The sequence below is a fragment of the Pseudomonas sp. S3E12 genome, assembly GCF_001702295.1.
Classification (GTDB): domain Bacteria; phylum Pseudomonadota; class Gammaproteobacteria; order Pseudomonadales; family Pseudomonadaceae; genus Aquipseudomonas; species Aquipseudomonas marginalis.
Genome location: NZ_MBDT01000005.1, coordinates 396,445 through 453,287 on the forward strand (window position 1 = coordinate 396,445; position 56,843 = coordinate 453,287).

The 56,843-nt window shown below is 62.4% G+C and carries 53 protein-coding genes and 1 pseudogene (2 of these 54 only partly in view); 30 read left to right on the forward strand and 24 right to left on the reverse strand.

The genetic code is table 11. The annotated features are described in order from the left end of the window. Positions 1-474, reverse strand: the 5' portion of a protein-coding gene (locus BB029_RS06600; protein ID WP_065938618.1) for a SirB1 family protein. The gene continues 330 nt to the left of window position 1, outside the view; 474 of the gene's 804 nt are visible here — the first part of the coding sequence; its start codon is at positions 472-474; its stop codon lies beyond the left edge, outside the window. A 185-nt stretch (positions 475-659) separates the two neighbouring features. On the opposite strand from BB029_RS06600, the gene BB029_RS06605 reads away from it, so the two are divergent. Continuing rightward, entirely contained in the window at positions 660-1,679 is a 1,020-nt protein-coding gene (locus BB029_RS06605; RefSeq protein WP_027604689.1) for a Glu/Leu/Phe/Val dehydrogenase dimerization domain-containing protein, read from the forward strand. Positions 1,680-1,729: 50 nt separating this feature from the next. On the opposite strand, the gene BB029_RS06610 is transcribed toward BB029_RS06605, so the two are convergent. Next, positions 1,730-1,990 (reverse strand): YebG family protein, encoded by a 261-nt coding sequence (locus BB029_RS06610; RefSeq protein ID WP_012722374.1) that lies wholly within the window; start codon positions 1,988-1,990, stop codon positions 1,730-1,732. Between the two features lie 248 nt (positions 1,991-2,238). On the opposite strand from BB029_RS06610, the gene BB029_RS06615 reads away from it, so the two are divergent. Next, complete coding sequence (locus BB029_RS06615) at positions 2,239-2,727, forward strand: phosphate-starvation-inducible protein PsiE (protein ID WP_027604688.1); 489 nt, start codon at positions 2,239-2,241, stop codon at positions 2,725-2,727. On the opposite strand, the gene BB029_RS06620 is transcribed toward BB029_RS06615, so the two are convergent. Continuing rightward, positions 2,724-3,041 (reverse strand): DUF3509 domain-containing protein, encoded by a 318-nt coding sequence (locus BB029_RS06620; protein ID WP_065938619.1) that lies wholly within the window; start codon positions 3,039-3,041, stop codon positions 2,724-2,726. The genes BB029_RS06615 and BB029_RS06620 overlap by 4 nt on opposite strands. Before the next feature lie 337 nt (positions 3,042-3,378). After that, on the reverse strand, positions 3,379-4,755 hold the full coding sequence (locus tag BB029_RS06625; RefSeq protein ID WP_065938620.1) for an L-serine ammonia-lyase: 1,377 nt from the start codon (positions 4,753-4,755) through the stop codon (positions 3,379-3,381). A 137-nt stretch (positions 4,756-4,892) separates the two neighbouring features. On the opposite strand from BB029_RS06625, the gene BB029_RS06630 reads away from it, so the two are divergent. Then, entirely contained in the window at positions 4,893-5,840 is a 948-nt protein-coding gene (locus BB029_RS06630) for a LysR substrate-binding domain-containing protein (RefSeq protein ID WP_065938621.1), read from the forward strand. A gap of 213 nt (positions 5,841-6,053) precedes the next feature. Continuing rightward, positions 6,054-6,464, forward strand: a complete 411-nt coding sequence (locus BB029_RS06635; protein ID WP_027604683.1) for an HPF/RaiA family ribosome-associated protein — start codon at positions 6,054-6,056, stop codon at positions 6,462-6,464. A 51-nt stretch (positions 6,465-6,515) separates the two neighbouring features. Here the strand turns inward: BB029_RS06635 and BB029_RS06640 are convergent, their stop codons facing one another. After that, positions 6,516-8,027, reverse strand: coding sequence for an MFS transporter (locus tag BB029_RS06640; protein WP_065938622.1), 1,512 nt, complete (start codon positions 8,025-8,027; stop codon positions 6,516-6,518). Between the two features lie 105 nt (positions 8,028-8,132). On the opposite strand from BB029_RS06640, the gene BB029_RS06645 reads away from it, so the two are divergent. Further along, positions 8,133-9,005 carry a LysR family transcriptional regulator gene (locus tag BB029_RS06645; protein ID WP_065938623.1) on the forward strand — a complete coding sequence of 291 codons (873 nt, stop codon included), beginning with the start codon at positions 8,133-8,135 and terminating at the stop codon, positions 9,003-9,005. Here BB029_RS06645 and fecA read toward each other — a convergent pair. From fecA to BB029_RS06660, 3 genes are all read right to left on the reverse strand, one after another. Beyond that, on the reverse strand, positions 9,002-11,353 hold the full coding sequence (gene fecA, locus BB029_RS06650; RefSeq protein WP_065938624.1) for a TonB-dependent Fe(3+) dicitrate receptor FecA: 2,352 nt from the start codon (positions 11,351-11,353) through the stop codon (positions 9,002-9,004). The genes BB029_RS06645 and fecA overlap by 4 nt on opposite strands. A 90-nt stretch (positions 11,354-11,443) precedes the next feature. Next, complete coding sequence (locus BB029_RS06655; RefSeq protein ID WP_065938625.1) at positions 11,444-12,385, reverse strand: FecR domain-containing protein; 942 nt, start codon at positions 12,383-12,385, stop codon at positions 11,444-11,446. Then, positions 12,382-12,870 carry a sigma-70 family RNA polymerase sigma factor gene (locus tag BB029_RS06660; RefSeq protein ID WP_065938626.1) on the reverse strand — a complete coding sequence of 163 codons (489 nt, stop codon included), beginning with the start codon at positions 12,868-12,870 and terminating at the stop codon, positions 12,382-12,384. Before BB029_RS06660 ends, BB029_RS06655 begins: the two co-directional genes overlap by 4 nt. 170 nt (positions 12,871-13,040) lie before the next feature. On the opposite strand from BB029_RS06660, the gene BB029_RS06665 reads away from it, so the two are divergent. Genes BB029_RS06665 through BB029_RS06685 form a run of 5 tightly spaced genes read left to right on the forward strand, consistent with a single transcriptional unit; the run spans position 13,041 to position 16,803 of the window. Further along, positions 13,041-13,343, forward strand: coding sequence for a DUF3649 domain-containing protein (locus BB029_RS06665; protein ID WP_065938627.1), 303 nt, complete (start codon positions 13,041-13,043; stop codon positions 13,341-13,343). Beyond that, on the forward strand, positions 13,340-14,914 hold the full coding sequence (locus BB029_RS06670) for a PepSY domain-containing protein (protein WP_065938628.1): 1,575 nt from the start codon (positions 13,340-13,342) through the stop codon (positions 14,912-14,914). Before BB029_RS06665 ends, BB029_RS06670 begins: the two co-directional genes overlap by 4 nt. Beyond that, a complete protein-coding gene (locus BB029_RS06675) occupies positions 14,915-15,241 on the forward strand; it encodes a DUF3325 domain-containing protein (protein WP_065938629.1) in 327 nt (108 codons plus the stop codon). 9 nt (positions 15,242-15,250) lie between these two features. Beyond that, positions 15,251-15,829 carry an RNA polymerase sigma factor gene (locus BB029_RS06680; RefSeq protein ID WP_027604674.1) on the forward strand — a complete coding sequence of 193 codons (579 nt, stop codon included), beginning with the start codon at positions 15,251-15,253 and terminating at the stop codon, positions 15,827-15,829. Further along, positions 15,826-16,803 (forward strand): FecR family protein, encoded by a 978-nt coding sequence (locus BB029_RS06685; protein ID WP_065938630.1) that lies wholly within the window; start codon positions 15,826-15,828, stop codon positions 16,801-16,803. The genes BB029_RS06680 and BB029_RS06685 overlap by 4 nt, the downstream gene beginning before the upstream one ends. On the opposite strand, the gene BB029_RS06690 is transcribed toward BB029_RS06685, so the two are convergent. Both BB029_RS06690 and yejK read right to left on the reverse strand, forming a co-directional pair. Beyond that, on the reverse strand, positions 16,804-17,154 hold the full coding sequence (locus BB029_RS06690) for a glutaredoxin family protein (protein WP_065938631.1): 351 nt from the start codon (positions 17,152-17,154) through the stop codon (positions 16,804-16,806). Next, the gene (gene yejK, locus BB029_RS06695) at positions 17,154-18,158 is read right to left on the reverse strand and encodes a nucleoid-associated protein YejK (RefSeq protein WP_012722392.1); all 1,005 of its coding nucleotides are present in this window, start codon (positions 18,156-18,158) and stop codon (positions 17,154-17,156) included. Before yejK ends, BB029_RS06690 begins: the two co-directional genes overlap by 1 nt. A gap of 396 nt (positions 18,159-18,554) precedes the next feature. On the opposite strand from yejK, the gene BB029_RS06700 reads away from it, so the two are divergent. Further along, positions 18,555-18,836, forward strand: coding sequence for an HU family DNA-binding protein (locus BB029_RS06700; RefSeq protein ID WP_003188840.1), 282 nt, complete (start codon positions 18,555-18,557; stop codon positions 18,834-18,836). A gap of 176 nt (positions 18,837-19,012) precedes the next feature. On the opposite strand, the gene rlmF is transcribed toward BB029_RS06700, so the two are convergent. The 5 genes from rlmF to BB029_RS06725 form a co-directional block, all read right to left on the reverse strand. Then, entirely contained in the window at positions 19,013-20,029 is a 1,017-nt protein-coding gene (rlmF, locus tag BB029_RS06705) for a 23S rRNA (adenine(1618)-N(6))-methyltransferase RlmF (protein ID WP_027604671.1), read from the reverse strand. Positions 20,030-20,177: 148 nt separating this feature from the next. Continuing rightward, entirely contained in the window at positions 20,178-23,024 is a 2,847-nt protein-coding gene (locus BB029_RS06710) for a valine--tRNA ligase (protein ID WP_065938632.1), read from the reverse strand. A gap of 149 nt (positions 23,025-23,173) precedes the next feature. Further along, complete coding sequence (locus tag BB029_RS06715) at positions 23,174-23,566, reverse strand: DNA polymerase III subunit chi (RefSeq protein WP_065938633.1); 393 nt, start codon at positions 23,564-23,566, stop codon at positions 23,174-23,176. A 7-nt stretch (positions 23,567-23,573) separates the two neighbouring features. Then, positions 23,574-24,002, reverse strand: a complete 429-nt coding sequence (locus BB029_RS06720; protein ID WP_027604668.1) for a DNA polymerase III subunit chi — start codon at positions 24,000-24,002, stop codon at positions 23,574-23,576. Between the two features lie 51 nt (positions 24,003-24,053). Next, positions 24,054-25,544, reverse strand: a complete 1,491-nt coding sequence (locus BB029_RS06725) for a leucyl aminopeptidase (RefSeq protein ID WP_027604667.1) — start codon at positions 25,542-25,544, stop codon at positions 24,054-24,056. Positions 25,545-25,829: 285 nt separating this feature from the next. Here BB029_RS06725 and lptF point away from each other — a divergent pair, with 285 nt between their 5' ends. The 10 genes from lptF (at position 25,830) to tadA (ending at position 36,366) form a co-directional block, all read left to right on the forward strand. Continuing rightward, positions 25,830-26,948, forward strand: coding sequence for an LPS export ABC transporter permease LptF (gene lptF / locus BB029_RS06730; RefSeq protein ID WP_027604666.1), 1,119 nt, complete (start codon positions 25,830-25,832; stop codon positions 26,946-26,948). Then, the gene (lptG, locus tag BB029_RS06735) at positions 26,941-28,020 is read left to right on the forward strand and encodes an LPS export ABC transporter permease LptG (protein ID WP_065938634.1); all 1,080 of its coding nucleotides are present in this window, start codon (positions 26,941-26,943) and stop codon (positions 28,018-28,020) included. The genes lptF and lptG overlap by 8 nt, the downstream gene beginning before the upstream one ends. A gap of 151 nt (positions 28,021-28,171) precedes the next feature. Then, the gene (lepA, locus tag BB029_RS06740; protein ID WP_027604664.1) at positions 28,172-29,971 is read left to right on the forward strand and encodes a translation elongation factor 4; all 1,800 of its coding nucleotides are present in this window, start codon (positions 28,172-28,174) and stop codon (positions 29,969-29,971) included. 5 nt (positions 29,972-29,976) lie between these two features. Then, positions 29,977-30,831, forward strand: coding sequence for a signal peptidase I (gene lepB / locus BB029_RS06745; RefSeq protein ID WP_027604663.1), 855 nt, complete (start codon positions 29,977-29,979; stop codon positions 30,829-30,831). Between the two features lie 147 nt (positions 30,832-30,978). Beyond that, a complete protein-coding gene (rnc, locus tag BB029_RS06750; RefSeq protein WP_027604662.1) occupies positions 30,979-31,668 on the forward strand; it encodes a ribonuclease III in 690 nt (229 codons plus the stop codon). After that, on the forward strand, positions 31,661-32,563 hold the full coding sequence (era, locus tag BB029_RS06755) for a GTPase Era (protein ID WP_027604661.1): 903 nt from the start codon (positions 31,661-31,663) through the stop codon (positions 32,561-32,563). The genes rnc and era overlap by 8 nt, the downstream gene beginning before the upstream one ends. Positions 32,564-32,705: 142 nt before the next feature. After that, positions 32,706-33,395, forward strand: coding sequence for a DNA repair protein RecO (recO, locus tag BB029_RS06760; protein ID WP_065938635.1), 690 nt, complete (start codon positions 32,706-32,708; stop codon positions 33,393-33,395). 51 nt (positions 33,396-33,446) lie between these two features. Next, positions 33,447-34,190 (forward strand): pyridoxine 5'-phosphate synthase, encoded by a 744-nt coding sequence (pdxJ, locus tag BB029_RS06765; RefSeq protein WP_065906925.1) that lies wholly within the window; start codon positions 33,447-33,449, stop codon positions 34,188-34,190. A 296-nt stretch (positions 34,191-34,486) separates the two neighbouring features. Further along, positions 34,487-35,869 (forward strand): multicopper oxidase family protein, encoded by a 1,383-nt coding sequence (locus tag BB029_RS06770; RefSeq protein WP_065938961.1) that lies wholly within the window; start codon positions 34,487-34,489, stop codon positions 35,867-35,869. Then, on the forward strand, positions 35,869-36,366 hold the full coding sequence (gene tadA / locus BB029_RS06775; protein ID WP_065938636.1) for a tRNA adenosine(34) deaminase TadA: 498 nt from the start codon (positions 35,869-35,871) through the stop codon (positions 36,364-36,366). The genes BB029_RS06770 and tadA overlap by 1 nt, the downstream gene beginning before the upstream one ends. A gap of 33 nt (positions 36,367-36,399) precedes the next feature. Here the strand turns inward: tadA and cmoB are convergent, their stop codons facing one another. The 6 genes from cmoB to BB029_RS06805 form a co-directional block, all read right to left on the reverse strand. Continuing rightward, positions 36,400-37,356: a tRNA 5-methoxyuridine(34)/uridine 5-oxyacetic acid(34) synthase CmoB gene (gene cmoB, locus BB029_RS06780; protein ID WP_065938637.1), complete on the reverse strand. Its 957-nt coding sequence runs from the start codon at positions 37,354-37,356 to the stop codon at positions 36,400-36,402. After that, positions 37,353-38,096, reverse strand: coding sequence for a carboxy-S-adenosyl-L-methionine synthase CmoA (gene cmoA, locus BB029_RS06785; protein WP_065938638.1), 744 nt, complete (start codon positions 38,094-38,096; stop codon positions 37,353-37,355). The genes cmoB and cmoA overlap by 4 nt, the downstream gene beginning before the upstream one ends. A gap of 35 nt (positions 38,097-38,131) precedes the next feature. Continuing rightward, complete coding sequence (locus BB029_RS06790; protein ID WP_065938639.1) at positions 38,132-38,788, reverse strand: lysoplasmalogenase; 657 nt, start codon at positions 38,786-38,788, stop codon at positions 38,132-38,134. Position 38,789: 1 nt separating this feature from the next. Further along, positions 38,790-39,179: a protease inhibitor I42 family protein gene (locus BB029_RS06795; RefSeq protein WP_065938640.1), complete on the reverse strand. Its 390-nt coding sequence runs from the start codon at positions 39,177-39,179 to the stop codon at positions 38,790-38,792. A 190-nt stretch (positions 39,180-39,369) separates the two neighbouring features. Beyond that, the gene (gene lon, locus BB029_RS06800; protein WP_065938641.1) at positions 39,370-41,790 is read right to left on the reverse strand and encodes an endopeptidase La; all 2,421 of its coding nucleotides are present in this window, start codon (positions 41,788-41,790) and stop codon (positions 39,370-39,372) included. Positions 41,791-41,910: 120 nt separating this feature from the next. Continuing rightward, complete coding sequence (locus BB029_RS06805; protein WP_065926589.1) at positions 41,911-42,900, reverse strand: GntR family transcriptional regulator; 990 nt, start codon at positions 42,898-42,900, stop codon at positions 41,911-41,913. A 336-nt stretch (positions 42,901-43,236) separates the two neighbouring features. On the opposite strand from BB029_RS06805, the gene BB029_RS06810 reads away from it, so the two are divergent. Continuing rightward, complete coding sequence (locus BB029_RS06810; protein WP_065938642.1) at positions 43,237-44,568, forward strand: amidase; 1,332 nt, start codon at positions 43,237-43,239, stop codon at positions 44,566-44,568. 11 nt (positions 44,569-44,579) lie between these two features. Then, a complete protein-coding gene (locus BB029_RS06815) occupies positions 44,580-45,458 on the forward strand; it encodes a polysaccharide deacetylase (RefSeq protein WP_003234086.1) in 879 nt (292 codons plus the stop codon). A gap of 9 nt (positions 45,459-45,467) precedes the next feature. Here BB029_RS06815 and BB029_RS34110 read toward each other — a convergent pair. Next, positions 45,468-45,554, reverse strand: a pseudogene (locus tag BB029_RS34110) (outer membrane lipoprotein carrier protein LolA); the annotation flags it as partial. A 44-nt stretch (positions 45,555-45,598) separates the two neighbouring features. Between BB029_RS34110 and BB029_RS06820 the strand changes: the two are divergent. The 7 genes from BB029_RS06820 (at position 45,599) to BB029_RS06850 (ending at position 53,635) form a co-directional block, all read left to right on the forward strand. Continuing rightward, positions 45,599-46,939 (forward strand): MFS transporter, encoded by a 1,341-nt coding sequence (locus tag BB029_RS06820; RefSeq protein ID WP_065938643.1) that lies wholly within the window; start codon positions 45,599-45,601, stop codon positions 46,937-46,939. A 10-nt stretch (positions 46,940-46,949) separates the two neighbouring features. Next, entirely contained in the window at positions 46,950-47,711 is a 762-nt protein-coding gene (locus tag BB029_RS06825) for an SDR family NAD(P)-dependent oxidoreductase (protein WP_065938644.1), read from the forward strand. A gap of 53 nt (positions 47,712-47,764) precedes the next feature. Further along, positions 47,765-48,514: an SDR family NAD(P)-dependent oxidoreductase gene (locus tag BB029_RS06830; protein ID WP_065938645.1), complete on the forward strand. Its 750-nt coding sequence runs from the start codon at positions 47,765-47,767 to the stop codon at positions 48,512-48,514. A 13-nt stretch (positions 48,515-48,527) separates the two neighbouring features. Further along, entirely contained in the window at positions 48,528-48,830 is a 303-nt protein-coding gene (locus BB029_RS06835; RefSeq protein WP_065938646.1) for a hypothetical protein, read from the forward strand. A gap of 111 nt (positions 48,831-48,941) precedes the next feature. Then, entirely contained in the window at positions 48,942-49,916 is a 975-nt protein-coding gene (locus tag BB029_RS06840) for a GTP-binding protein (protein ID WP_065938647.1), read from the forward strand. Then, the gene (locus tag BB029_RS06845) at positions 49,913-51,085 is read left to right on the forward strand and encodes a PotD/PotF family extracellular solute-binding protein (RefSeq protein WP_065938648.1); all 1,173 of its coding nucleotides are present in this window, start codon (positions 49,913-49,915) and stop codon (positions 51,083-51,085) included. Before BB029_RS06840 ends, BB029_RS06845 begins: the two co-directional genes overlap by 4 nt. A 213-nt stretch (positions 51,086-51,298) precedes the next feature. After that, complete coding sequence (locus BB029_RS06850; protein ID WP_065938962.1) at positions 51,299-53,635, forward strand: bifunctional diguanylate cyclase/phosphodiesterase; 2,337 nt, start codon at positions 51,299-51,301, stop codon at positions 53,633-53,635. A gap of 105 nt (positions 53,636-53,740) precedes the next feature. Here the strand turns inward: BB029_RS06850 and BB029_RS06855 are convergent, their stop codons facing one another. After that, positions 53,741-56,158, reverse strand: coding sequence for a glucose/quinate/shikimate family membrane-bound PQQ-dependent dehydrogenase (locus BB029_RS06855; RefSeq protein ID WP_065938649.1), 2,418 nt, complete (start codon positions 56,156-56,158; stop codon positions 53,741-53,743). A 383-nt stretch (positions 56,159-56,541) separates the two neighbouring features. Next, positions 56,542-56,843 carry the final stretch of a TonB-dependent receptor gene (locus tag BB029_RS06860; protein WP_065938650.1) on the reverse strand. The gene runs 1,717 nt beyond the window's last position, so only the last 302 of its 2,019 coding nucleotides appear in the window; its start codon lies off the right edge, out of view — the gene reads right to left on this strand; its stop codon occupies positions 56,542-56,544.

A 56,843-nucleotide genomic window follows, 5' to 3' on the forward strand; every position in this document is an offset into this window, starting at 1 on the left:
CTGGCGTTGCAGCAGCTCGCGGCAGTCGTTGGGGTACAGGCGTCGCCCGCCGCAAGGGTCCAGTAAGTGATCGGCACCGGGCACCCGCAACAGGAAGTGGCCGGGGAAGTTGACGCCGACCATGGGAATGCCCAGGCGTCGCGCCAGCTCCATGGCAATCAACCCCAAGGCCAAGGGCTGCCCGCGTTTGCGCTGCAATACCTTGTCCAGCAGGGCGGCGGCGGGGCGCAGCGGGGTGAAGTCATCCTGGGCGAAGCCGAGGTCATTCATACCTCGCAGCAAGGGTTGGCCCAATTCATCCGCCGGCAGCAGGGGCATGCCCAGGCTGACCTGTTGCTCGAGCAATTTCAGGTCCTGCATGATCAACGCCGGTTGCACCGCCGGGTCATGCTCGGCGGCGATCCACAACGCGGCTTCAAACAGCGCGGGGGGCGAACGTTCCAGGCAGGCGAAAAAAGCGTGACGGGGATTCATTGCATTCTCCGGCGAATGCCCCCGTTTTAGCCTTGCTGGGAATTTTCGTCCAGTGGCTTAAGAAATATCCTATCCGCTTATGTCGCAAGACCTACAAAACCGGACGGCTTATTCCAGCGCACTTCGGCAGTTTTCTGCCGCAAGCCTATACTTGGCGACACAAGAAGTGATTCGGGAGCTCGACGATGTTTGCTCTCATGCACAGCACCCGCCTTGAATCGCTGCACCTGAGCATCGACCCGGTGACGGGGTTGAAGGCGGTCATAGCCATCCATAACAGCCGCCTGGGCCCTGCCCTGGGTGGTTGTCGCTACCTTGCCTACCCCGACGATGAAAGCGCCGTGGCGGACGCCGCGCGCCTGGCCCAAGGCATGAGCTACAAGGCCGCCCTGGCCGGGTTGCCGGTTGGGGGCGGGACGGCGGTGATCCTGCGCCCCGCCCATGTGGAAAACCGTGCGGCGCTGTTTGAAGCCTTCGGTCGTTGCATCGAGCAACTCGACGGTCGCTACATCACCGCCACCGACAGCGGCACCTCGGTCGCCGACATGGACTGCATCGCCCAACACACTCGCTTCGTTACCAGCACCACCGCCGCCGGCGACCCCTCGCCCCATGCCGCCATGGGCGTGTTCGCCGGTATCCGCACCACCGCCATGGCCCGCCTGGGCAGCGACAACCTCGAAGGCTTGCGCGTGGCCATCCAGGGCCTGGGCAACGTGGGCTTCGCCCTGGCCGAACAACTGCACGCCGCCGGCGCCGAACTGCTGGTCAGCGACATCGACCACGGCAAGGTGCAACTGGCCATGGAGCAACTCGGCGCGCACCCCATCGCCAACGACGCCTTGCTCAGCACTCCGTGCGACATCCTCGCACCCTGCGGCCTGGGCGCCGTGTTCAACCGCCAGAGCGTCGGCCAGCTACGCTGCGCCGCCGTCGCCGGTTCCGCCAGTGCGCAACTGACCAACCTGCAAGTGGCCGACCAACTCGAAGGCCGCGGCATCCTCTACGCCCCGGACTATGTGATCAACTCCGGCGGCCTGATCTACGTCGCCCTCAAGCACAGCGGTGCCGAACTGCCGACCATCACCGCGCACCTGTCCAACATCGGCACGCGCCTGACGGAAATATTCGCCCACGCCCAGGCCGAAAAACGCTCCCCGGCACGGGTCGCGGACGAACTGGCCGAGCGCTTGCTCTACAAATAGGCATTAAAAAGGCCCTGAATCATCGACTCAGGGCCTGTTCAATTCGGGCTTTATTCCGCCGGTGCGTTCAGCAACTCGGACAATGCATCCGGTTGGCTCTTGAACGCCTTGGCAAACACATCGCGATTCTTCGCCATGTAGATCCCGGCTTCCTCCACCTGCTGCTCGCTCAGGGACGGCACGGCTTTTTGCAACACTTCTGCGAGCAACTCAGCGAGTTCAAGCATCTTGTCATGACGGTCAGCTTCGGCTTTATCCATGAACAAACGCTCCAGATCTCGGCTGCTGCGGTATACCACTTCGACGGCCATTCACCACCTCACATGCCTTCACGATAGTTGTCTTTTGCGACTACTGTATTTATATACAGCCAAAAGGGTAAGCCAAACCGTGGGGTTTGGGTAGCAGTTTTTTAATGTAGCCCGTAAATACAGGTCAGGCGTGTCTCATGTCACCCCGCCATCATCTTATACCCGCCTCTGGCCTTTTTTCTGCATGCAGAACAACCGTCACGTCCAACCCGCATTATCCGGTCGAACCGACCTAAGGAAGCACCATCGTGAAATTTAATTGGGCCGAAAAGCTGCGCCATCAAGTCCATGGGCTGGCCGAGTCCCTGGGTAACCTGTTTGTCGAGTCGTTCCATTACCTGGCGTTGTTCGCCATCGGTGCGGTGACCGCCTGGGCGGCGGTGATGGAATTTCTGGGGATGCTGGAGAACGGGCACATCAAGATCGATGACATCCTGCTGTTGTTCATCTACCTGGAATTGGGCGCGATGGTCGGGATTTACTTCAAGACCAACCACATGCCGGTGCGCTTCCTGATCTACGTGGCGATCACCGCGCTGACGCGTCTGTTGATCTCCAACGTGTCCCACCACAATCCGCCCGACCTCGGCATCATCTACCTGTGCGGCGGGATTCTGCTGTTGGCGTTTGCGATTCTGGTGGTGCGCTACGCGTCGTCGGCGTTCCCGTCGGTGAAGGTCGAAGGCCCGCGTCGCAAGGGCGAGGCGAGCCTTGAGACCGAGAAGGGTGAGCTTTAAAGCCCGACGCTGAAGGGCAGGGCGCGGGTCGGCGGCCGCTGCAACAATTTGTGGCTGTCGCCGTCCGTCATCACCGCCAGGATCTCCATGGCGCTGTGGCCCTGCTCGATGGCAATGCCGAATTGAATGCTTTGCACCAGGCGTTTGAGCCGTTGCGGGTCGTTGCGTTGTTCGGCGCTGATCATGCGTTTGGCCACTACGCCCGTCTCGTCCGAGAGGGTGAGCATGATGCTGCCGTCGAGCCGTTGGATGCTCAGGTTGACGCGGTATTTTGGGGTGAAGGTGTCGGTGATGATCTGAAAAGGATTGTCCATGGTGCGTTACCGCCTGATAAGAACATGCAGTCATTGACGACCGGTGTCGTGATTAGTTCGCGTTGCCTGACCACCGGCCACTCCGTCGCTGAGGTGGTACAAATTCCGTTTACCTCATGGGCTGTACAGCAAAGGGCGTGCCGTACAGCGATCTGTCAAACAATGAGCTCCTTATGTGGGAGGGGGCTTGCTCCCGATAGCGGTGCATCAGTCAATGAATACTTGGCTGATGCACCGCTATCGGGAGCAAGCCCCCTCCCACATGGGTTCTATGTTGTTATTGAGATCGGTGATCCGTTTCAGGGCAACACGGAAAAAACGATCGCAGACAGCGCAATCAGCACTCCACCCAGCTGACCGCCAGGCCGCCCCGTGAAGTTTCTTTGTATTTGTCGTGCATGTCGGCGCCGGTATCGCGCATGGTGCGGATCACCCGGTCGAGGGAAATGAAATGCTTGCCGTCACCGCGCAGGGCCATTTGCGTGGCGTTGATGGCCTTGACCGCGGCGATGGCATTGCGCTCGATGCACGGTACCTGCACCAGGCCGCCGACCGGGTCGCAGGTCAGGCCGAGGTTGTGTTCCAGGCCGATTTCGGCGGCGTTTTCCAGTTGCTCGGGGGTGGCGCCGAGGATGTCGGCCAAGCCGGCGGCGGCCATGGCGCAGGCTGAACCGACTTCGCCCTGGCAACCGACTTCGGCACCGGAGATCGAGGCGTTTTTCTTACACAGAATGCCGACGGCTGCGGCGGCCAGGAAGAAATTGATCACATCGTCGTCAGACGCGTCGGCATTGAACTTCATGTAGTAGTGCAGCACCGCCGGGATGATCCCCGCTGCGCCATTGGTCGGCGCCGTGACCATGCGCCCGCCCGCGGCATTTTCTTCGTTGACGGCGAGGGCGAACAGGTTGACCCATTCCATGGCCGACAAGGTCGAGGTGATTACATTGGGTTTGCCGATTTCCAACAGGCTGCGGTGCAATTTAGCCGCGCGCCGTGGCACGTCCAGGCCACCGGGCAGGATGCCTTCATCGCGCAAGCCTTGCTCCACGCATTCGCGCATCACCGACCAGATATGCAGCAGGCCGCTGCGGATCTGTTCATCGCTGCGCCAGGCGCGTTCGTTGGCCATCATCAATTCGGAAACCCGCAGGCCGTGTTTGTTGCACAGGGCCAGCAGCTCGACCGCGCTGGAGAAGTCGTAGGGCAATTGCACATCGTTGGCCAGCGCGATGCCCGAAGCCGCTTCAGCGGCTTCGATGATGAAACCGCCACCCACCGAATAATAGGTCTGCTCGCTGAGCAGGCCGTTGTCGCCGTAGGCGTGCAGGGACATGGCGTTGGGGTGGTAGGGCAGGCTTTCGTCCAGCAGCAGGAGGTCGCTGTGCCAGTTGAAGGCAATTTCCTGTTGACCGGCCAGCAACAACCGTCCGGACTCGCGCAACTGTTGGATTCGCGTGTTGATCGAAGTGGGATCGACCTGATCCGGCCATTCGCCCATCAGGCCCATGACGCAGGCGCGGTCGGTGGCGTGGCCTACACCGGTGGCGGACAGCGAGCCATACAGGCGCACTTCGACCCGGCGCGTTTCACTCAGCAAGTGCTGGTCGCTCAGGGCTTGGGCGAATGTCGCCGCCGCGCGCATGGGGCCGACGGTATGGGAGCTGGAAGGGCCGATGCCCACCTTGAATAGATCGAAAACACTGATAGCCATGCTAAAGCCTTACAAGCAATGGAGTAGGAATCGCTGCCATGTTTTGTAGGACGAGCGCAATTGGCGCGATACTGAGCTTCTGGATCGGCACTGACCAACGAATTATCCTAAGACACCCTTTAGCAGGACTAAACCCTATGGCTCGCCCTCTCCATGGCCAGACTTATGTCTGGTTGCACGTGTTTTCCTGCGCTGCACGGCATCTGTCGTTCACCCGCTGCGCCGAAGAACTGCACATCACGCCGGGGGCGGTGAGCCAGCAAATCCGCCAATTGGAGGAGCGCCTGGGGTTTCGGCTGTTTCATCGACGGGCACGGGGGGTGGAGCTGAGTGCCGAGGGCCAGCGCCTGGCGGCAACGGTGGGGGAGGCCTACGGCAGCATCGACGCCGAGTTGCAGCGGCTGGATGCGGGGATGATCAGCGGCACGCTTCGCCTGCGCTCGATTCCATCATTTCTCGGCAAGTGGCTGACCCCACGCTTACCGCGCTTGCAGCAGCGCTTCCCGGATATCCAACTGCGCATGGTCGCCGAGGACAGCAGCATTGCCCTGCACGAAGGCGACTTTGACCTGGCCATCGACCTCAACGACGGCAGCTACCCTGGCCTGTTATCCACAGCCCTGCTGGATGAGCAAATTTTCCCGGTCTGCGCCCCCAGCCTGTTGCGGGGGCGACCGCCCTTGCACGGTCCGGCCGATCTCGTGCATTTCCCGCTGCTGCATGACATTACCGCCTGGCGTGGGAGTTATGAGTATGCGGAGTGGGAGTTCTACCTGAATGCCATTGGCTATCACGTCGCCGATGTACGCCGTGGCCACACCTTCAACCGCAACCACCTGACCATCGAGGCCGCCATCGCCGGCATGGGCGTGGCGATTGCACGACGCACCTTGCTCAATGATGAGCTGGAACGCGGCACCTTGATCGTGCCGTTCGGCCTCGCGGTGCCCAACCACAAACGTTATGTGCTGCTGTATGCACCGGGTGCCCTGAACCATCCCGGCGTGCGCGCGGTGCATGACTGGCTGGTGGAGGAAGCAGGTATTTTTCGCGCCTTGCACCCGCTGGGGAAGGGGCAATTGTGAGGATTGCGGGGTGTAAGAAGATGTAACTAACTCCCCACCCTAACAGTGTTTCTGCTCGTCGTCAGGGTTAATTTGTAATGGGGGATTTATCTTTGCAAAGGGGTTGAAATGTTTCTCTGACTGCTCAATTGTGTAATCAAGAGGTCATGGTTTCACCACCCCGGTGTTGCAGTTTGTGACCTCTCGCGAGCTAGCTGAAATAAGGGAAGAACTATGCAAATCCAAGTCAATAGCGATAACCATATTGAAAGCAGCATCCGACTGGAGGAGTGGGTACGTACTACCATTGAGAGCACGCTCGAACGTTATGAAGAAGACCTGACCCGAGTGGAGGTCTACCTGCGGGATGAGAACGGCGACAAGCCCGGTCCCCACGATTTAAGTTGCCGACTGGAAGCGCGGCCAAAAGGCCATCAACCGCTGTCGGTGTCCGCCAAGGGCGATACCCTGGAACAAGCGATTGACAGCGCGGCCACCAAGCTGGATCACGCATTGGAACATCTGTTTGGTCGACTGCAAGGCAAGCCCCGCGCTGCCGCGAAAAACCAGCCCATCAACAAAGTGAACGAAGACGCGCTGGAACAGGAATTCCTGGAAAACGAAAACGCGGTCATCAACGGCTGACGTTCTTTTCACCCCCTGCAAACGGGCCTGCATCTGCAGGCCCGTTTTCGTTCAGGCGCCGCGTCGGAAAAAATACCGGCTCAACAGCGCCAGCCCCCCAGCCCCCAACCCGGCAAACAGCATCGCCCAACCGGCGCCGTGGCGCAGTGCCGCCTGGGCATCGTTGGCTGCCAGCCCCATCGACTCCAACTTTCCTGCGGCAATGTTCTGGCTGATGGCCGGCCACTCCATTGCCGTGGTGGCGGGCAGCATCTCGGCCAACTGATGGCTGATCCCCAGCAACAGCACCAGGCCCATCAGGGCAATGTTGAGCGCCAGGGTGATCAGCCGCGCACTGAGGTCGATGCCGGAGGCCATGCCCGCGCGGTCGGCCGATACCGAGCCGGTGGTGGTATTGGTGGTGGGCGAGTTGGTCAGCGCCAGGCCTGCGCCGGCGATCACGCAACTGAGCAGCACCAGCCCGATACGTGGGTGCTCGGCGCCGTTGACGGCGGCCATGGCCAGAAAGCCTGCGCCCATCAGGCCCAGGCCGAGGGGGATGATGCGTTCGGCGCCATAGCGCAGGGCCAGGCGCTCGGCCAGCGGCGGTACCAGCAAGGTCGGCAGGGTATAGGCGAGCAGCGCGGCGCCGGTGGTCAAGGTGTCGTAACCCAGGCCTGCCTGAAAGTACAACGGCAGGTAGATCATGAACGGCCAGAAGCTGAAGTTCATGCCGATCGAGCCCATCAATGCGCCGTTGAAACGCGGGATGCGGAACACAGAGAAGTCGAACATCGGGTGCGCACTGCGAAGCTCGACCGTGATGAACAGCAGCAGGCCGAGCACCGACAACGCCGCCCAACCGAGCATGGCCGGTGTGCCGAAACCGTGTTCGCTGCCTTGGGTGATGAAGTACACCAGGGCAAACACCGACAGGGTCAGGGTGAGCATGCCGGCGATGTCCAGGCGATGGGCGGCCGGGTCGCGGGATTCCTGCACGCTGATGCGCAGCAGCAGCAGGGTGAGCAGGGTGAGCGGCACATGTACGAGGAACACCCAACGCCAATCCGCCACCGCCAGGATCAATGCGCCGATCATCGGCCCGAAGCCCAGGCCCACGCCGGCAATCACGCCCCATATCGCAAACGCCCGTGCCCGTGCTGCCGGTTCGCGGAACAGGTGCGAGAGGATGGCGAATTGGCAAATCATCATCGCCCCGGCACCGATGCCCTGGACAAACCGCGCCGTGATCAGCAGCGAGGGATCCTCGGCCAGCCCGCAGGCCAGTGAAGCCAGGCCAAACACCCAGAGACACAGCACCAGCATGCGGCGACGGCCAAAGCGGTCGGCCAATGTGCCCGCTGCCATCAGTACGCTGGTGCAGGCCAGGGTGTAGGCGTTCATGATCCACTGGGCGTCCTGGAAGCCCGTGCCCAACTCTCGCTCGAGCGTCGGCAGGATCACCGGCACGCTGGAAATCTCCAGGCCGAACATCAGGGCGACGAGGCACACGGCCGTGAGGGCCAGCCCATTCCTGGCGGTACGCGGGGGGCTGGCGGTGGTTAGCGTGGCGGCGGGTGGCATGGGATTCTCCTGTGAATGAAGTGTCGCGTTATTTTCAGGGGAATCTGTTTCGTTATTCGTGATAAGTTTTCCGCTAATAAGGGAATTCAGGGCGACAATTGAGCCATGACGACACCGCGTTTTGATGGCGTTGAGCTGTTTCTGCACATCGTCGAAAGCGGCAACCTGACCGAGGCCGCCGAACGGCTGAACCTCACTCGTTCGGCGGTCGGCAAGGGCCTGGCACGATTGGAAGCACGCCTGGGCACGTGCCTGTTGCAGCGCTCCACCCGCCGCCAGCGGCTGACCGAGGACGGCCAGGCGTACTACGAGCATTGCCTGCGCGCGTTGGCGGAACTCGAGGCGGCCGAATCGGTGCTGGAAAGCGGCCGGCAACAGCCCCGCGGCCGTTTGCGGGCCAGCTTGCCACTGGCCTTCGGGCATCACTACGCGGCCCCGGCGTTGTGGGGGTTGATGGCGCGCTATCCGGAACTGGAGATCGAGATCAGCTTCGCCGATCGGCTGGTGGACCTGGCACAGGAAGGCTTCGACGTCGCCGTGCGGATCGGCCCGCTGCCCGACACCGACCGCCTCAGTGCACGTCGCCTGGGCGAACAGGCCGTTGGGCTGGCGGCGTCACCGGCGTACTTGCAGCGCGTCGGGCCGATTGAATGCATCGAAGACCTTGCCGGCCATCGCGGCATTGCCTATCGCAGCACGACCTCGCAGCGCAATCCCGTGGCCTCGCCGTTGATGATGGACGACCTCCAGGCGGTGGCCGATGCCGCCATCGCGGGCGTCGGCCTGGCCTGGTTGCCGAGTTGGTTGATTGCGCACTATGTGCTGCGGGGGCAGTTGGTCGCAGTGTTGCCCGGCTATCGCGAGCAACCCGCGCCGATCCATGTGATCTGGCCGACAGCCGCGCATATGCCGGCCAAGACCCGTTGTGCAATCGACGCTCTGGTCGCCGCCACCCCCAGTTGCCTGGCGGGCAGTTAGAACGCGATGGAGGTCTGCACGTACAGCGTACGCGGCTCACCCACGTATTTGCCCTTGTTGTTGTCGTCGAACGAGCGGGTGAAGTACTGCGTGTTGAAGATGTTCTTCACGCCGACCGCCACATTCAGATCCGACAGTTGCGGGCCGAAGTCATAGGCTGCGCGGCTGCTGAACAGCATGTAGCCGGGAATTCGACCGTTGGCGCCGTCAGCACTTTCTGCCTGGGTGTTGGCGTTGTCGGCGAACTGGCTGCTCTGATAGCTGCTGTCCACATTGAGTTTCCAGCGCCCTTCGGTGTAACCCACGCCGAGGGTGCCTTTGTGCTTGGACGAGAAGGGCACGCGGTTGCCTTTGTTCGGGCCGTCTTCGCGGATGGTGGCGTCGACGTAGGCGTAGGTAGCGTACACATCGAAACCGGCCAGCGCCGGGCTCAAGCCATCGAGGGCGTAGTTGATGCTGGTTTCAATACCCTGGTGGCGCGTTTCGCCGCGGGCGATCACCGAGTCGTTGGTCTGGTTGCTTTCATACTGGTTGTCGAAGTTGATCAGGAACGCACCGATCTCTGCGCGCAAGGTGCCGTCGTCATAGCGGGTACCCAGTTCCCAGGTGCGGGCTTTTTCCGGTTTCACTTCACCGCTGGTCACACGGTTGGGCATCTGGCTGTACTGCACGCTGCCGAATGAACCTTCGGTGTTGGCGTACAGGTTCCAGTCGTCGGTCAGGTGATAGAGCACGTTCAATGCCGGCAGCGCGGTGTTGTAGTCGCCTTTGTATTTGACGTTGGTCAGGTTGTTGCTTTGCTGGGATTCGATCATCTCGTAGCGAATGCCCGGGGTGATGGTCCATTTGCCGATATCAATCCGGTCATCGACGAAGAACGCATTGGCTTCGGTGCCGCCGCGGGTGTCGCGGTCGTTGCGGCTGTCGGTGCTGGGGATTTGCTGGTTGTTGGCGGAAATCGGCGTGCGGTAGCGCAACTCGTGGCCGGCTTCGTTGATGTAGCGGTAGCCGACGCCCACTTCATGGCTGGTCGGGCCGAGGTCAAAGCCCTGGGCGAAACGGGTTTCCACGCCACGCACCCAATACTCGCGCGGCGACAGCGACAGGAACGTGCCCTGGTCCAGGTAGCCGCTGCGCAGGGTCTTGGTGAAGAAGCTGTTGACGGTGAATTCGCGGCGGTCCTGCTCGTAGCGATAGCCGACGTTGAACATCGTACGGCGGCCCCAGAATTTGTCGTAGGGGCGGGTGGACTGATACGGATCGGCCTTGTAGTCCGCGACGTTCAACCCCCCAGGCATATCGGCCTGGCCTTCGTAGTACTGCGCCATGGCGTTGAAGCTGTTGGCGTCGTCGAGCTGGTATTTGCCTTTGAGGATCAGGTCGTCGATGCGCGTGTTGCTGTTTTCGCGCCAGTCGCCGCCACGGGTGCCGGAATACAAAATCGCGCCGCCCAGGCCATTCTCGGCAGTGCCGCCGGCCAGCAGGTTGCCGGTGGTCTTGAAGCCGTCATGGCTGGAAGATGGGCTGGTCTCGGTCTGCAAGCCACCTTTGACGGTGGGTGCATCCGGGATCGCGCGGGTCACGAAGTTGACCACGCCGCCGACGTTCTGCGGGCCGTAGCGCACCGCGCCGCCGCCACGTACCACGTCCACGGCGTCCATGTTGCCCATGCTGATCGGCGCGAAGGACAGCTGCGGCTGGCCGTACGGCGCGAACGGTACCGGGATGCCGTCCATCAGCACCGTTGAGCGCGAGGCCAGGCGCGGGTTGAGACCGCGAATGCCGAAGTTCAGCGCCATATCGTGGCTGCCGGTGCCGTTATTGTCCGGGGCGTTGACGCCGGGGATGCGGTTGAGCACGTCCTTGGCCTGGGTGGCGCCCTGGCGTTCGAACGCTTCGCGGCGGATCACGTCACGGGCGCCGGGGTGTTCGAACACATTGGTTTGCGCCGCATCGCCGAGCCAGTCGCCGACCACGCTGGAGGTCGCCAACTCGACAGCCGCCGGCGCCGGCGCCGGCGCCGTTGCCGGTTGCAGGCTGTAGGCGTTGTCGCCTTCGGCACGGGCTTGCAGGCCGGTACCTTCCAGCAGCTTCTGCAGGCCTTCGGCGGCGCTGTAGCTGCCGGACAAACCACGGCTTTGCATGCCCGCCGTGACTTCGGAACCGAAGGAAATCAACACGCCGGCTTCACGGCCAAACTGGTTCAGGGCTGCTTCCAGCGAGCTGGGCGCGATGTGATACGGCTTGGCATCGGCCGCCATTACGCAAGGCAGTACGGTCAGGCTGAGGCTGGCGCCCAGCAGCAGTTGGCGCAAGGTGCGGGCGAGAAGGGTGGGGTGCTGGGGCATGAAGGGCGGTCCTGAGAAGGAAGGATCAAGGTGGCTTTCCTTCTCTGTCACGCGAGGTGCGGAAAACGGCTCACGGTGGCTGAAAATAATTTACGCACGGGCCTGGACGCTCACCCAATAACGGGTAAAACGCCGCACCTTGACCGGCAGGCTGATCTCCAGCAGGTCGAGGATGCGTTCGCTGTCGTCCAGCGGGTAGCTGCCGGACAGCAGCAGGTTGGCGACCTGCGCATCGCAATGGAGCTGGCCACGGCGGTAGCGACCCAGTTCGGCGAGAAAGTCCTCCAGGCGCATATGCGCGGCCACCAGCATGCCGTCGGCCCAGGCGCCGCTGTTGGCGTCGGTAGGTCGCGGGGTGTCCCAGCCTTTACGGGTGAAATTGACCTGGCGTGCCGCGTCGACCGTCAGGGGCAGGCCGCTGTAGGTGTTGGGCATCACCTCGACGCGGCCGTCCAAGACCGCCAGTTGGGTATGGTCGTTGAACTGGCGCACATTCAGGCGCGCCGCCTGGCTGCTGAGCAGGCCCTGGCCGGTCAACACCTGCAGCGGCATGCTGCCGGCATTGGCGGTGAGCAGGATCTCGCCTTCGAGCAGGCGGATCAGCCGTTGCCGGCCGTCGAAGTGCACATCCACGGCGCTGCCGGTATTGAGTTGCAACTGGCTGCCGTCGGCCAGTTGCACCTTGCGCCGTTGGCCGACGGGGCTGCGGTAGTCGGCGCTCAACGGCGGCAGGATATGCTGCTGGCGCAGGCTCCAGGCGGCGGCCGAACCGGCGCCGAGGATCAGCAACAACTTCAGCGCCTGGCGCCGGCTGGTGGCGGTCGGTGCGCTCAAGGCCGCATGGGCCAGGGGCGAGGGCATGCCGCGCAGGCGCTGGTTGACGCGCTGGATATGGTCCCAGGCGCGCTGATGTTCGCTATGGGCATTCAGCCATTGTTGCCAGGCCGCCTGCTGGCGTGGGTTGAGCGCGCCTTGCTGCATTTCCATCAGCCAGTGCACGGCCTGTTCGGCAACCTGGGTCGAGACATTCATAGGGCGAAATAGCAGCGCAGGGCGGCTTTATTCAGGTGGCGCTTGACGGTGGCGATGGAGATGCCCAGTTCGGCACCGATCTGCGCATACGTCAGGCCGTCGAGCTGGGCCAGCAGGAACGTGCGTTTGACCTGGGTGGGCAAGCCGTCGAGCAACTGGTCCAGCTCCAGCAGGGTTTGCAGGATGATCGCGCGCTCTTCTTCTGATGGCGCTACCTGCTCAGGCATCTGCGCCAAGGCGTCGAGGTAGGCGCGTTCCAGGTCCTGGCGGCGGTAGAAGTTGAACAACACACGCTTGGCGACCGTGGTGAGGAACGCGCGGGGCTCGACCAGCGTCGGCGCCTCCCGTGCGGTCAGGACCCGGATGAAGGTGTCCTGCGCCAGGTCTGCCGCACTTTCCGGGCAGCCGAGCTTACGTCGCAACCAGCCGGTGAGCCAGTGGTGATGGTCGTTGTAGAGCACTTCGACAGGGTTGGACGGTTGCAACGCAAACACTCCACAAGCATGGGCATGCTTTAGAGAACAAGAATTGTTCGCATTGTAGGGCGCCGCCAACCGTTCGGCAATGCGTGAAGGCAGGTGTTTCATCCGTTCTGTTTTGCTTATGAGAATATTTATCATTAATATTGCGCGCTGATGACCCTGGCGCTTCCCGCATGAAAAGCAAAACCTCACTGCCCGCCTCCTATCGCCTCGCTGTCACATCGCGGGTGCTCGCCGCTGTGGTCGGCGGTTACCTGATGGCGTCCCTGGCCAGTATCTGCCTGGCGCTGTGGATGCCTGTCTCCCGCGCCGATGCGGTGATCACCGGGATGATGAGTTCGTTCGTGTTCTACCTGTTGGCAGTGCTGTGGTGCTTCGCCTGCCGTACGGCATGGCGCGCGTGGTGCGGCGTGATGCTGCCGAGTGCGGCGTTTGCCACCCTGGCGGGCGTGGGCTTGTGGATGGCACGCACATGAAAGAGGGCTTTCGCCAGGCCATGGCCTGGTTGCACACCTGGGCCGGGCTGATCTTTGGCTGGCTGCTGTTTGCGATTTTCCTGACGGGCACCCTGGCCTATTTCAAGGATGAGATCACTCACTGGATGCAACCCGAAGTACAGGCCCATCCCCTGGATGACGCGCGCAGCCTGAGTGTCGCCCAGGACTACCTGCAGAAGGTCGCACCCACGGCCGCACGCTGGTTCATCACCTTGCCGAATAGCCGCGACCCTGGCCTGTCTGTGATGTGGCAAGACAAGGTCGACCCCGGCAAACGCGGCAATTTCATTCAGAAAACCCTCGACCCCGTGAGCGGGCAAGCCGTAGAGGCCCGGGAAAGCATGGGCGGGGATTTCTTCTACCGCTTCCACTTCCAGCTGCAAATGCCTTACCCGTGGGGCCGCTGGCTGTCGACCATTGCAGCGATGGTGATGTTCGTGGCGTTGATCACGGGCATCATCACCCACAAGAAAATCTTCAAGGACTTCTTTACCTTCCGCCCCCGCAAAGGCCAGCGTTCCTGGCTCGACGGGCATAACGCGGTGGGTGTGCTGGTGCTGCCGTTCCACCTGATGATCACCTACAGCAGCCTGGTTATTTTCATGAGCATGGTGATGCCAGCGCCGATCGTGGCTTCCTATGGCAACGACACCCGGGCCTTCTTCAATGACGTGTTCCCCGCCACCAATAATGCGCCGGCGTTGGGTCAGCCTGGCCGACTGCTGTCATTGCTGCCGATGTACGAGCAGGCGAGGGCGCAGTGGGCGGGTGGGCATGTCGGGCGGTTGGCGGTGAACAACCCGAGTGATGTAAACGCTTCGGTGAACCTGTCCCGTGCCAGCTCCGACCGCGTGGTGCATGACTTCGGCAGTACCGTGTCGTTCAACGGCAACACTGGTGAGTTGTTGCGGGTCAGTGCTGAACAATCGCTGCCGGCGGCGATCGGCGGCAGCTTCTATGGCCTGCACATGGGCCATTTCGCCGGTCCGGTGCTGCGCTGGTTGTACTTTATCTGCGGCCTGGCGGGCACGGCGATGATCGGCACGGGGCTGGTGATCTGGCTCGGCAAGCGGCAACTCAAACATGCAAAAAGCGGCGTGATGCCGTTTGAATTGCGGCTGGTAGACGTGCTGAACATCGCCAGCATGTCCGGGCTGTTGATCGCCATTGCAGCCTTCTTCTGGGCCAACCGTTTATTGCCGGTGGGCGTCGCCGGGCGCTCCGATTGGGAAGTGCAGGCCTTCTTTATCGCCTGGGGCCTGAGCCTGTTGCACGCGATCCTGCGCCGGGGCCGCCAGGGTTGGGTTGAGCAATTGAGCTTCGCAGCACTGCTGTTTGCCGCCATCCCGTTGCTCAATGCCCTGACCACGTCGCAGCACTTGGGCGCTTCACTGGCGACGGGCGACTGGGCCATGGCCGGCTTCGACCTGACCTGCCTGGCCAGCGGCGTGTTCCTCGCCTGGGCAGCCTGGAAGATGCAGCACCGCAAGGCCCCGCAGGCCAAGACCGAACGGGCGCGGCCGCCGCAGCTCAAGCCGGAGGCGAACTGAATGCTCCTCACGCTGCTGATGTGTTACGCGGGCTTCACCGCCTTGTGCCTGTCCACCGACCGTCACCACGGCGAACTGCTGCACAGCAAACCAGCGCCTCGGCGGCGTATTGCTTTGCGCGTCATCGGTTGGCTGCTGCTGACCGTCTCGATCTGGCCCGCCGTGGCTGTCGCCGGTTGGGGCCTGGGCCTGGTGGAATGGTGCGCGGTGTTGATGCTCAGCGCCCTGTTGCTGGTGCTGTTGTTGCCGTATCGGCCAAGGCTGGCCTTGCTCCTGGCAGGCGTCGGCCTGCTGGCCAGCCCTGTTGCCGCCTTCGCAACGTTCTGAGCCGCGGCCATGATGATCAGCACCCCACCCGACTCCCAGGACAGCCCCCAGGCTGACGCGGCGGGTGGGCGTGCGCATTTCCTGCAGGTGTTCCTGTCCCAGCGTTCGCAGATGGAAGCGTTGGTGAGCCGACGTGTCGGGTGCCGCGCCACGGCGGCCGACCTGGTGCAGGACCTGTTCCTGCGGTTTTGGCGTCGGCCATTGGTGCAGGTCGAAGAACTCAGCACCTACCTGTTGCGCTGCGCCGGCAATATCGCCATCGACCACCTGCGCAGCGAAGGCGCGCGGGTGCGCAGCAGTGAAGGCTGGCTGCCGGAGCAGCAGGATAACCAGGGCTCCGAACCCCAGGCGGCGCTCGAGGCGGGCAACGACCTGCGGCATGTCGAAGCCGCTCTGCGCAGCCTGCCGGAGCGCACCCGGCAGATCTTCCTGCTCAACCGCATTCATGGGCGCAAGTACGCGCAAATCGCCAAGGCCATGGGCCTGTCCCAAAGCGCCGTGGAAAAACATATGATGCGTGCCCTCGAAGCCTGCAAAGCCAGCCTTCGCGAACCATCGCCATCGCGCACGCCAGGGAAAGCACCGTGAATCCGACCCCCACGCCAGACCAGGAACAAGCCGCACTGGCCTGGCTGAGCCTGTTGCACGACCAGCCCAGCAGTGGCGACCAGGCCACGTTCAGTCGCTGGCTAAGGGCAGATCCTGCGCACGTCGAAGCCTATGCCCAGGCCCAGGTGCTCTGGGAGTTGAGCGAAGTGCCGGCACGCCAACTGGCGGATGAAGACGCGCTGGCGTTGCAGGGCTACCTCAATGCGATGAACACCCCTAGGCGCTCGCGGGTGGTGCGCTGGTCCGGCGCCTTGGCCATGGCGGCGTGCCTGATGTTGATGGTGTCCATGGGCGCCGGTTGGCAGCCTTCGCGGTGGATTGATGACTTCGGCGCCGATTACGTGAGCGCACCGGGAGAAGTGAAGACCGTCACCTTGGCCGATCAATCCCGGGTCACGCTGGATGCGGACAGCGCCATTGCCGTGGACTTCAGCCATGGTGAGCGGCATATCCAATTACGTCGCGGTGCAGGTTTTTTCAGCGTCACCCACACCGGCGAGTCCTTTGTGGTCGAGGCGGGCGGCGGTGAAGCGCGGGTGCTGGGGACGCAGTTCGAAGTGCGCCTGCAACCGGCAGGGGCCGAGGTGACGGTGTTGTCGGGGCGGGTCGGCGTGACCGCGTCGAAACAGGGCCAGCAGCAAATTCTGACGGCGGGCCAGCAAGTGGCCTACGCCGATGGCAGCGCCGATCCCTTGCACGCGGTCGACAGCGAATCCCGCCTGGCCTGGCGGGATGGCTGGCTCAACTACTACAAGGCACCGCTGGCGGAGGTGGTCAAGGACTTGGGGCGTTACTACCCTGGCCGCATCCTGCTGCTCAACGAAGCGATGGGTGCCAGGCGTGTCAGCGGCAGCTTCCCGAGCAAGGACCCGCAGGCGGTACTCAACGCCTTGCAAGCGGTGCTGGGGTTCGAGCAGCACAGTCTGTTGGGGCGGGTAATCGTGGTGCGCTGATTACTTCAGCGCGGCCATGATCGCGTCAGGGTTGTAGTCGCGAATCAGCGTGCCGTTCACGTCCACAAACGGAATCCCGCCACCGCCCAGCGCTTCATATGCCTTGCGCGCCTTGGCGTCCTTCTCGATATCGACGGCCTGGTACGGAATGCCCTTCTGGTCGAGGAAGCGGCGGATCTGCTTGCAGTAGCCGCACCACTCGGTGGCATACAGCACCACCCGCGCCGACGCTCGCGTCTGCTCCGGCACCACCTGGGAAGGGTTGAACAGGCGCTCGATCTTGCCCCAGTTCTGGATAACCACCACCACCAGCAACACCAGCAGGACTTTCTTGAGGACCCCGCCGAGCATCAGTTGCGGCGCTTGAGCTGGTCGGTCAGTTGGGTCGGCAGGCCCTTGATGATCAGGGTACCGGCGGCTTCGTCGTACTCGATCTTGTCGCCCAGAAGGTGCGCTTCAAAACTGATGGACAGGCCCTCGGCGCGTCCGGTGAAGCGGCGGAACTGGTTGAGGGTGCGTTTATCCGCCGGGATTTCCGGCGACAGGCCGTAGTCCTTGTTGCGGATATGGTCGTAGAACGCCTTGGGCCGATCCTCATCGATCAGGCCCGACAGCTCTTCAAGGCCCATGGGCTCGCCGAGCTTGGCCTGGCTGCTGGCGTAATCGACCAGGGTCTTGGTTTTTTCGCGGGCGGATTCGTCCGGCAGGTCTTCGCTTTCGACGAAGTCGCTGAAGGCCTTGAGCAGGGTGCGCGTCTCGCCCGGGCCGTCGACGCCTTCCTGGCAGCCGATGAAGTCGCGGAAGTATTCCGAGACCTTCTTGCCGTTCTTGCCTTTGATAAACGAGATGTACTGCTTGGACTGTTTGTTGTTCTGCCACTCGGACACGTTGATACGCGCCGCCAGGTGCAGTTGGCCCAGGTCCAGGTGGCGCGATGGGGTCACGTCCAACTCGTCGGTCACCGCCACGCCTTCACTGTGGTGCAGCAGGGCGATGGCGAGGTAGTCGGTCATGCCTTGCTGGTAGTGGGCAAACAGCACGTGGCCGCCGGTGGAGAGGTTGGACTCTTCCATCAGTTTTTGCAGGTGTTCGACGGCGGTGCGGCTGAACGTGGTGAAATCCTGGCCACCCTCGAAATATTCCTTCAACCAGCCGCTGAACGGGTGCGCGCCGGATTCGGCATGGAAGAAACCCCAGGCCTTGCCTTGTTTGGCGTTGTAGCTCTCGTTGAGGTCGGCAAGCATGTTCTCGATGGCGGCCGACTCGGCGAGCTCGGAGTCGCGGGCGTGGAGAACTGCGGGTGTGCCGTCGGGTTTTTTGTCGATCAGGTGGACGATGCAATGACGGATCGGCATGGGCTTCTCGGCTGGTTGAAGGGGAGCGGTCGGCCTCCCCGAAAAGTCGCCCAGTGTACCGCACCCATTGGTCAAGACACGCGTCGAAGGGCATTTTGGATGCTCTCCGACGAGGCATATGCCTTTTTTTCACGGTTTAGAGCGATAAAGCTGACCAAATGGGTAGGTAGAAGCGGATATTTCCCCGTCTCTGTGCTAGTTTTGCCCCGTCTTACGCCAAGTCTCGGCGATAAGCGTGCATTCAGCATCTGTCAGGTCGAACCAATCCCCGTTTCAAGCATCTATAACCCCGATCTCCGTGGTTATAGCCGGGGGTGCCAGGCCATGACGGTCGGGCTCGACGGCTGACACTGCACTCTGCAATCCATATGAATTTGATAGGGAAGGAACACCACAATGGCTATTACTAAAGACCAACTGATCGCTGACCTGGCTGAAGCAGTAGACGCACCGAAAACCACCGTGCGCGCACTGCTGGACCAACTGAGCCAAGTTGTTGCTGACCAGCTGGAAAACGGCGGCGAAATCACTCTGCCAGGCGTTGGCAAACTGAAAGTGACCGAGCGTCCTGCCCGTACTGGCCGTAACCCTTCGACTGGCGCTGCCATCGAAATCGCTGCCAAGAAAGTTATCAAGCTGGTTGTGGCCAAAGGCCTGACCGACGCTGTTAACAAGTAAGACGCAGCAAAAAAACCGTGCTCCGGAGCGATCCGGGCACGGTTTTTTGTTGCCTGCGATTTTTTACCTGTAGGAGCGAGCTTGCTCGCGAAGGCCGTTAACGATAACGCGGCCATCCCGGATGAATGCGGTGTCTTGGCGTTTTTCGCGAGCAAGCTCGCTCCTACAGGTTGACGTCAGCGCACCCAGCGCTGGCGCCAGATCTGCTGTTCGTTCTTGGTCTGGAAGGTCCAGGCCACGAAACGGCTCTGCTTCTGGCCCTGGGACATTTCCACCACCTGGCTTTCCAGCACGCCGGCTTTTTTCAGGGCGGTCTCGATCGCGGGCAAATTTGACGCTTTTGACACCAGGGTGCTGAACCACAACACCTTGTGGGCAAAGTGCGCACTCTCGGCGATCAACTGCGTCACGAAGCGCGCTTCACCGCCTTCACACCACAACTCGGCCGATTGGCCTCCGAAGTTGAGCACCGGCAATTTGCGCTTGGGATCGGCCCGGCCCAAGGCGCGCCACTTGCGCTCGCTGCCCTTGGTGGCTTCGTCCATGGACGCATGGAACGGTGGGTTGCACATGGTCAGGTCAAAACGCTCACCCGGTTCCAGCAGGCCCAGCAGGATGTGCTTGGGGTTTTCCTGCTGGCGCAACTGGATGACCTTGCTCAGGTCATTGGACTGCACGATGGCCTTGGCGGCGGCCACGGCGATAGGGTCGACCTCCGAGCCGAGGAAGTTCCAGCGGTACTCCATATAGCCAATCAGCGGGTAGACGCAGTTGGCGCCCATGCCGATGTCCAGCACCTTGACGATTGAACCGCGCGGGATCTTGCCCTCGTTGACACTGGCCAGCAGGTCGGCGAGGAAGTGCACATAGTCGGCACGTCCCGGTACCGGCGGGCACAGGTAATCCGCCGGGATGTCCCAATGCTGGATGCCATAGAAGGCCTTGAGCAACGCCCGGTTGAACACCCGCACCGCGTCCGGGCTGGCGAAGTCGATGCTCTCTTTGCCATAGGGGTTGATGATCACGAATTGCGCCAGTTCCGGCGTGGTCTTGATCAACGCCTGGAAGTCGTAACGGCCTGTGTGGCGGTTGCGTGGGTGCAGGGTAGCCTCTTTGCGCGGCGCGACGGGTTTGGCCGTGGCTGCGGTCTTAGGCTTCTTGCGTGGAGGTTTGGGCGTAGTGGGGGCGGTCATGATGATTCTGGTGTTGGCTCAAAGTGGCGGCCATTGTCACACATTCCCGAGGATAACTCGGTCAAATGTGGGAGCAAGCCCCCTCCCACATTGACCGCAAGCACAAAAAAAGAGACCCGAAGGTCTCTTTTTTCACACGGATTGCCCCTTACAGGCTGGAAATCCGCGCATGTTGCTCCGCCAGCTTGCCCAAAGCCTGTTCGGCCTCGGCCAGCTTGGCGCGTTCCTTATCGATCACTTCAGCCGGTGCCTTGTCGACGAATGCCGCGTTGGACAGCTTGCCGCCCACCCGCGCCACTTCACCTTGCAGGCGCAGGATTTCCTTGTCGAGACGGGCCAGTTCCGCGCCCTTGTCGATCAAGCCGGCCATCGGCACCAGCACTTCCATGTCGCCGACCAGTGCGGTCGCCGACAGTGGCGCTTCGGCGCCATCCGCCAATACGGTGATCGATTCCAGCTTCGCCAGCTTCTTGAGCAGCGCATCGTTCTCGGTGAGACGACGCTGGTCTTCGGCGCTGGCGTTCTTCACGAATACCGCCAGGGGCTTGCCCGGGCCGATGTTCATTTCGGCGCGGATGTTGCGCGTGCCGAGCATCAGGGTCTTGAGCCATTCGATGTCGCTTTCGGCCGCCTCGTCGATACGTGCTTCGTTGGCCACCGGCCAAGGTTGCAGCATGATGGTCTTGCCGTCTTTGCCGGCCAGCGGCGCGAGGCGCTGCCAGATTTCTTCGGTGATGAACGGCATGAACGGATGCGCCAGACGCAAGGCGACTTCGAGCACGCGTACCAGGGTGTGACGGGTGCCGCGCTGACGTTCGATCGGCGCGTTCTCGTCCCACAGTACGGGCTTGGACAGTTCCAGGTACCAGTCGCAATACTGGTTCCATATGAACTCGTACAAGGCCTGTGCGGCCAGGTCGAAACGGAACTGGTCGAGTTGACGGGTCACTTCGGCTTCGGTGCGCTGCAATTGCGAGATGATCCAGCGGTCGGCCAGGCTAAGTTCGATGGCCTCGCCGTTCTGGCCGCAGTCTTCGCCCTTGTCCAGCACGTAGCGCGCGGCGTTCCAGATCTTGTTGCAGAAGTTGCGATAGCCTTCGACGCGGCCCATGTCGAACTTGATGTCGCGACCGGTGGACGCCAGCGAGCAGAAGGTGAAGCGCAGCGCATCGGTGCCGTAGCTGGCAATGCCGTCGGCGAACTCATCGCGGGTCTGCTTCTCGATCTTCTTCGCCAGTTTCGGCTGCATCAGCCCCGAGGTGCGTTTCTGCACCAGGGTTTCCAGGTCGATGCCGTCGATGATGTCCAGCGGGTCGAGGACGTTGCCCTTGGACTTGGACATCTTCTGGCCCTGGCCATCCCGCACCAGGCCGTGTACGTATACGGTCTTGAACGGTACCTGCGGCGTGCCGTCCTCGTTCTTCACCAAGTGCATGGTGAGCATGATCATCCGGGCAACCCAGAAGAAAATGATGTCGAAGCCGGTGACCAGCACGTCGGTGGAGTGGAATTTCTTCAGGAATTCGGTCTGCTGCGGCCAGCCCAGGGTGGAGAAGGTCCACAGGCCCGAGCTGAACCAGGTGTCCAGTACGTCGTTGTCCTGTTGCAGCGCCACGTCCGGGCCGAGGTTGTGCTTGGCACGTACTTCGGCTTCGTCGCGGCCCACGTAGACCTTGCCCGACTCGTCGTACCAGGCCGGAATGCGATGGCCCCACCACAGCTGGCGGCTGATGCACCAATCCTGGATATCGCGCATCCACGAGAAGTACATGTTTTCGTACTGCTTGGGCACGAACTGGATACGCCCGTCTTCCACGGCAGCAATCGCCGGCTCGGCCAGGGGCTTGGTGGACACGTACCACTGGTCGGTCAGCCACGGCTCGATCACGGTGCCGGAGCGGTCGCCCTTCGGCACTTTCAGGGCGTGGTCGTCGACGCTGACCAGCAGGCCGGCAGCGTCGAAGGCAGCAACGATCTGCTTGCGCGCTTCGAAACGGTCAAGGCCGGCGTATTCGGCCGGGATCTTGCCGTCGATGCTCTCGTTCAGCGTACCGTCCAGGTTGAACACCTGGCAGGCAGGCAGCACGGCGGCATTCTTGTCGAAGATATTCAACAGCGGCAGGTTGTGGCGCTTGCCGACTTCGTAGTCGTTGAAATCGTGGGCCGGGGTGATTTTCACGCAGCCGGTGCCGAATTCAGGGTCGCAGTAGTCGTCGGCGATGATCGGGATGCGGCGGCCTACCAGCGGCAACTCGACGAACTTGCCGATCAGTGCCTGGTAGCGCTCGTCGTTCGGGTTGACCGCGACGGCGGCGTCGCCAAGCATGGTTTCCGGACGGGTGGTGGCGACGATCAGGTAGTCGTTGCCCTCAGCGGTCTTGGCGCCGTCGGCCAGCGGGTACTTGAGGTTCCACAGGAAACCTTTCTCGTCGTGGTTCTCCACTTCAAGGTCGGAAATTGCCGTGTGCAACTTGGTGTCCCAGTTGACCAGGCGCTTGCCGCGGTAGATCAGGCCGTCTTCATGCAGGCGCACGAAGGCTTCTTTCACCGATTCCGACAGGCCGTCATCCATGGTGAAGCGCTCGCGGCTCCAATCGACGGACGAACCGAGGCGACGGATCTGACGGCTGATGTTGCCGCCGGACTGGTCTTTCCACTCCCAGATTTTTTCCAGGAATTTCTCGCGACCCAGGTCGTGACGGTTCTGGCCGGTGGCTTCGAGTTGGCGCTCCACCAGCATCTGGGTGGCGATACCAGCGTGGTCGGTACCCGGTTGCCACAGGGTGTTGCGGCCCTGCATGCGGCGGAAACGGATCAACGCATCCATGATCGCATTGTTGAAGCCATGGCCCATGTGCAGGCTGCCAGTGACGTTCGGTGGCGGAATCATGATGGTGTAGGACTCGCCCGCGCCTTGCGGAGCGAAATAGTTCTCGGACTCCCAGGTGTTGTACCAGGAAGTTTCAATAGCGTGCGGCTGGTAGGTCTTATCCATGCGCGGCGGGACCCTAGTTGGCATATATTCAGGAAAGCCGGCAAGTATAACGGGGGATAGGGCGCAGGGCGAGGCGAAGGCGGGCTTAAGGTGCAGGCAATCAAATGTGGGAGGAGTTTGCCACCTCCCACAGGGGATCTATGGACGGTTCAAGACTGGTATTGGCTGAGCAGCCGCTCCATCCGCGCATCCATCCGGCGCTTGATCTCGGTTTCGATATGGGGGGCAAAGTCGTCGATCACGTCTTGCATGATCAATTGCGCAGCGGCACGCAGTTCGTTGTCCAGGTGCAGCAGCAGGGCGTCGGGGCCCTTTTCAGCCGCAGCAGGGGCAGGGTCCACCACAACGGGAGCTTCGACAACCGGTTCCGGAGCGACCTGCTTGCCACCGACCATGTCGAACAACAGCGGAATCTGAACCTCGCCATCGGCCTGTTCGGTCAATAGCGGCGGTTGCAAGTCATCATCACCCAGCAACTGACGAATCGACTCGAGGTCGTCCAGCAGGTGGTCATCTTTTTTTGTCGGGTTGGGAGTGTCCATCATGTACTCAAAGTCGTTGTAGCCGGTGATCTTGCAAAGGATAGCCCTGTTCGCGGTAGAAACGGAAACTCTCCCGCGCGGCCTGACGAATAGCCGGATCTTCCACCACCACTTCCGCCACACGGGCGAAGGCCTTGGCAAAAGGCGGTACTTTCAGGTCCAGGTTGACCAGCAGGTCCTGGTGATTGCCGCAACTGTCCCCCAAACCCAGGACAACCTGGCCTTCGGGTTCTGATTCTGCGGGGCCGTGGGGCACGAAGCTTTCGCCCTTGAAACGCCACAGGCGGGCGTCGAGCTCGTCGCGTTGGGCGGCATCGCTGCAATGCAGGTAGATGCGGTGGCCCATGCGCCAGGCTTTCTCGGTGAGTTTGCAGGCGAAGTCCAGGCGCGCGAGCGGATCGGCGCTGGGCAATATATAGAAGTCGACTTGGGTCATTGCGGTTCCTGAGGCCGGGGCGGCGAGATCACCGCCCCGGCATCTTCAGTGTCAGGCTTTGGCGCGGTCCAGCAGGTATTGGGTCAGCAATGGCACCGGACGGCCGGTGGCGCCCTTGTCCTTGCCGCCGCTGGTCCAGGCAGTGCCGGCGATGTCCAGGTGTGCCCAGTTGAAGTTCTTGGCGAAGCGCGACAGGAAGCACGCAGCCGTGATGGTGCCGGCTTTCGGGCCGCCGATGTTGGCGATGTCGGCGAACGGGCTGTCCAGCTGCTCCTGGTACTCATCGAACAGCGGCAGTTGCCAGGCGCGGTCGTCGGCGGCCTTGCCGGCGCTGAGCAGTTGCTCGATCAGCTCGTCGTTATTGCCCAGCAGGCCCGAGGTGTGGGAACCCAGGGCCACGATGCAGGCGCCGGTCAGGGTGGCGATGTCGATCACGGCTTGCGGCTTGAAGCGCTCGGCGTAGGTCAGGGCATCGCACAGCACCAGGCGGCCTTCGGCGTCGGTGTTGAGAATTTCCACGGTCTGGCCGCTGAGGGTGGTGACGATGTCGCCCGGACGGGCCGCGCCGCCGCTCGGCATGTTTTCGGCGCAGGCCAGGATGCACACCAGGTTGATCGGCAGCTTCAGTTCCAGCACGGCGCGCAGGGTGCCGAACACGCTGGCGGCGCCGCCCATGTCGTACTTCATCTCGTCCATGCCCAGGCCCGGCTTGAGGCTGATGCCGCCGGTGTCGAAGGTGATGCCTTTGCCGACCAGGGCGTAAGGCTTCTCGGACTTCTTGCCGCCGTTGTATTGCATCACGATCAGGCGTGGTGGCTGGTCGCTGCCCTGGCCCACGGCATAGAACGAGCCCATGCCCAGTTCCTTGATCTTCTTTTCGTCCAGGACTTCGACTTTCAGGCCCTTGAACTCTTTACCCAATGCCTTGGCCTGTTCGCCCAGGTAGGTCGGGTGGCAGATGTTCGGCGGCAGGTTGCCCAGGTCGCGGGTGAACGACATGCCATTGGCGATGGCCTGGGCGTGAGTCACGGCGCGCTCGACTTCAGCCTGGGCGGCCTTGATGGTCAGCAGGGTGATTTTCTTCAGGGCGCGGGGTTCGGCTTTCTGGCTCTTGAACTGATCGAAAATGTAGCCGCCGTCCACCAGGGTTTCGGCCAGCAGGCGAGTCTTGCCGTAGCTGTCACGGCCCTTGACCACGATTTCATCGAGCGCCAGTGCCGCATCGCTGCCGCCCAGGCCCTTGAGGGTGTTGAGGATGCCGCTGATGATCTTGCGGAACGGACGGTCGCCCAGTTCAGCGTCCTTGCCCACGCCCACCAGCAATACGCGGTCGGCTTTCAGGTTGGGCAGGCTTTGCAGCAGCAGGCTCTGGCCGACTTTGCCGGCCAGGTCGCCGCGCTTGAGAACCGCGCTGATCGCGCCGCCGCTGAGTTCGTCGAGCTGCCTGGCGGCCACGCCGAGCTTGCGGCCTTCGCCGATGGCGACCACGAGGGTGGCGGTTTTCAACGTTTCGGGGCTAACGCTTTTTACAACCAATTCCATTTTCGGGTCCCTTATATAAGGTCTGAGAGCCTGGCGTCTGTACGCAGGCTTTAAAGCTTGGCGGCTGTGTAAACCGCCAGCGACAAAGGCCGCAGTTTGAACCTCGCCGGCGGAGCCTGACAACCCTTGCCACCAGCTTTGTGCGTGCGCATGAGGTTGCGCAGTGACAGGCGCGGTCAATCACAGGATAATGCGCCATCTTTTTAGCCGGCCCGGTGCAAACGGGCTGACTCGGTATGCTTGCTTGTTTGGCCGCCTTAGCCTGACAACCCTGGAGTGTCTGGTTTGATCGTCTTCCGTTATCTGTCCCGCGAAGTCCTGTTGACCCTGAGTGCCGTGAGTGCGGTCCTGCTGGTCATCATCATGAGTGGTCGTTTCGTCAAATACCTGGCCCAGGCTGCCTCCGGCGCCCTGGACCCAGGCTCGCTGTTCCTGATCATGGGCTTTCGCCTGCCGGGATTCTTGCAACTGATCCTGCCGCTGGGCCTGTTCCTCGGCATCCTGCTTGCCTACGGCCGCTTGTACCTTGAAAGTGAAATGACCGTGCTCTCGGCCACCGGCATGAGCCAGCAGCGCCTGCTGGGCATGACCATGATTCCGGCGGCCGGCGTTGCGCTGATCGTGGCCTGGCTGAGCCTGAGCCTGGCTCCCCAGGGCGCCATGCAGTTCCAGCTGGTGCTGAACAAGCAGGACGCGATGACCGAGTTCGATACCCTCGAGCCGGGCCGTTTCCAGGCACTCAATGACGGCTCACGGGTGACTTACACGGAAACCTTGACCGACGACCGCGCCAACCTGGGCGGTGTGTTCATCTCCGAGAAACGGTTTGGCCAGGACAAGAAAGACCGGGGCATTTCCGTACTGGTGGCCGATTCGGGCCGTCAGGAAGTGCGTCCTGACGGCAGCCGCTACCTGATCCTGGAAAATGGCTATCGCTATGATGGCAGTCCAGGCATGGCCGACTATCGCGCGATCAAGTACGACACCTATGGCGTGATGCTGGCCCGCCCGGACATCAGCGACGAAGTCACCGACCGCGACGCTATCCCCACGGCGGACCTGCTCGGCAGCAAGGAGCTGCGCTCCATCGCCGAGCTGCAATGGCGGATTTCCCTGCCGCTGCTGGTGTTTATCGTGACCCTGATGGCCGTGCCGCTGTCGCGCGTCAACCCGCGCCAGGGCCGTTTCCTCAAGCTGTTGCCGGCGATCCTGCTGTACATGGCTTACCTCACCATCCTGATTTCCGCCCGTGGCTCCCTGGAGAAAGGCAAGCTGTCGCCGGTCCTGGGCCTGTGGTGGGTGCACGGCATGTTCCTGGTGATCGGCCTGGGACTGCTGTATTGGGAGCCTATTCGTTTGAAAATGATGAGCCGTCGTGGCCAGAAGGAGTTGGCTCGTGGCTAAGCTCGATCGCTACATTGGTAGCAGCGTCCTGATCGCCATCCTGGCGGTACTGGGCATTATCCTGGGCCTGGCCTCGTTGTTCGCCTTCATCGATGAAGTCGGCAACGTCAGCGACACCTATACCGTATGGGACGTGCTCAGCTACGTGGCACTCACCGCGCCGCGTCGTCTCTACGACATGATGCCGATGGCCGCGTTGATCGGTTGCCTGATCGGCCTGGGCAGCCTGGCCAGCAACAGCGAACTGACCATCATGCGCGCCGCCGGTGTGTCCATCGGGCGTATCGTCTGGGCGGTCATGAAGCCAATGCTGCTGCTGATGCTGTGCAGCGTGCTGATCGGTGAATACGTCGCGCCGCCGGCCGAAACCACCGCCCAGGCCAATCGCGCCCTGGCCCAGGGCTCGGGCGATGCACAAAGCGCCAAGCATGGGCTGTGGCACCGCCAGGGTGATGAGTTCATCCACATCAACGCCGTGCAACCGGGCGGGCTGTTGATCGGTGTGACGCGCTACACGTTCGACAAGGAACGTCACATGCTGTCGTCCAGTTTCGCCAAACGCGCGCAGTACAGCAGCGAAAAGTGGCAACTGACCGACGTCACCACGACTTACTTCCGCAATGTCGGCCAAGGCACCAAGGCCAGCACCGAAGTGATCAATGTGCCAAGTGAAGAGTGGGATATCGCCCTCAAGCCGGAACTGCTCAATACGGTGGTGATGATCCCCGAAAGCCTGCCGATCTCCGGGTTGTGGGGCTATATCCACTACCTGAAGGATCAAGGCTTGAATAACGGTCGTTACTGGCTGGCATTTTGGGTCAAGGTGTTGCAGCCGGTGGTGACCGCCGCACTGGTGTTGATGGCGATCTCGTTCATCTTCGGTCCCTTGCGCTCCGTGACCCTCGGTCAGCGGGTATTCACGGGGGTGCTGGTCGGTTTCACCTTCCGCATTGCCCAGGACCTGCTCGGCCCGTCGAGCCTGGTGTTCGGGTTCTCGCCACTGTTTGCAGTGCTGGTGCCGACGGCCATCTGCGCCCTGGCCGGCTTCTGGCTGCTGCGCCGAGCGGGCTGATAGCGCACCGATGGATAAAAAATGCCCCGCTCGGATGAGCGGGGCATTTTTGTTCTGGTCAGCAAAGATGACGCCCGGCCTGAGCATCAGGTACAATTCCCGGCTATTTTTCAGCGGGCAATCTGCCTGCAGCCTTTTTGAGTGTTGATCCGTGAGTGATTTGAGTCATATCCGCAATTTCTCCATCATCGCCCACATTGACCATGGTAAGTCGACGCTGGCCGATCGATTCATCCAGATGTGCGGCGGCCTTGCCGAGCGTGAAATGGAAGCCCAGGTGCTGGACTCCATGGACCTCGAACGCGAGCGCGGGATCACCATCAAGGCCCACAGCGTTACCCTGTACTACACCGCCAAAGACGGTATCAAGTACCAGTTGAACTTCATTGACACCCCCGGCCACGTGGACTTCACTTATGAAGTCAGCCGCTCCCTGGCGGCCTGCGAAGGTGCGCTGCTGGTGGTGGACGCGGGCCAGGGCGTTGAAGCCCAGTCCGTGGCCAACTGCTACACCGCCATCGAGCAAGGCCTGGAAGTCATGCCGGTGCTGAACAAGATCGACCTGCCACAAGCCGATCCGGACCGGGTAAAGGAAGAAATCGAAAAAATCATCGGCATTGACGCCACCGACGCCGTCGAGTGCAGCGCCAAGACCGGCCTGGGCGTCGACGAAGTGCTCGAGCGCCTGGTCAAGACCATCCCAGCCCCCACCGGCAACTACGAAGATCCGCTGCAAGCGTTGATCATCGACTCCTGGTTCGACAACTACCTGGGGGTTGTCTCCCTGGTACGCGTGCGCCACGGCCGTGTGAAGAAGGGCGACAAGATCCTGGTCAAGTCCACCGGCAAGATCCACCTGGTGGACAGCGTCGGTGTATTCAACCCCAAGCACACCGCGACCACTGATCTGAAAGCCGGTGAAGTAGGCTTCATCATCGCCGGTATCAAGGACATTCACGGTGCGCCGGTGGGTGACACCCTGACCTTGAGCTCCACCCCTGACGTCGACGTGCTGCCGGGCTTCAAACGCATCCAGCCGCAGGTCTACGCCGGCCTGTTCCCGGTCAGCTCCGACGACTTCGAAGACTTCCGCGAAGCCCTGCAAAAGCTGACCCTCAACGACTCGTCGTTGCAGTACACCCCGGAAAGCTCCGACGCCCTGGGCTTCGGCTTCCGCTGCGGCTTCCTCGGCATGCTGCACATGGAAATCATCCAGGAGCGCCTGGAGCGCGAGTACGACCTGGACCTGATCACCACGGCGCCGACGGTTATTTTCGAGCTGCTGCTCAAAAACGGTGAAACGATTTACGTCGACAACCCGTCCAAGCTCCCAGACCTGTCTTCCATCGAAGACATGCGCGAACCGATCGTGCGGGCCAATATCCTTGTGCCGCAGGAACACCTGGGCAACGTCATTACCCTGTGTATCGAAAAGCGTGGCGTGCAGCACGACATGCTGTTCCTCGGTACCCAGGTGCAAGTGACCTACGATTTGCCGATGAACGAAGTGGTCCTGGACTTCTTTGACCGTCTCAAATCCACCAGTCGCGGCTATGCTTCGCTGGATTACCATTTCGACCGTTACCAATCGGCTAATCTGGTGAAACTGGATGTGCTGATCAACGGCGACAAGGTCGATGCCCTGGCACTGATCGTGCACAAGGACAACGCGCACTACAAAGGTCGCCAGTTGACCGAAAAGATGAAAGAACTGATTCCGCGCCAGATGTTCGACGTCGCGATCCAGGCCGCCATTGGCGGGCAGATCATTGCGCGAACCTCCGTCAAGGCACTCAGAAAGAACGTACTGGCCAAATGCTACGGTGGCGACGTCAGCCGTAAGCGCAAGCTGCTTGAGAAGCAAAAGGCCGGTAAAAAACGCATGAAGCAAGTGGGCAACGTGGAAATTCCACAAGAAGCCTTCCTTGCGGTGCTCAGGTTGGATAGTTAGGTCCTATGTCGCTAAATTTCCCGCTGTTGCTGGTCATCGCCGTTGCCGTTTGCGGTCTCCTGGCGTTGCTCGATCTGGTGTTCTTCGCCCCGCGTCGGCGGGCGGCTATCGCGTCCTATCAGGGCAGCGTCAGCCAGCCCGATGGCATGGTGATCGAGAAGCTGAACAAAGAGCCTTTGCTGGTTGAATACGGCAAGTCGTTCTTCCCGGTGTTGTTCATCGTGCTGGTGCTGCGCTCGTTCCTGGTGGAACCGTTTCAGATCCCGTCGGGCTCGATGAAACCTACCCTGGACGTGGGCGACTTCATCCTGGTGAACAAGTTTTCCTACGGGATTCGCCTGCCGGTGATCGACAAGAAGGTCATCGAAGTCGGTGATCCGCAGCGCGGCGATGTGATGGTGTTCCGCTACCCGAGCGACCCGAACGTCAACTACATCAAGCGTGTGGTAGGCCTGCCGGGCGACGTGATTCGCTACACCAGCGACAAGCGCCTGTTCATCAACGGCGAGTCGGTGGCCGAGAAGCTGATCGGTTCCGAACCGAACAGCCTGGGCAGTGCCGAGCTGTACCAGGAAAAACTCGGTGCGGTAGAGCATGAAATCCGCAAGGAAATGAGCCGCTACCGCGCCATGCCTGATGGCGAGTGGAAAGTGCCGGCCGGGCACTACTTCATGATGGGCGACAACCGCGACAACTCCAATGACAGCCGTTACTGGGATGACCCCAGCATTCCCAAGGACCTGCTGGGCATGGTTCCCGACCAGAATATCGTCGGCAAGGCCTTTGCGGTCTGGATGAGCTGGCCGGAACCCAAGCTCAGCCACCTGCCGAACTTCTCGCGGGTCGGGCTGATCAAGTAATACAAGCGGCGCTGTGCACACAGCGCCGAATGCTTTTCTGGGGCTTGGACATTTCCCGTCCCCGTGCAATACCAATCAGGATTTGAATTTGAACACTGCGTCAATCGTCGATGGCCGCCGGTGCCACCACACAGATATGGGTAAACCGTGACCGTTTCTCTAAGTCGTCTCGAGCGCCAGCTCGGCTACACCTTCAAGGATCAGGAATTGATGGTCCTTGCCCTCACACACCGCAGCTTTGCAGGGCGTAATAACGAACGCCTGGAATTCCTCGGTGATGCCATCCTCAATTTCGTCGCCGGTGAAGCCCTGTTCGAGCGCTTTCCCCAAGCCCGTGAAGGTCAGCTGTCGCGTTTGCGCGCACGCCTGGTAAAGGGCGAGACCCTGGCCGTACTGGCCCGTGGTTTTGGCCTGGGTGAGTACCTGCGCCTCGGCTCCGGTGAGTTGAAGAGCGGCGGGTTCCGCCGTGAGTCGATCCTGGCCGATGCGCTTGAGGCGTTGATCGGCGCGATCTACCTCGATGCAGGCATGGAAGCGGCCAAGGAGCGCGTCACCGCGTGGCTGACTTCCGAGATCGAAAGCCTCACGCTGGTCGACACCAACAAGGATCCGAAGACCCGCCTGCAGGAATTCCTGCAATCGCGCGGTTGCGACCTGCCACGCTACGAAGTGGTGGATATCCAGGGTGAGCCCCATTGCCGCGTGTTCTTCGTGGAATGTGAAATCACCTTACTGAATGAAAAAAGCCGAGGTCAGGGTGTGAGCCGTCGTATTGCCGAACAGGTAGCGGCCGCTGCAGCACTGATTGCCCTGGGCGTGGAGAATGGCCATGACTGATTCAACCGCAACACGCTGTGGCTATGTTGCCATCGTCGGCCGCCCGAACGTGGGCAAGTCCACGCTGCTGAACCACATCCTCGGCCAGAAGCTTGCAATCACCTCGCGCAAGCCGCAGACCACCCGCCACAACATGCTGGGCATCAAGACCGAAGGCAGCGTGCAAGCGGTCTACGTCGACACCCCGGGCATGCACAAGGGCGGCGAGAAAGCCCTTAACCGCTATATGAACAAAACGGCCTCGGCGGCGTTGAAAGACGTCGACGTGGTGATCTTCGTGGTCGACCGCACCAAGTGGACCGACGAAGACCAGATGGTCCTCGAGCGTGTGCAGTACGTCACCGGCCCTTTGATCGTCGCGTTGAACAAGACCGATCGTATCGAAGACAAAGCCGAGCTGATGCCGCACCTGAGCTGGCTGCAGGAGCAACTGCCGAACGCCCAGATCATGCCGATCTCGGCCCAGCACGGGCACAACCTCGAAGCCCTGGAGCGCGTGATCGCCGGTTACCTGCCGGAGAACGAGCACTTCTTCCCGGAAGACCAGATCACCGACCGCAGCAGCCGTTTCCTCGCCGCCGAACTGGTGCGTGAGAAAATCATGCGCCAGATGGGCGCCGAGCTGCCGTACCAGATCACCGTTGAAATCGAAGAGTTCAAGCAGCAGGGCAAGACCCTGCATATCCATGCGCTGATCCTCGTCGAACGTGACGGCCAGAAGAAAATCATCATCGGCGACAAGGGCGAGCGCATCAAACGCATCGGCACCGAAGCGCGCAAGGACATGGAATTGCTGTTCGATTCCAAGATCATGCTTAACCTGTGGGTGAAGGTTAAGGGTGGTTGGTCCGATGATGAGCGTGCGTTGCGCTCCCTTGGCTACGGCGACCTGTAAGGGCACCGTAGGGCAAAAAATGTGGGAGGGGGCTTGCCCCCGATAGCAGTGGGTCAGTTAATAGATAAGTGACTGAACCACCGCCATCGGGGGCAAGCCCCCTCCCACATTAGGTTTGTGTTGTTTTCAAGATAGAGAACCCATGTCCCAATCCCCACCCACCAGCCAACTCGCCTATGTGCTGCACAGCCGCGCCTACCGCGAGACCAGCGCCCTGGTGGATTTCCTCACGCCCCAAGGCCGCCTGCGCGCGGTGTTGCGTAGCGCGCGGGGCAAGGCGGGGACATTGGCGCGACCCTTCGTGGCGTTGGACGTGGAGTTTCGCGGCAAGGGCGAATTGAAGAACGTCGGCCGCCTGGAAAGCGTCGGCACTTCCGCCTGGCTCAATGGCGATGCACTGTTCAGCGGCCTCTACCTTAATGAACTGCTGATCCGCCTGTTGCCCGCCGAAGACCCGCACCCGGCGGTCTTCGATCACTACGCCGCCACCTTGCTGGCCCTGGCCGAGGGCCGCCCCCTGGAGCCGCTGTTGCGCGCCTTCGAATGGCGTCTGCTTGACGACCTGGGCTACGGCTTCGAACTGAACAACGACCTGCACGGCGACCCCATCGCCGCCGACGGCATGTACCGCCTTCAGGTGGATGCGGGTCTGGAACGTGTGTACCTGCTGCAACCGGGCCTGTTCCAGGGCACCGAGCTGCTGGCCATGAGCGAGGCCGACTGGAGCGCACCCGGCGCCTTGTCCGCCGCCAAGCGCTTGATGCGCCAGGCCCTTGCCGTGCACTTGGGCGGACGGCCGCTGGTCAGTCGCGAGTTGTTTCGAAAGCCCTGACATCCCCGTGTATGCTGTGCAGCGTTTCTTCCCCTTTTCAGGAGCGCTTCCGTGACCACCAGCAATCGCATTCTTCTTGGCGTCAACATCGACCACGTCGCTACCCTGCGTCAGGCCCGGGGCACCCGTTACCCTGACCCGGTCAAGGCCGCGCTGGACGCCGAAGAAGCGGGGGCCGACGGCATCACCGTGCACCTGCGCGAAGACCGCCGCCACATCCAGGAGCGCGATGTGCTGCTGCTCAAGGACGTGCTGCAAACCCGCATGAACTTCGAGATGGGCGTCACCGAAGAAATGATGGCCTTCGCCGAGCGCATTCGCCCGGCGCACATCTGCCTGGTCCCGGAAACCCGCCAGGAACTGACCACCGAAGGCGGCCTCGACGTCGCCGGTCAGGAAGCGCGGATCAAGGCCGCGGTGGAGCGCCTGTCGAAGATCGGCAGCGAGGTCTCGCTGTTCATCGACGCCGACGAGCGCCAGATCGAAGCGTCCCGCCGTGTCGGCGCGCCGGCCATCGAACTGCACACCGGCCGTTACGCCGACGCCACCACACCGACCGAAGTGGCGGATGAACTGCAGCGCATCATTGACGGTGTGAACTGCGGCCTCAATGAAGGCCTGATCGTCAATGCCGGCCACGGCCTGCACTATCACAACGTCGAAGCGGTGGCTGCGATCAAGGGCATCAACGAGCTGAACATCGGCCATGCGCTGGTGGCCCACGCGCTGTTCGTCGGTTTCAAAGGCGCGGTTGCCGAGATGAAGGCACTGATTCTGGCTGCTGCCAAGGCCTGATACCGCAGCGCAAGCTCTGCTGTGCTTCCTGTAGTGAGCGGGCTTGCCCCGCGTTGGGCTGCGAAGCGGCCCTGAAACCTGCGATTCCGGTCTCCCTGACACCCGGCGGCGATTGAACTGCGGCTGCTGCGCAGCCCAACGCGGGGCAAGCCCGCTCACCACAAAAAGCGTGCTCGCCACGCGACCCAATAAAATCAGCAACTGCGGCAATGCGAAGCCTTACTGTTTAGCCAATGCAGGTGTATCGTATCTGCCCTTTGCAGGCCCTGTGCCTGCGGCAGATACGTGAGGTTGTTGTGTCCCGATCCTTTTCCCGTCGACAAATCCTGGGTGGTCTTGCAGGCCTGGCCGTAGTGGGCGTCGGCGCCGGTGGCGCCTACCGCTACTGGCTGGGGAAAGTCGCCGAAGCCGAAGCGGGGCATGATTACGAACTGATCGCCGCGCCGCTCGACGTAGAACTGGTGCCGGGGCACAAGACCCAGGCCTGGGCCTTCGGCCCTTCGGCACCGGGCACCGAGTTGCGCGTGCGCCAGGGTGAGTGGCTGCGGGTGCGCTTTATCAACCACTTGCCGGTCGCCACCACAATCCACTGGCACGGCATTCGCCTGCCGCTGGAAATGGACGGCGTGCCCTACGTCTCGCAATTGCCGGTGCTGCCCGGCGAATACTTCGACTACAAATTCCGCGTGCCCGACGCCGGCAGCTACTGGTACCACCCCCATGTGAACAGCAGCGAAGAGCTCGGCCGCGGCCTGGTCGGCCCGCTGATCATCGAAGAACGCGAACCCACCGGGTTCAAACACGAACGCACCCTCAGCCTGAAGAGCTGGCATGTGGACGAAGAGGGCGCCTTTGTCGCCTTCAGCATTCCCCGTGAGGCCGCGCGCGGGGGCACGGCCGGGCGGTTGTCGACCATCAATGGCGTATCCCAGGCGGTGATCGACCTGCCCGCCGGGCAGATCACCCGCGTGCGCCTGCTCAACCTCGACAACACCTTGACCTATCGCATCAACATCCCCGACGTCGAAGCGCAGATCTACGCGCTGGACGGCAACCCCGTCGAACCACGCCCGCTGGGTAAGGAATACTGGCTGGGTCCGGGCATGCGCATCTGCCTGGCAATCAAGGCGCCGCCGGCGGGTGAAGAACTGTCGATCCGTAACGGCCCGGTGCGCCTGGGCACTTTCCGCTCAGTCGCCAACACCGACGCACCGGCCGAATGGCCACCGGCATTGCCCGCCAACCCGATTGCCGAGCCGGACCTGGCCAATGCGGAGAAACTCAACTTCAATTTCGAGTGGGTCGGTTCAGTGTCGGTGAATGTCGATAATGGCAAGCCGCCGAGCCTCTGGCAGATCAACGGCCAGGCCTGGGACATCACCGACAAGACCTGCGCCGACCGCCCGATCGCCAAGCTGGAAAAAGGCAAGAGCTACATTTTCGAATTGAAGAACATGACCCAGTACCAGCACCCGATCCACCTGCACGGCATGAGCTTCAAGGTGATTGCCTCGAACCGCCACAAGGTGATCCCGTATTTCACCGACACTTACCTGCTGGGCAAGAACGAACGCGCCCGCGTGGCCTTGGTGGCGGATAACCCCGGGGTGTGGATGTTCCACTGCCACGTGATCGACCATATGGAAACCGGCCTGATGGCCGCTATCGAGGTGGCGTGATGCGCCAGTTTCGCCCCACGGCGATCATCGACCGCAGCCGCGACCAGGATTTCATGCGCGAAGCCCTGGCCCTTGCCGCCCAAGGCGCGGCGCTGGGCGAAGTGCCGGTGGGCGCGGTGCTGGTGCAGGACGGTGACATCATCGGTCGCGGCTTCAACTGCCCGATCAGTGGCAATGACCCCAGTGCCCACGCCGAAATGGTCGCCATCCGCGCCGCCGCGCAGGCTGTCAGCAACTACCGCCTGCCGGGCAGTACGCTGTACGTGACCCTGGAACCGTGCAGCATGTGCGCCGGGCTGATCGTGCATTCACGCATCGCGCGGGTGGTGTATGGCGCGTTGGAGCCGAAGGCGGGGGTTGTGCAAAGCCAGGGGCAGTTTTTTACCCAGGGCTTTCTGAACCATCGGGTGTTGTTTGAAGGCGGTGTGCTGGCCGAGGAGTGCGGCACGGTGTTGAGCGAATTCTTCAAGGCCCGTCGAGCCAAGCCCCCGCTCTAAAGAACACTTCATTTTTTCAGGGAGCTTGGGGGCTTACTTTTTAGCGATGATCACCGCCCGCATCGGTGCCGGCAGCCCTTCAATCGTCTTGCTGTGATCCTGCGGATCGAGGAAGTCGCTGAGGGATTGATACTTCATCCACTCCGTTCCGCGTTGTTCCTCCACCGTGGTCACGCTCACATCCACGCACCTCACATCACTGAACCCCGCACGCCGCAGCCACAGCATCAGTGCCGGCACCGACGGCAGGAACCACACGTTACGCATCTGCGCATAACGGTCTTCCGGCACCAGCACCTGTTGCTGGTCGCCTTCCACCACCAGGGTTTCCAGGACCAGTTCGCCGCCCTTGACCAGGGTGTCCTTCAGCGCCAGCAGATGTTCGATGGGCGAGCGGCGGTGATAGAACACCCCCATGGAAAACACCGTGTCGAAGCCTTCCAGGTTCGCGGGCAGGTCTTCAAACGGGAACGGCAGGTGCCAGGCCTTGGGTTCGGACAGGTAACGCTGTACGGCCTGGAACTGGCAGAAGAACAGCCAGTTAGGGTCGACGCCAATCACGCTGTCGGCCCCGGCGCCGAGCATGCGCCACATGTAATAGCCGTTGCCGCAACCGACATCGAGGATGCGTTTGCCTTTGAGGTCCAGGTGCGGGGCCACACGCGACCACTTCCAGTCCGAGCGCCATTCGGTGTCCACATGCACGCCGAACAGGTGGAACGGGCCCTTGCGCCACGGGCTCAAGCCCATCAGCGCGGTGTGCATCTGCGCGCGGGTGGCGTCGTCGCAATCGGTGTCCAGCACCAGGCCATTGAGCAAGTCGACTTCGCTGGGCTGGATCTTGGGCAGCGCGTCCAGGGCACTCTGCCAACGCTCCAGGTCGCCATGACCCTTTTCCATCTTGCTATCGAGCTGCGCTTGCAGGCCTTGGGCCCATACGGCCAGCGGGGTGCCGACCAGATGGCGGGCGAGGGGGGACAGATCAATCATGGCAAGGCAATCAACGAGGCAAAGTTAAGACACTGGAACCACGGCACGACTTTCGAGAACCCGGCCGCCAGCAGGCGTTCACGGTGTTCTTCGAGGCTGTCGGGCTTCATGACGTTTTCGATGGCGCTGCGCTTCTGGGCGATTTCCAGTTCGCTGTAGCCGTTGGCGCGTTTGAACGCGATATGCAGGTCGGTGAGCAGCGCATGCTCTTCCAGGTCATTGAAGCGCAGCTTTTCCGAAAGGATCAATGCACCGCCGGGCAATAACGACTGGCGGATACGCCCGAGCAACGCCAGGCGCTCATCCGGGACGATGAATTGCAGGGTGAAGTTCAACGCCACCACCGAGGCCGGTTGGAACTGCAACGCGAGGATGTCGCCCTCGATCACCTCGACCGGCAGCAGCTCCTGGAACATCGAGTCCTGGCCATTGAGGTATTCGCGGCAGCGCTCGACCATGGCTGCCGAGTTATCCACCGCGATCACGCGGCAACCGTCGGTGCGCACATGACGGCGCAAGGCCTGGGTCACCGCACCCAGGGACGAGCCCAGGTCGTAGAGCACGCTGTGCGGTTGGGCAAACTGCGCCGCAAGCACGCCGAGGTTTTCGACAATCGTCGGGTAACCGGGCACCGAACGCTTGATCATGTCCGGGAACACCCGCACCACGTCCTCGTTAAAGGCGAAGTCCGGCACCTGGGGCAGGGGCTGGGCGAATAGACGATCGGGTTCTTTGCTCACGGTTGTTCCGGCGACGAAGGGGAAAGGCCGGCATTTTAGCCAAGTTGGCCCTCGTGTGCGCGGGTTGTCTGATGGAAAGCCGAGGCGGTGATGCCCCACTGTCCGAGCCAGTAGGTGACGATCAACAAATACGGCGCGGCGTCGAACGACAGCACAAACCGATTGATACCGATCAGCGTGTCGGAAAACACAAACGACACCGCGCCCGCGGCCGCCAGCAGCGCCGAGCGTTTCGGCACATCGCTGCCCACGCGTGCCAGCGCGCGCCAGAGCATGGCGCTGATCACCAGTGCGTAAATCACCACCGGTACCAGCAGTTCGCCAAGGCCGTGGGAGATCAGGATGCCCAGCAGGATCGCGCCCACGCCCAGCGCCAATGCCAACGGCAGCAGCGCCAGACGGCGACAGTCGTTGCAATAGGCTTTGAGGTAGGCCAGGTGGGCAAACAGGAAGGCTCCCAGGCCGAAGATAAACAGGTCGCCCGGCCAGGCCAGCAACACATCGCCGACCAGGGAGAAAATCAGCCCGAGGCTGATCCAGCGTCGATAGTCGGTCGGCGGCGCATCATGCAGCCAACCCAGCAGCGCCAGGACCGGCAGCGGCTTGACCAGCAGGCACAGCAACGTGGCATGGGCGGTCAGGCCGTAGATAAAGGTGCCTGCGCCCATCAACGCAAGAATCAGCCATGGCATATCAGTTCACCGTAATGGCGCAATCGAAGGTCTCGGCGGGTTCGGCTTCCGGTTCCCAGGGTTGCTGGGAGGTCAGGCGCAACCGCCCCTGGCCGGCCGTGAATGCCTGGAAGCGCCAGGTGGACTGGCCACCGCCGCCGATCACACCGGATTCCGAGCTGCTGTACACCTCGGGGCTCAGCGCACGCAGTACGCCACCGGCGGAATCCTGGATGGCCCAGCGGTAGCCGGTGGTGGGGTTACTCGGCAGGGTGAGGATCAGGTTTTGCCCGGTCTTGAGTTGCAGCGGGCAGGCGCTCTGGTTGTCCACGGTGACGTTTTGCTTCGGCGCACTGGCACAGGCGGCGAGCAGGCAAAGGCTCAGGGGGAGAAGCAGGCGGGCAGCGGTCATGGGGGCTCCGTTGTTTGGCGACGAAGACCGAGCATAACCGAAGATAAGACAGGGTGTTACAAGCAGGATACAGGTTGCGGCCACTCACGCCATCGGGGGCAAGCCCCCTCCCACATGTTGATGTGTGAACACATTCAAGTGTGGGAGGGGGCTTGCCCCCGATGAGGCCAGTTCAGGCGCTAGCGCTCTATCAGAACAACACCTTCGCCACATCCGCAAAGCGCTTGGCAAAGTGCACGGTCATGCCTTCCTTCAGGTACTCCGGCAACTCTTCAAAACTGCCGCGATTGGGCTCCGGCAAAATCAGCTCGTGAATCTTCTGGCGCCGCGCCGCAATCACCTTCTCGCGTACCCCGCCAATCGGCAGCACATGCCCGGTCAACGTCAGTTCACCGGTCATGGCCACGCCTTTTTTCGGCGCTTGGTTGCGCGCCAGGGACAGCAGCGCGCTGGCCATGGTCACCCCGGCGCTCGGGCCGTCCTTCGGCGTGGCGCCTTCCGGTACGTGCAAGTGCACGAAGGCCTCGTCGAAGAACTTCGGATCGCCGCCAAACGACTTCAGGTTTGAGCTGATGTAGCTGTAGGCGATTTCGGCGGACTCTTTCATCACCTCACCCAACTGCCCGGTGAGCTTGAAGCCGCGATTGAGGGTGTGGATGCGGGTCGCCTCGATCGGCAACGTAGCGCCACCCATGCTGGTCCAGGCCAGGCCGGTGATCACGCCGGTACCCGACAGCACCTGTTCGTTGCGGAACACCGGCATGCCGAGGGAGCTTTCCAGGTCCTTGTTGCCGATCTTGATCACCGAGTTCGGCTCATCCAGCAGCTTGACCACCGCCTTGCGCACCAGTTTGCCCAGTTGTTTCTCCAACTGGCGCACCCCGGCTTCCCGGGCGTACCCGTCGATCAGTGCGCGCAGGGCGCCGTCACTGATGCTCAGGCTGTTTTTCGAAACGCCGGCTTTTTCCAGCTGCTTTGGCCACAGGTGGCGTTTGGCGATGGCGACTTTTTCTTCGGTGATATAGCCCGACAGGCGAATCACTTCCATGCGGTCCAGCAGCGGGCCGGGGATCGAGTCCAGGGTGTTGGCGGTGCACACGAACAGCACCTTGGACAGGTCCAGGCGCAGGTCCAGGTAGTGGTCGAGGAATTCGACGTTCTGCTCCGGGTCGAGGGTTTCCAGGAGTGCCGAAGCCGGGTCGCCCTGGAAGCTCTGGCCCATCTTGTCGATCTCGTCGAGCATGATCACCGGGTTCATCACTTCGACATCTTTAAGCGCCTGCACCAGCTTGCCCGGTAGGGCGCCGATGTAGGTGCGGCGATGGCCCTTGATCTCGGCCTCGTCGCGCATGCCGCCGACGCTGAAGCGATAGAACGGCCGCCCGAGGGACTCGGCGATGGATTTGCCCACGCTGGTCTTGCCCACGCCCGGCGGGCCCACCAGCAGCACGATGGAGCCAGCGACTTCGCCTTTATAGGCGCCCACCGCGAGGAACTCGAGGATGCGGCTCTTGATGTCATCCAGGCCGGCATGGTGCTTGTCCAGCACCTTGCGTGCGTGCTTGAGGTCGAGTTTGTCCTCGCCATACACGCCCCAGGGCACCGAGGTGGCCCAGTCCAGGTAATTGCGCGTGACGGCGTATTCCGGCGAGCCGGTTTCGAGGATCGACAGTTTGTTCAGTTCTTCATCAATACGTTTTTTCGCCTGGGCAGGCAGCACCTTGCCTTCCAGGCGTTGCTCGAACTGTTCGACGTCGGCGCTGCGGTCGTCCTTGGTCAGGCCCAGTTCCTGCTGGATGACCTTGAGCTGTTCCTTGAGGAAGAACTCGCGCTGGTGTTCGCCGATCTTGCGGTTCACCTCGGCGGAGAGTTCTTTTTGCAGGCGTGCGACTTCCACCTCCTTGCGCAGCATCGGCAGGACTTTTTCCATACGCTTGAGCATCGGCACGCAGTCCAGCACTTCCTGCAGCTCGTTCCCGGTGGCCGAGGTCAGCGCGGCGGCGAAGTCGGTGAGGGGCGACGGGTCGTTGGGGCTGAAGCGGTTGAGGTAGTTCTTCAGCTCTTCGCTGTACAGCGGGTTGAGCGGCAGCAGTTCCTTGATCGCATTGATCAGCGCCATGCCGTAGGCCTTGACCTCGTCGGTCGGCTCGCTGGGCTGGTGCGGGTATTCCACTTCCACCAGGTACGGTGGGCGGTGGTGCTTGAGCCAGGTCTTGATGCGCACGCGCGTCAGGCCCTGGGCGACGAATTGCAGCTTGCCGTTCTCGCGGCTGGCGTGGTGCACCTTCACCAGGGTGCCGTACAGCGGCAGGCTCGAGGTGTCGAAATGGCGCGGGTCTTCGGGTGGTGTGTCCATGAAGAACAAGGCCAGGGAGTGGTGGTCGGATTTGCTCACCAGCTCCAGGGTCTCGGCCCACGGCTCTTCGTTGACGATCACCGGCAGCACTTGCGCCGGGAAGAACGGCCGATTGTGGATCGGGATGATGTAGACCTTGTCCGGCAGGTTTTGCCCAGGCAGGGCCAGGCCGGTATTGGACGAATGGGTTTCAGCGTTTTCGGGGTCGGCGTAATCGTTGAGGTCGTAATCAGGGAATTCTTGCTGGTCGCTCATGGGGCACCTGCATCAGGAAGTATGCAGCTTAGATGGGGCGGGGTAGCAGTGGTTTCAATGGTGGGGGTGAGATAGCAACATATTGCAGGAAATTACTGCGGCGACATTGGTCAATATGGGTCAGCTGATTTTGTGGAGGTAAGCGGGGAGTGGCTGTTCTGGCAGCACCGAGAGCACTTTCAGGCGCTGCAACATCCGCTGCCGGGCCCGTTGCAGATGCTCGCGCAGATTCAACGCCGCGGCATCGAATGCGCCATGCAGCAGCAGCTCCAGAATCAAGCGATGTTCGGCAAGCATCGCCGGATCGGCACCGATCCCCAGCAATCGGTAAAAAATCCGGCTGATGATCATCGGGCTCTGGCCCTGGCGAATCAGCGCGGCAATCTTGCGGTTCTGCAGGCCGGCCAGGCAGCGCTGGTGCAGGTCCTCTTCGATCTGCTCGATGGCTTCCAGGCTGCACTGGGGGCTGTCCTGGGCATCCAGCACGCGCTGCAGCATAGCCTCCAGCATGTCGCGGTCGAGGTTCGGGGCACTCTGGCGCAGGGCTTCGGGTTCGAGGCAGGCGCGCAGTTCGTAATCTTCGGTGACTTCCCGCGCGGTCAAGGGCCCCGCCAACCATTGGGAATAGGGCTCTTTTTCCACCAGGCCACGGTCGCGCAGGCGCATCAGCGCTTCACGCACCACCGCGCGGCTGACGCCGTAGTGGTCGGCGGCGGCTTGCTCATCCAGGCGGTAATGGCCAAAGGCGATGCAGGTGGACAGCGCCGCGCCGATTTCCTCGACGATGCGCTCGCCCAACGGCCGGGTGTCCACCAGTTCGGCCTCGCCATTGAGGCCCAGGTGCCCATGGCTCAAGGGCAGGCGCAGCGGCTCCATGGCCAGGCCGTCGGGGTTGATCAGGTAACCCCGGCCGTTGAAACGGCAGATCAAGCCCTCAGCGTGCAGCAGGTCCAGCGCCTTGCGCACCGGCACGCGGCTGGTGCCGAACAGCTCGGCCAGGGGCGCTTCGAGCAATACCAGACCATGGCGGGCGGTGCCATTGACGATCGCGTCGCGCAACACTTGGTGAATCATCGCGTAACGGGAGGCCGAGGCGGACACTGCTTTCATCGATTTCTCAAAGGCATGTAGGACGATGGCCGGGGATTCTCTCATAAGTTGCGCCTGTCACCCTGCGCCACGTCGGTGGCACTTTTTTGGGGCCTTGAATGTAGGAATGTTACTTTTCTGCACCAAAATGTACTTATTAATAAAAGATACATTATTTCATTGGGAGCGCTTCGCAAGTGGGGCGCACATTTTTTTTCCATTGATCAACACCATCTATCCCGTAGCTCTGGGTAAGAATGCGTAATCGCGCCACGAGCGCTACGCAGAGACTGGCACGAAAGCTGCCTTTGTAAAATGTACATTTTATTAATATGTACGTTTTATGAGGTTTCCCTGATGTCAGACGCCACTTCACTGGCCGAGGATTTCGCCAGCGGTCGCAGCGACCCGGTGCAAGCCCTTGAACAGGCACTCGATCAAGCGAGCCGCTCGACCAGCGTATTTATTGCCCTGACCGCCGAACGCGCGCGCCGTGAAGCCGAAGCGTCCGCCGCCCGGTGGCGTGCCGGCCAGTCCTTGAGCGTGTTCGATGGCGTGCCCCTGGCCTGGAAAGACCTGTTCGATGTGGCCGGCAGCATCACCACCGCCGGTGCCGCCTACCGCCGCACTGCGCCCGCCGCGTTGCTCGATGCTCCCAGCGTGGGCCTGTTGTGCCGTGCCGGGATGGTCAGCGTCGGCAAGACCAACCTCAGCGAACTCGCCTATTCCGGGTTGGGCCTGAACCCGCATTTCGGCACGCCGCACAATCCCCATGGCACGGACCAGGCGCGTATTCCCGGCGGCTCGTCGTCCGGGTCGGCGGTGGCGGTCGCGGCCGGTATCGTGCCGATCGCCATGGGCACCGACACCGCAGGCTCCATCCGCATTCCGGCAGCGCTCAACGGCCTGGTGGGTTACCGCAGCAGCAGCCGACGCTACAGCCGCGACGGTGTGTTTCCCCTGGCCCGTTCCCTCGACAGCCTTGGCCCGTTGACCCGCAGCGTGCGCGATGCCTTGGCCATCGACGACCTGCTCCATGGCCGTGCCCGGCAGCACACTGCCCGCCGCCTGAAAGGGCAGCGTTTTGTGTTGGAACAAGGTGTGCTGGCCGACGTGGAGCCTGCGGTGCGCAACAACCTGCTGCGCGCCGTTGAGCGACTGAAGGCCGAAGGTGCGCTGATTGAAGAGCGTGAAAGCACCCCGTTCCAGGCCACCCTGGACCTGATCAAGCACCAAGGCTGGCTCGGCGCGTTCGAAGCCTTCGCCTTGCACCAGGCCCTGCTCGACAGTGCTGACGCCGAGCACCTCGACCCCCGCGTGCGCCGCCGCCTTGAAGCCGCGCGCGGATTGCCGGCCAGCCAGTTGATCCACCTGACCGACGCACGTCGCCGCCTGCAACAGCAACTGCTCGACGCGCTTGACGGCGCGGTCCTGATCACCCCCACCGTTGCCCATGTCGCCCCGGCGTTGGCACCGCTTGAGGCCGATGACGAACTGTTCGTCAAAACCAACCTCGCCACTCTGCGCCTGACCATGCCCGGCAGTTTTCTCGACATGCCGGGCATCAGCTTACCCAGCGGTCGCGATGCCCAGGGCCTGCCCACCGGGCTGCTGCTCAGTGCCCCGAGCGGAGAAGACGCGCGGCTGTTGCGCGCAGCCTTGTCCGTCGAATCCGTCCTCAACCTTTAAGGAGAAACACCATGGCTAAAGACATCCTCTGTGCATTTGGCGTCGACGTCGACGCCGTCGCCGGCTGGCTCGGTTCCTACGGCGGCGAAGACTCGCCCGACGACATCTCCCGCGGCCTGTTCGCCGGTGAAATCGGTGCGCCGCGCCTGCTCAAACTGTTCGAACGCTACGGCCTGCGCACCACCTGGTTTATCCCCGGCCACTCGATGGAAACCTTCCCCGAGCAGATGAAGGCCGTGGCCGACGCCGGCCACGAAATCGGCGTGCATGGCTACAGCCACGAAAACCCGATTGCGATGACCGCCGAGCAGGAAGAAATCGTCCTCGATAAATCCATCGAGTTGATCACCCAAGTCACCGGCAAACGCCCCACCGGCTACGTCGCGCCGTGGTGGGAGTTCAGCAAGGTCACCAACGAGCTGTTGCTGAAAAAAGGCATCAAGTACGACCACAGCCTGATGCACAACGACTTCCACCCCTACTACGTACGCAAGGGCGACAGCTGGACCAAGATCGACTACAGCCAGCACCCCGACACCTGGATGAAACCCCTGGTGCGCGGCGAAGAAACCGACCTGGTAGAGATCCCGGCCAACTGGTACCTCGACGACCTGCCGCCGATGATGTTCATCAAGAAAGCCCCCAACAGCCACGGCTTCGTCAACCCGCGCCACCTCGAAGAAATGTGGCGCGACCAGTTCGACTGGGTCTACCGCGAGCACGAACACGCGGTGTTCACCATGACCATCCATCCCGACGTGTCCGGCCGCCCGCAAGTGCTGCTGATGCTCGAGCGCTTGATCGAACACATCCAGAGCCATGCCGGCGTGCGCTTCGTCACCTTCGACGAAATCGCCGACGACTTTATCCGCCGCCAACCGCGTACCTGACCCCAACCCTGTAGGAGCGAGCTTGCTCGCGAAAAGCCTGAGAGCACCGCGTGCATTCAGGATGCCCGCGTCATCGTTGACGATTTTCGCGAGCAAGCACGCTCCTACAGAAAGCCCACTCCACCTCCCGAGGCGCGATTATGTCCATCTACAACAAGCTTGACCTGACTGGCTGGAAACCCCGGCAACTGACGTCCCAGGAAGTGCGCTTCGCCACCTGGATCGCGTTTTTCGCCTGGGTGTTTGCGGTGTATGACTTCATCCTGTTCGGCACCTTGCTGCCGGAGATCGGCCGGCACTTTGGCTGGGGTGAAGTGGAGCAGGCTGAAATCGCGACCTGGGTGGCGGTGGGTACCGCCGTGGTCGCCTTGGCCATCGGGCCGATCGTCGACAAGCTGGGGCGACGCAAAGGGATTATTTTCACCGTGGCCGGTTCCGCACTGTGCTCGGCGCTGACCGCCATTGGCGGCGCGTGGGGCAAGTCGCCGCTGATTCTGATCCGTTCGCTGGGCGGCCTGGGGTATGCCGAAGAAACCGTCAACGCCACCTATTTGACCGAGCTGTATGGCGCCTCGGAAGACCCGCGCCTGACCAAGCGCCGCGGCTTCATCTACAGCCTGGTGCAGGGCGGCTGGCCGGTCGGTGCGTTGATCGCCGCCGGCTTGACCGCGCTGTTGCTGCCGATCATCGGCTGGCAAGGGTGCTTCATCTTCGCCGCGATCCCGGCCATCGTCATCGCGATCATGGCGCGCAAGCTCAAGGAGAGCCCGCAATTCCAGATCCACCAGCGCATCAGCCAACTGCGTAAAAGCGGTGCGGTGACCGAAGCGCAAAACGTTGCCGTGACCTACGGCGTGGACTACGACGAACACAGCAAGGCCGGCCTCAAGGCGGCCTTCCGTGGCCCGGCCCGTCGCGCCACCCTGGTGATCGGCGCTGCGCTGCTGCTCAACTGGGCAGCGATCCAGGTGTTCAGCGTGCTCGGCACCTCGGTGATCGTCAGCGTGCACCACATTTCGTTCGAGAACTCGCTGATCATCCTCGTGCTGTCGAACCTGGTGGGTTACTGCGGCTACCTCAGCCACGGTTGGATGGGCGACAAGATCGGCCGCCGCAATGTGATCGGCCTGGGCTGGATGCTCGGCGGCCTGGCGTTTGCCGGCATGCTGTTTGGCCCAAGCAATATGCCGATGGTGGTCGGGCTGTACAGCCTGGGCCTGTTCTTCCTGATCGGGCCGTACTCGGCGGCGCTTTTCTTTATCAGTGAAAGTTTCCCCACCAGCATCCGCGCCACCGGCGGCGCGATCATCCATGCCATGGGCCCGATTGGTGCCGTGGTCGCGGGCTTTGGTGCGACCCAGGTGTTGTCCGCCGGCAGTGACTGGCAGACCGCCGCGCTGTGGTTCGGCGCGCTGCCATGCTTCTTGTCCGGCGCGCTGATGTTTGCCGCACGCCATGTGCGTCCGGAAACCGTTCAGTAAGGAGAATGTGATGAGCCGTAAAGTTGCCCTGATTACCGGTGCCGCCAGTGGCATCGGCCAAGCCCTCGCCGTGGCCTATGCACGTTGTGGCGTGGCGGTGGTGGGCGGGTATTACCCGGCCGATCCCCACGACCCGGGCACCACCGTGTCGTTGGTGGAAGAGGCGGGGGGCGAGTGCCTGATGTTGCCGCTGGACGTGGGCGATACCGCCTCGGTGGACGCCCTCGCCGAGCAGGCGGTACAGCATTTCGGCCGGCTGGATTACGCGGTGGCCAACGCCGGTTTGCTGCGCCGTGCGCCGCTGCTGGAAATGACCGACGAGTTATGGAACGAGATGCTCAATGTCGACCTGACCGGGGTGATGCGTACCTTCCGCGCGGCGACGCGGCATATGAACGAAGGCGGCGCGCTGGTGGCGATCTCTTCGATTGCCGGCGGCGTGTATGGCTGGCAGGACCACAGCCACTACGCGGCGGCCAAGGCCGGTGTGCCGGGCTTGTGCCGTTCGCTGGCGGTGGAACTGGCGCCCCTGGGCATTCGCTGCAATGCGGTGATCCCGGGGTTGATCGAGACGCCGCAGTCGCTGGATGCGAAGAACTCGCTGGGGCCGGAAGGTCTGGCAAAGGCTGCTCGAGCGATTCCGTTGGGGCGGGTAGGGCGCGCGGATGAAGTGGCGTCGTTGGTGCAGTTCTTGACCAGTGAAGCGTCGAGTTATTTGACCGGGCAGAGCATCGTCATCGACGGCGGCCTCACCGTGCGCTGGCCTGACTGATGTACTCAATCCAAATGTGGGAGAGGGCTGTGTTTGCTTCAGGAGATTTTCATATGCCTCAACTAGATAACCGCCGTGCCGTGATCACCGGTGCCGGCAGCGGCATCGGTGCCGCCATCGCCCGCGCCTACGCCGTTGAAGGCGCGCGGCTGTTACTGGCCGACCGCAACCCCGCCAGCCTCGCCGAAACCGCGACCGCCTGCCGTAACCTGGGCGCCGAGGTGGTCGAGTGCGTGGCCGATGTGGGCACGGTGGAAGGTGCCCAGGCCAGTGTCGACCGATGCGTCGAACATTTCGGCGGCATCGATATCCTGGTCAACAATGCCGGGATGCTCACCCAGGCGCGTTGCGTCGACCTGTCCATCGAGATGTGGAACGACATGCTGCGCGTCGACCTCACCAGTGTGTTCGTCGCCAGCCAACGTGCCTTGCCGCATATGTTGGCGCAGCGTTGGGGGCGGATCATCAACGTGGCGTCGCAACTGGGCATCAAGGGCGGCGCCGAACTTACCCACTACGCGGCCGCCAAGGCCGGGGTCATCGGTTTTACCAAGTCCCTGGCCCTGGAAGTGGCCAAGGACAATGTGCTGGTCAACGCCATCGCTCCCGGCCCGATCGAGACGCCGTTAGTGGGCGGTATCAGCGCCGACTGGAAGCGCGCCAAGGCCGCTGAATTGCCTTTGGGACGCTTCGGCCTGGCGGATGAAGTGGCGCCCACCGCCGTGCTGCTGGCCAGCGAGCCGGGCGGCAACCTGTTCGTCGGTCAGACTCTGGGCCCGAACTCCGGCGATGTCATGCCATGAGCGGGGTGTAGCCATGTGCGGACTCTGCGGACTGCTCGGCGAAGACCTGCACTGGAGTGATCCCCTGGGCGATGAACTGCCCAGGCGCCGCGAACGCCTGCGCCGTATCGCCGCGATCAACCAGGTGCTGGCGGTGTTCCGGCTCAAGGTCGAAGACTTCCAGGGTGCGTCTTATCTGCTGTTGGGCGCCACCGGTAAACAGGCACTGGCGAGCGGCTTGGATCAACTCTGGCAGGCGGCTGAAACCATGCTCGGCCGGCCTTTGGATCCCCTTGATCCGCGTCTACTTGACCACCTGGAAAACACCCCACTGTAGGAGCGAGCTTGCTCGCGAAAAACGTCAACGATAACGCGTGTTGTCTGGATGTACGTGGCGCTCTCGGGTTTTTCGCGAGCAAGCTCGCTCCTACCGGGCGTGGAGGTAAATATGAGCATTGCTCTAAATGTGATCACCGGCTTTCTCGGCAGCGGCAAGACCACCTTGCTCCAGCGTCTGCTGCAAGGCGAAAGCCTGGGCGACACCGCGTTGCTGATCAACGAATTCGGCGATATCGGCATCGACCATCTGCTGGTGGAAGAGGTCGCGCCGAACACTGTGCTGCTGCCCAGCGGCTGCATTTGCTGCTCCATCCGTGGCGAGCTCAAGGACGCGTTGCTCGGCCTGTTGCAACGCCGCGAGCGCGGCGAAATTCCTGCGTTCAAACGGGTGATTCTCGAGACCACCGGCCTGGCCGACCCGGCCCCGATCCTCGCCACCTTGAACAACGATGTGCAACTGCGCGGGCGTTTTCATATCGGCCTGGTGGTGACGCTGGTGGACGCCAGCCACGCCGCGTTGCAGGAACGCCTGCACCCGGAATGGCTGGCCCAGGTTGCGGCCGCAGACCGTTTGCTGCTGAGCAAGACTGATCTTGTGGATGACTGCGAACCGCTGCGTGCGCACCTGCAGGCGCTCAACGCCGGTACGCCGATCCTCGATACCCACGCCATCCACAGCGGCGACCAACTGTTGCTTGGTGAAGGCCTGCGCAGTGCCGAGCCCGCCCTGGAAGTCAGCCGCTGGCAATTGCACCAGACCATCAGCGCCAGCCATGGGGCGGCCCAAGTGTGCAGTATGACCTTCGACCGGCCGCTGGACTGGGTCGGCTTCGGGGTGTGGTTGTCGATGCTGTTAAGATGCCACGGCGAACGAATCCTTCGCGTCAAAGGACTGCTCAACGTGAACGCCAGTAACGCCCCCATCGTCATTCATGGCGTGCAGCATTGCCTGCATGCCCCGGTCCATCTGCCCGCCTGGCCAGGCACCGAGCGGCAATCGCGCCTGGTGTTTATCCTGCGCGGTCTCGACCCAGCGTTGCTGCGGCGTTCCTTTGAGGTGTTCTCACGGCGGTTCGCCGGATGATCACCTTACGGGTGCTCGGCACCTCGGTCACTTTGCTCGAATGCCTGCGGGTGCGCGCCGAACAGGAACTGGGGATTCGCCTGGTGTACCAGGTGCACGATGTGGAGCAGGCCCAGCGCATCGCAGTGATGCAGCCCGACAGCTACGACCTCTACGACCAATGGTTTCACAACGTCGACTTCGTGTGGCCGGCCCGGGCGATCCAGCCCATCGACACGCGGCGCATCGCGCTGTGGCACGAGATCAACGACCTGCCCAAGCGCGGTCGGCTGTCGCCCAATGACCGCCTGGGCAGCGGCAGCGTGCCCAGCGAACGCCTGTTCGTGCAGCACGACGGCAGCCTCGGCAGCACCGTCACCGAGCGCATCAGCATGCTGCCCCTGACCCACAATGCCGACAGCTTCGCCTACCGCCCCGAGCGCCTGCCCGAGGGTTTTTGCCACGGTAACGAAAGCTGGGGCTGGCTGCTGGACCCGGCCTGGCGCGCCCGCACGGCGTTGCAGAGCGATGCCGCCATCGGCGCCCTGGATGCTGCGCTGGCGGTGCAGGGCGCGGGGCTGGCGCGCTTCAACGACATCGGCAATATGAGCATCGAAGAGATCGACGTGCTCGCCGATATTCTGGTGCGCAAGCAGAAGGAAGGGCATTTCGCCGCGTTCTGGTCCGACGATGAAGAGGCCGCGCAACTGATGCTCAGCCCGAGCATCGATATCCAGAGCCTGTGGTCGCCGACCTTGATGCGTCTGCACCGCGCCGGAGTGAAATACCGCCTGGCGGTGCCCCGCGAAGGCTATCGCGCCTGGTTCGGCGGCTTGTCATTGTCGCGCCATGCCCGAGGCCCGGTGCTGGATGCGGCCTACGCGTACCTCAATTGGTGGTTGTCCGGCTGGCCGGGCGCGGTGATGGCGCGCCAGGGTTACTACATCGGCAACCCGGCGCGCAGCCGTGATCACCTGAGCAGTGCCGAGTGGGATTACTGGTACGCCGGCAAGCCTGCGCGGGAGGAGCTGCTCGGCAGTGATGGGTTGCCGTTGATCGATATCGGCGAGGTGCGCGATGGCGGCTCCTATGAGCAGCGCATGGGGCATATCGCGGTGTGGAACTCGGTCATGGATGAGCACAACTATCTGGTGCGGCGTTGGGGGGATTTCATGCGCGCCCGCAGCTGACAGGCGGATATGGCCAAGCGGTTGTCGCCAATAAAATGACAGTTAAATCCCCGGTTTTATTCGGTGCGCTTATGCGATGTCCCAGCTAATCTGCTAAAACAAAAAGTCCAGTCTAAATGGATGTTTTTTTGACAGCAGGTCAGGGCGCAAGGAATGCACATGACTAAGGGACGCGGCGGCGGCGAGCGGCGAACGCTGCCGGAGGGCACTGCCATGACATGGCGCCATACCTTTCAAACCCGTATTGCCGGGGTGTTGGCGCTGTTGCTGCTGGTGGTGGTCGCCGCCACCTATTTCGCCGTCAAGAGCGCCACCCGTCGTGCCGTGGAGAACCAGGCACAAGTCCAACTGAAAACCGGAACCCAGGTATTCGAGCGCCTGCTGGACCTGCGCGGGCGGCGCTTGCAATACGGGCTCGACTGGCTCGCCGGCGATGGTCCGTTCAAGCAGGCCGTGGCCGAGGGCAAGCCTGCGCCGATCCTGGCGGCACTGCGGCGCCACGGCACCGGCATCCGTTCCAGCGAAGTGTTTGTGCTGGGCCTGGATGGCAAGGTCATGGTCAGCACACTCCCTATCCTCACCCGCGGCCAGCCGTTCCCCTATGACGCCGCCTTGCGCCATGCGCGGCGCAATGGCCTGCACATGGTGATCGTGGCCCTGGACGGGCGGCCTTACCTGCTGGTGCAGGATGAAGTGCGCGACCCGTTGCCCATCGCGCGCATCGTGATGGGCTTTGCCATGGACCAACTGTTCGCCTATGAACTGCGCTCCATGAGCAACCTGGAAGTGTCGTTTCTCAGTGTGCAGGACGGCACGCCCGGCCCTCTGTTCAGCACCCAGCCCGACGCGTACCGGGCCACCGCCCTCAGCCTGCTGCACGACGCTCCGCTCAACCCTGAGGCACAGATCCATGGGTTCCACGGTCAGCGCGTGCTCAGCCGCGTGCTTCCATTGGCCAATACCGGCGACGGCGATGACGTGCGCGTATTGCTGCAAAGCCCGCTGGACCATGCGCTGGAATCCTTTGCGCCGCTGGACCGGCAGTTTCTCGGGATTGCCCTTGCGGTGCTGCTGGTGTCGTTGGCCGGCGCGTTGTTCCTGGCGCGGCGGGTCTCGCGCCCGCTCAACGCCCTCGTGGAAGCGGCGGGGCGCATCGGCGCCGGTGATTACCGCACGCCGGTGCGGGTACGCAGCCACGATGAGTTCGGTTTGCTGGCCCGCGCCTTCAATGCCATGCAAAGCGGCATCGCCGTGCGCGAACGGCAACTGGCCCATAACGCCCTGCATGATCCGCTCACCGGCCTGCCCAACCGTGCCCTGGCCATGGAGCGCCTGGGCAGTGCGATCAGTGCACGACGGCCGGTGGTATTGCTGTACCTGGGCATCGAGAACTACCGGGTGATCAACGAAGGCTTCGGTCCGGAGGGGGTCGAGGACATGCTGCGCGAAGCCAGCCGCTGCCTGTCCATGAGCCTGCTGGCCAGCGACACGGCGGCGCGCATCACCGGCAGCGAGTTTTTGCTGTTGCTGGAAAATACCGAGATCGATCGCGCCGTGGCCCGCGCCGACCGCCTCTACGCGCTGCTTACCGAGCCCCAGCGCATCGGCAATGATGAAGTGCGCCACGAAGTCAGCATCGGCATCGCCGCCTACCCCGCCGATGGCCAGCAGGTGGAAGAGTTGATCAGTCGCGCCGCCATCGCCCGCCACGATGCGGCGACGCTGCCGGGTTATCTGCAGATCTACCAGCAGGACCGCGACCTCGCCCACCAGCGCCAGATCACCCTGATCCGCGACCTGCGCCGGGCCGTCGTCGAAGGCGAGCTGTACCTGTGCTACCAGCCCAAGCTCGACCTCAAGCATGGCGAGGTGTGCCAGGCCGAAGCCCTGCTGCGCTGGCAGCATCCCACCCTGGGGCTGGTGTCGCCCGCCGAGTTCATCCCCCTGGCCGAGCGCACCGGCAGCATGGGCGGCCTGACCCTGTGGGTGATCGAAGAAGCCATCCGCCAGATCGGCGAGTGGTCGCAGCGCGGCATGCACATTCAATTGTCGGTGAACATCTCGGTGGATGACCTGGCCGATGACGACCTGGCGATCCGCGTCAGCACCTTGCTGATGCAGTACGGCGTGGCGGCCCGGCAGCTGATTTTCGAAATCACCGAAAGTGCGATCATGCACAACCCGCAGCAAGCCTTGAGCGTGCTGGAGCAACTGCGCGGCTGCGGCATCAGCCTGTCGGTGGATGACTTCGGCACCGGCTATTCCTCCCTGGCGCAACTGCAGCGCCTGCCGGTGCAGGAGTTGAAGATCGACCAATCCTTCGTGCGCAACCTCGACAGCACCAGCGGCGACGGCGTGATCGTGCGTTCGACCATCGAAATGAGCCACAACCTGGGGCTCAAGGTGGTGGCCGAAGGTGTGGAATTCGAGCCCAGCCTCAAGCTGCTCAAGCAGTGGAACTGCGATACGGCCCAGGGCTACTTGATCAGCCGTCCGCTCAATGCCATGGCGTTCGAGTTGTGGATGCGGCGGGAACGCAAGCCGCTCTGAAGCACCGCATAATCCAACACCGCGCAAATCCGCAGCTGCTATGGAAGGCACAAAAAAGGCGGCTACCTGTGAGGGTAGCCGCCTTGGTTTTGCCGCCGATAAAGCTTAATCCGGCAGTTTGAACGCCATCACGTAGTCACCCTGCTTGGTCCCCAGGGAACCATGACCACCCGCCATGACCAGCACGTACTGCTTGCCGTCCTTGCCGGTGTAGGTCATCGGGGTGGTTTGCGCGCCGGCGGGCAGGCGGCCTTCCCACAACTGCTTGCCGTTTTTCACGTCATAGGCACGCAGGTACTGGTCGAGGGTACCGCTGAGGAACGACACGCCACCGGCTGTGGTGAAGGTGCCGCCCAGGCTCGGTACGCCCATGGTCAGGGGAACCGGAACCGGCGAGCTGTCACGCACAGTGCCGTTCTTGTGCATCCAGATGGTCTGGTGGGTGGTCAGGTCGACCGCGGCCACGTAACCCCACGCCGGTGCCTGGCACGGCAGGCCCAGGGGCGACAGCAGTGCTTCGAGGATCACGCCGTACGGCGCGCCTTTGTTCGGCTGCACGCCCTGGGTTTCGCTGACGCGCGGGCCTTGCTTGGCGATGTCGGCCGCCGGGATCAGCTTGGATTTGAACGCCATGTAGCTCGGGTTCACGAAGGCGATCTGGCGTACCGGGTCGACGGAAATACCACCCCAGTCGAACACGCCAAAGTTACCTGGGTAAACGATCGAACCTTGCAGCGATGGCGGGGTGAACGGGCCGTCGTAGCGCATGGATTTGAAATCGATGCGGCACAGCATCTGGTCGAACGGCGTCACGCCCCACATGTCACGCTCTTTCAGCGGCGGTGGCATGAAGTTCAGCTCGGACTTCGGTTGGGTCGGGGAAGTACGGTCGCCCGCGACAGCGCCCTGGGGCACGGCCACTTCGTGGATCGGCACCACCGGCTGGCCGGTGGCGCGGTCCAGCACGTAGATGCTGCCTTGCTTGGTCGACGCCATCACCGCCTGCTTCACGCCGGCTTCGGTCTTGATGTCGATCAGCGACGGCTGGCCGCCGACGTCCATGTCCCACAGGTCATGGTGAGTGAACTGGAAGGTCCACTTCACGTGGCCGCTGTCGATGTCCAGGGCAGTCAGGCCCGCAGCGTATTTCTCGGAATCGTCGGTACGGTCGCCGCCGTACTGGTCGGGCATCTGGTTGCCCATCGGCAGGTAGAGCATGCCGAGTTTTTCATCCACGGCGAACATGGACCACATGTTCGGCGAGTTGCGGGTGTACGTCTTGCCTTCGGCCAACGGGGTGGTGTCGTCCGGGTTGCCGCTGTCCCAGTTCCACACCAGCTTGCCGGTGTGCACGTCGAACGCGCGGATCACGCCGCTGGGCTCGTCGGTGGAGACGTTATCGGTGACGTGGCCACCAATCACCACCAGGTTTTTGGTCACGGCCGGTGGCGAAGTGGAGTAGTAACCGCCTGGGGCAAAGCTGCCGATGTTGGCACGCAGGTCGACCTGGCCTTTGTCACCGAAGTCTTCGCACATCTTGCCGGTGTCGGCGTTCAGGGCGATCAGGCGGGTGTCGGCGGTCGGCACGAAGATGCGTTTCGGGCAGGCATTCGGCGCGGCGGCCGGGCTGGCGCTGCCGGTCGGGCTCTGCTCGGAAGCGTAGGCGGCGTCATCGTGATACGACACGCCACGGCAGGTCATGTGCGCCCAACCCTTGAAGTTCTCGGCACCCTGGCTGCTGATCTTCGGATCGAAGCGCCAGATTTCCTTGCCGGTGTCCGGGTCCAGCGCAATCACCTGGCTGTGGGGCGTGCACACGTAAAGCATGCCGTTGACTTTCAGCGGGGTGTTTTCCGCGGTGGTCTCGCCTGGATCGTTCGGGCCGGGGATGTCGCCGGTGCGATAGGTCCATGCCGGTACCAGCTTGTGCGCGTTTTCCGGAGTGATCTGCGCCAACGGCGAGTAACGATCACCGTAGGCCGAGCGGCCGTAGGAGTTCCAGTCGCCATCGGCCTGGGACGGTGCAGCGCTGGCCATGCCCGGTACCGCGTCGCGGTCCAGTTGGCCGGTCTTGACCATTTCACCGGGGTTGGTGAATTGGCTGGCCAGGGCGGTTGCACCGGCCAGCACCACGGCCACGCTCAGCGCGCCAGTGCCCAGCGGGGCAGGTTGGCCGCGCAGCAACGGACGGCGAAACCACGGGAGCAGCATGACGATGCCCAGGGCGAACAGCAGTGCCAGGCGCGGCACCAGCTGCCACCAATCCAGGCCGACTTCCCACAGGGCCCATACGGTGCTGGCGAACAGCACCAGCGCGTACAACCCGAGCGCGGCGCGGCGGGTGGCCAGTAGCAGCAGGCCGGTCAGGGTGATGCCGATACCGGCCAGCAGGTAGTACAGCGACCCGCCGAGCAGGCTCAGCTTGACGCCGCCGGCCAGCAAGGCCAGGCCCATGATCAGCAGCAAGATCCCCAGCAGCCTGGGCAGCAGGCGGCTTGGGCTCGAAGCACCATCAGTGCTCATAGTGTGTTTCTCCGTGACGTTGGAATAATTGTGTAACCCCGTGCTTCATTCACTGTAGATGACGATTCGGCACAGGCTTGGTTCAGCGTTAATTCGGTTTTTTCGGGGAAAGCGGGGGTTATCCACAGGCAGGTGATTTATCCCCAGGCGCAGGTCGATGTAAGACAGCGCTGTCTTGGCGGGCAGGAATAATCAGCAAGATAGGATCGACCGAGGGAGTGAAACGTTTCAGTTTATTGCCGACAAGGATAAAGCGCGGACGCGCCGAGAGAAAGCGCAAATCGCAAGATGCATCATTTCCGATTTGGTAACAGTGACAGATCGTCGCTGCCAAATGACGGTGGGAGGGGCAAGCCTCCTCCCACATGGGCATTTCAGTGTATTTAGAAGGTGGTGCGGATGCCCAATTGCACACTGCGCCCCGGTGCCGGCGCGATATCGCGCAGGATCGAGCTGGCATAGCGCACGGTCTGGTTGGTCAGGTTTTCACCGTTCACAAACGCCAACCATTGACTGCCGCCGACATTGAAGCGATAGCCGGCGCTCGCGCCCAGGGTGGTGTAGCCATCGGTACCGCTCTCGTTATCCGGCACACGCCCTTGCCCGGCCGCGTGCTCGACGTCGATGCGCGCCTGCCAGCGGTCCAGTTCCCACAGCAGGCCGCTGTTCAAGCGCAGCGGCGCGA

Excerpts from the sequence above, each read along its gene's own strand:
- BB029_RS06855 (WP_065938649.1), bottom strand. The coding sequence starts at position 56,158 with ATGAGCACTGATGGTGCTTCGAGCCCAAGCCGCCTGCTGCCCAGGCTG.
- BB029_RS06715 (WP_065938633.1), bottom strand. The coding sequence starts at position 23,566 with ATGGACACTCCCAACCCGACAAAAAAAGATGACCACCTGCTGGACGAC.
- BB029_RS06725 (WP_027604667.1), bottom strand. The coding sequence starts at position 25,544 with ATGGAATTGGTTGTAAAAAGCGTTAGCCCCGAAACGTTGAAAACCGCC.
- BB029_RS06645 (WP_065938623.1), top strand. The coding sequence starts at position 8,133 with ATGACGACACCGCGTTTTGATGGCGTTGAGCTGTTTCTGCACATCGTC.
- BB029_RS06630 (WP_065938621.1), top strand. The coding sequence starts at position 4,893 with ATGGCTCGCCCTCTCCATGGCCAGACTTATGTCTGGTTGCACGTGTTT.
- fecA (WP_065938624.1), bottom strand. The coding sequence starts at position 11,353 with ATGCCCCAGCACCCCACCCTTCTCGCCCGCACCTTGCGCCAACTGCTG.
- rlmF (WP_027604671.1), bottom strand. The coding sequence starts at position 20,029 with ATGACCGCCCCCACTACGCCCAAACCTCCACGCAAGAAGCCTAAGACC.
- BB029_RS06845 (WP_065938648.1), top strand. The coding sequence starts at position 49,913 with ATGATCACCTTACGGGTGCTCGGCACCTCGGTCACTTTGCTCGAATGC.
- cmoB (WP_065938637.1), bottom strand. The coding sequence starts at position 37,356 with ATGATTGATCTGTCCCCCCTCGCCCGCCATCTGGTCGGCACCCCGCTG.
- BB029_RS06620 (WP_065938619.1), bottom strand. The coding sequence starts at position 3,041 with ATGGACAATCCTTTTCAGATCATCACCGACACCTTCACCCCAAAATAC.
- recO (WP_065938635.1), top strand. The coding sequence starts at position 32,706 with ATGTCCCAATCCCCACCCACCAGCCAACTCGCCTATGTGCTGCACAGC.
- BB029_RS06790 (WP_065938639.1), bottom strand. The coding sequence starts at position 38,788 with ATGCCATGGCTGATTCTTGCGTTGATGGGCGCAGGCACCTTTATCTAC.
- BB029_RS06610 (WP_012722374.1), bottom strand. The coding sequence starts at position 1,990 with ATGGCCGTCGAAGTGGTATACCGCAGCAGCCGAGATCTGGAGCGTTTG.
- BB029_RS06665 (WP_065938627.1), top strand. The coding sequence starts at position 13,041 with ATGAAAAGCAAAACCTCACTGCCCGCCTCCTATCGCCTCGCTGTCACA.
- BB029_RS06825 (WP_065938644.1), top strand. The coding sequence starts at position 46,950 with ATGAGCCGTAAAGTTGCCCTGATTACCGGTGCCGCCAGTGGCATCGGC.
- BB029_RS06675 (WP_065938629.1), top strand. The coding sequence starts at position 14,915 with ATGCTCCTCACGCTGCTGATGTGTTACGCGGGCTTCACCGCCTTGTGC.
- BB029_RS06815 (WP_003234086.1), top strand. The coding sequence starts at position 44,580 with ATGGCTAAAGACATCCTCTGTGCATTTGGCGTCGACGTCGACGCCGTC.
- lon (WP_065938641.1), bottom strand. The coding sequence starts at position 41,790 with ATGAGCGACCAGCAAGAATTCCCTGATTACGACCTCAACGATTACGCC.
- BB029_RS06625 (WP_065938620.1), bottom strand. The coding sequence starts at position 4,755 with ATGGCTATCAGTGTTTTCGATCTATTCAAGGTGGGCATCGGCCCTTCC.
- BB029_RS06810 (WP_065938642.1), top strand. The coding sequence starts at position 43,237 with ATGTCAGACGCCACTTCACTGGCCGAGGATTTCGCCAGCGGTCGCAGC.
- BB029_RS06655 (WP_065938625.1), bottom strand. The coding sequence starts at position 12,385 with ATGAATGTCTCGACCCAGGTTGCCGAACAGGCCGTGCACTGGCTGATG.
- lepB (WP_027604663.1), top strand. The coding sequence starts at position 29,977 with ATGTCGCTAAATTTCCCGCTGTTGCTGGTCATCGCCGTTGCCGTTTGC.
- BB029_RS06820 (WP_065938643.1), top strand. The coding sequence starts at position 45,599 with ATGTCCATCTACAACAAGCTTGACCTGACTGGCTGGAAACCCCGGCAA.
- BB029_RS06840 (WP_065938647.1), top strand. The coding sequence starts at position 48,942 with ATGAGCATTGCTCTAAATGTGATCACCGGCTTTCTCGGCAGCGGCAAG.
- BB029_RS06720 (WP_027604668.1), bottom strand. The coding sequence starts at position 24,002 with ATGACCCAAGTCGACTTCTATATATTGCCCAGCGCCGATCCGCTCGCG.
- BB029_RS06640 (WP_065938622.1), bottom strand. The coding sequence starts at position 8,027 with ATGCCACCCGCCGCCACGCTAACCACCGCCAGCCCCCCGCGTACCGCC.
- BB029_RS06605 (WP_027604689.1), top strand. The coding sequence starts at position 660 with ATGTTTGCTCTCATGCACAGCACCCGCCTTGAATCGCTGCACCTGAGC.
- BB029_RS06850 (WP_065938962.1), top strand. The coding sequence starts at position 51,299 with ATGACATGGCGCCATACCTTTCAAACCCGTATTGCCGGGGTGTTGGCG.
- BB029_RS06635 (WP_027604683.1), top strand. The coding sequence starts at position 6,054 with ATGCAAATCCAAGTCAATAGCGATAACCATATTGAAAGCAGCATCCGA.
- BB029_RS06680 (WP_027604674.1), top strand. The coding sequence starts at position 15,251 with ATGATGATCAGCACCCCACCCGACTCCCAGGACAGCCCCCAGGCTGAC.
- tadA (WP_065938636.1), top strand. The coding sequence starts at position 35,869 with ATGCGCCAGTTTCGCCCCACGGCGATCATCGACCGCAGCCGCGACCAG.
- BB029_RS06670 (WP_065938628.1), top strand. The coding sequence starts at position 13,340 with ATGAAAGAGGGCTTTCGCCAGGCCATGGCCTGGTTGCACACCTGGGCC.
- BB029_RS06805 (WP_065926589.1), bottom strand. The coding sequence starts at position 42,900 with ATGAAAGCAGTGTCCGCCTCGGCCTCCCGTTACGCGATGATTCACCAA.
- BB029_RS06795 (WP_065938640.1), bottom strand. The coding sequence starts at position 39,179 with ATGACCGCTGCCCGCCTGCTTCTCCCCCTGAGCCTTTGCCTGCTCGCC.
- BB029_RS06700 (WP_003188840.1), top strand. The coding sequence starts at position 18,555 with ATGGCTATTACTAAAGACCAACTGATCGCTGACCTGGCTGAAGCAGTA.
- era (WP_027604661.1), top strand. The coding sequence starts at position 31,661 with ATGACTGATTCAACCGCAACACGCTGTGGCTATGTTGCCATCGTCGGC.
- BB029_RS06710 (WP_065938632.1), bottom strand. The coding sequence starts at position 23,024 with ATGGATAAGACCTACCAGCCGCACGCTATTGAAACTTCCTGGTACAAC.
- BB029_RS06835 (WP_065938646.1), top strand. The coding sequence starts at position 48,528 with ATGTGCGGACTCTGCGGACTGCTCGGCGAAGACCTGCACTGGAGTGAT.
- yejK (WP_012722392.1), bottom strand. The coding sequence starts at position 18,158 with ATGCCGATCCGTCATTGCATCGTCCACCTGATCGACAAAAAACCCGAC.
- BB029_RS06830 (WP_065938645.1), top strand. The coding sequence starts at position 47,765 with ATGCCTCAACTAGATAACCGCCGTGCCGTGATCACCGGTGCCGGCAGC.
- BB029_RS06690 (WP_065938631.1), bottom strand. The coding sequence starts at position 17,154 with ATGCTCGGCGGGGTCCTCAAGAAAGTCCTGCTGGTGTTGCTGGTGGTG.